Source organism: Nocardioides okcheonensis, assembly GCF_020991065.1.
Taxonomy (GTDB): Bacteria; Actinomycetota; Actinomycetes; order Propionibacteriales; family Nocardioidaceae; genus Nocardioides; species Nocardioides okcheonensis.
This window is the reverse complement of sequence record NZ_CP087710.1, coordinates 3,106,179-3,161,316: the sequence shown is the minus strand read 5'-3', so window position 1 is coordinate 3,161,316 and position 55,138 is coordinate 3,106,179. Positions and strand designations below refer to the sequence as shown.

At 74.5% G+C, this 55,138-nt stretch carries 59 protein-coding genes, 1 tRNA gene, 2 pseudogenes and 1 riboswitch (2 of these 63 only partly in view); of the genes and pseudogenes, 21 read left to right on the top strand and 41 right to left on the bottom strand.

From position 1 onward, the window contains the following. Both LN652_RS15445 and LN652_RS15440 read left to right on the top strand, forming a co-directional pair. On the top strand, positions 1–574 hold the end of the coding sequence (locus tag LN652_RS15445) for a phytoene desaturase family protein (RefSeq protein WP_230441498.1). 1,034 nt of this gene lie to the left of the window's left edge; 574 of the gene's 1,608 nt are visible here — the last part of the coding sequence; the start codon falls outside the window, past its left edge; it ends in the stop codon at positions 572–574. Then, positions 571–1,194 (top strand): methyltransferase domain-containing protein, encoded by a 624-nt coding sequence (locus tag LN652_RS15440; protein ID WP_230441497.1) that lies wholly within the window; start codon positions 571–573, stop codon positions 1,192–1,194. Before LN652_RS15445 ends, LN652_RS15440 begins: the two co-directional genes overlap by 4 nt. Here the strand turns inward: LN652_RS15440 and LN652_RS15435 are convergent. Continuing rightward, positions 1,169–1,363, bottom strand: a complete 195-nt coding sequence (locus LN652_RS15435) for a CDGSH iron-sulfur domain-containing protein (RefSeq protein ID WP_230441496.1) — start codon at positions 1,361–1,363, stop codon at positions 1,169–1,171. The genes LN652_RS15440 and LN652_RS15435 overlap by 26 nt on opposite strands. Continuing rightward, complete coding sequence (locus tag LN652_RS15430) at positions 1,360–2,313, bottom strand: iron-containing redox enzyme family protein (protein ID WP_230441495.1); 954 nt, start codon at positions 2,311–2,313, stop codon at positions 1,360–1,362. Before LN652_RS15430 ends, LN652_RS15435 begins: the two co-directional genes overlap by 4 nt. A 152-nt stretch (positions 2,314–2,465) precedes the next feature. Here LN652_RS15430 and LN652_RS15425 point away from each other — a divergent pair, with 152 nt between their 5' ends. After that, complete coding sequence (locus tag LN652_RS15425; protein ID WP_230441494.1) at positions 2,466–2,927, top strand: hypothetical protein; 462 nt, start codon at positions 2,466–2,468, stop codon at positions 2,925–2,927. A gap of 4 nt (positions 2,928–2,931) precedes the next feature. Here LN652_RS15425 and LN652_RS15420 read toward each other — a convergent pair whose 3' ends face one another. Together LN652_RS15420 and LN652_RS15415 are read right to left on the bottom strand one after the other, a co-directional pair. Continuing rightward, a complete protein-coding gene (locus LN652_RS15420; protein ID WP_230441493.1) occupies positions 2,932–3,747 on the bottom strand; it encodes a helix-turn-helix transcriptional regulator in 816 nt (271 codons plus the stop codon). A 103-nt stretch (positions 3,748–3,850) separates the two neighbouring features. Continuing rightward, positions 3,851–4,513 carry an ANTAR domain-containing protein gene (locus LN652_RS15415; RefSeq protein ID WP_230441492.1) on the bottom strand — a complete coding sequence of 221 codons (663 nt, stop codon included), beginning with the start codon at positions 4,511–4,513 and terminating at the stop codon, positions 3,851–3,853. A gap of 129 nt (positions 4,514–4,642) precedes the next feature. Here LN652_RS15415 and LN652_RS15410 point away from each other — a divergent pair, with 129 nt between their 5' ends. Beyond that, on the top strand, positions 4,643–5,341 hold the full coding sequence (locus tag LN652_RS15410) for an HAD family hydrolase (protein WP_230441491.1): 699 nt from the start codon (positions 4,643–4,645) through the stop codon (positions 5,339–5,341). 209 nt (positions 5,342–5,550) lie between these two features. After that, complete coding sequence (locus LN652_RS15405; protein WP_230441490.1) at positions 5,551–5,706, top strand: hypothetical protein; 156 nt, start codon at positions 5,551–5,553, stop codon at positions 5,704–5,706. A 19-nt stretch (positions 5,707–5,725) separates the two neighbouring features. Here LN652_RS15405 and LN652_RS15400 read toward each other — a convergent pair whose 3' ends face one another. The 3 genes from LN652_RS15400 to LN652_RS15390 all read right to left on the bottom strand — a co-directional run bounded on the left by LN652_RS15400 (position 5,726) and on the right by LN652_RS15390 (position 9,349). Continuing rightward, entirely contained in the window at positions 5,726–6,172 is a 447-nt protein-coding gene (locus tag LN652_RS15400; RefSeq protein ID WP_230441489.1) for a hypothetical protein, read from the bottom strand. A gap of 90 nt (positions 6,173–6,262) precedes the next feature. Continuing rightward, positions 6,263–7,240, bottom strand: a complete 978-nt coding sequence (locus LN652_RS15395; RefSeq protein ID WP_230441488.1) for a zinc-binding dehydrogenase — start codon at positions 7,238–7,240, stop codon at positions 6,263–6,265. A gap of 99 nt (positions 7,241–7,339) precedes the next feature. Beyond that, positions 7,340–9,349 (bottom strand): ATP-binding protein, encoded by a 2,010-nt coding sequence (locus LN652_RS15390; RefSeq protein ID WP_230441487.1) that lies wholly within the window; start codon positions 9,347–9,349, stop codon positions 7,340–7,342. 175 nt (positions 9,350–9,524) lie between these two features. Between LN652_RS15390 and LN652_RS15385 the strand changes: the two genes are divergently transcribed. Next, positions 9,525–9,911 carry a response regulator gene (locus tag LN652_RS15385; protein ID WP_230441486.1) on the top strand — a complete coding sequence of 129 codons (387 nt, stop codon included), beginning with the start codon at positions 9,525–9,527 and terminating at the stop codon, positions 9,909–9,911. Here LN652_RS15385 and LN652_RS15380 read toward each other — a convergent pair. From LN652_RS15380 to LN652_RS15365, 4 genes are all read right to left on the bottom strand, one after another. Then, positions 9,908–10,477 (bottom strand): rhomboid family intramembrane serine protease, encoded by a 570-nt coding sequence (locus LN652_RS15380; RefSeq protein WP_230441485.1) that lies wholly within the window; start codon positions 10,475–10,477, stop codon positions 9,908–9,910. The genes LN652_RS15385 and LN652_RS15380 overlap by 4 nt on opposite strands. Before the next feature lie 36 nt (positions 10,478–10,513). Further along, a complete protein-coding gene (locus tag LN652_RS15375) occupies positions 10,514–11,098 on the bottom strand; it encodes a hypothetical protein (RefSeq protein ID WP_230441484.1) in 585 nt (194 codons plus the stop codon). Positions 11,099–11,110: 12 nt separating this feature from the next. Beyond that, entirely contained in the window at positions 11,111–12,688 is a 1,578-nt protein-coding gene (locus LN652_RS15370) for a catalase (RefSeq protein ID WP_230441483.1), read from the bottom strand. 89 nt (positions 12,689–12,777) lie between these two features. Further along, the gene (locus tag LN652_RS15365) at positions 12,778–13,251 is read right to left on the bottom strand and encodes a PPOX class F420-dependent oxidoreductase (protein WP_230441482.1); all 474 of its coding nucleotides are present in this window, start codon (positions 13,249–13,251) and stop codon (positions 12,778–12,780) included. Between the two features lie 75 nt (positions 13,252–13,326). On the opposite strand from LN652_RS15365, the gene LN652_RS15360 reads away from it, so the two are divergent. The 3 genes from LN652_RS15360 to LN652_RS15350 are packed head-to-tail and all read left to right on the top strand — an operon-like array spanning position 13,327 to position 15,162. Beyond that, a complete protein-coding gene (locus tag LN652_RS15360) occupies positions 13,327–13,770 on the top strand; it encodes an SRPBCC family protein (RefSeq protein ID WP_230441481.1) in 444 nt (147 codons plus the stop codon). A 1-nt stretch (position 13,771) separates the two neighbouring features. After that, positions 13,772–14,596, top strand: coding sequence for a DUF1295 domain-containing protein (locus tag LN652_RS15355; RefSeq protein ID WP_230441480.1), 825 nt, complete (start codon positions 13,772–13,774; stop codon positions 14,594–14,596). 23 nt (positions 14,597–14,619) lie between these two features. Further along, positions 14,620–15,162, top strand: a complete 543-nt coding sequence (locus LN652_RS15350; RefSeq protein WP_230441479.1) for an NUDIX domain-containing protein — start codon at positions 14,620–14,622, stop codon at positions 15,160–15,162. Positions 15,163–15,177: 15 nt separating this feature from the next. On the opposite strand, the gene LN652_RS15345 is transcribed toward LN652_RS15350, so the two are convergent. The 3 genes from LN652_RS15345 to LN652_RS15335 all read right to left on the bottom strand — a co-directional run bounded on the left by LN652_RS15345 (position 15,178) and on the right by LN652_RS15335 (position 17,774). Then, on the bottom strand, positions 15,178–15,564 hold the full coding sequence (locus tag LN652_RS15345; protein WP_230441478.1) for a nuclear transport factor 2 family protein: 387 nt from the start codon (positions 15,562–15,564) through the stop codon (positions 15,178–15,180). A gap of 176 nt (positions 15,565–15,740) precedes the next feature. Then, positions 15,741–16,754, bottom strand: coding sequence for an App1 family protein (locus tag LN652_RS15340; RefSeq protein WP_230441477.1), 1,014 nt, complete (start codon positions 16,752–16,754; stop codon positions 15,741–15,743). Positions 16,755–16,781: 27 nt separating this feature from the next. Beyond that, the gene (locus LN652_RS15335; RefSeq protein ID WP_230441476.1) at positions 16,782–17,774 is read right to left on the bottom strand and encodes an aldo/keto reductase; all 993 of its coding nucleotides are present in this window, start codon (positions 17,772–17,774) and stop codon (positions 16,782–16,784) included. A 42-nt stretch (positions 17,775–17,816) separates the two neighbouring features. Next, positions 17,817–17,922: riboswitch (TPP riboswitch) on the top strand. A 57-nt stretch (positions 17,923–17,979) separates the two neighbouring features. Here LN652_RS15335 and LN652_RS15330 point away from each other — a divergent pair. The 4 genes from LN652_RS15330 to LN652_RS15315 are packed head-to-tail and all read left to right on the top strand — an operon-like array spanning position 17,980 to position 21,498. Beyond that, the gene (locus tag LN652_RS15330) at positions 17,980–18,624 is read left to right on the top strand and encodes a Ykof family thiamine-binding protein (protein ID WP_230441475.1); all 645 of its coding nucleotides are present in this window, start codon (positions 17,980–17,982) and stop codon (positions 18,622–18,624) included. Then, the gene (locus LN652_RS15325) at positions 18,621–19,223 is read left to right on the top strand and encodes an ECF transporter S component (RefSeq protein ID WP_230441474.1); all 603 of its coding nucleotides are present in this window, start codon (positions 18,621–18,623) and stop codon (positions 19,221–19,223) included. The genes LN652_RS15330 and LN652_RS15325 overlap by 4 nt, the downstream gene beginning before the upstream one ends. After that, complete coding sequence (locus tag LN652_RS15320) at positions 19,220–20,776, top strand: ABC transporter ATP-binding protein (RefSeq protein WP_230441473.1); 1,557 nt, start codon at positions 19,220–19,222, stop codon at positions 20,774–20,776. Before LN652_RS15325 ends, LN652_RS15320 begins: the two co-directional genes overlap by 4 nt. Continuing rightward, positions 20,773–21,498, top strand: coding sequence for an energy-coupling factor transporter transmembrane component T family protein (locus LN652_RS15315; RefSeq protein ID WP_230441472.1), 726 nt, complete (start codon positions 20,773–20,775; stop codon positions 21,496–21,498). The genes LN652_RS15320 and LN652_RS15315 overlap by 4 nt, the downstream gene beginning before the upstream one ends. Before the next feature lie 12 nt (positions 21,499–21,510). On the opposite strand, the gene LN652_RS15310 is transcribed toward LN652_RS15315, so the two are convergent. The 5 genes from LN652_RS15310 to LN652_RS15290 form a co-directional block, all read right to left on the bottom strand. Beyond that, positions 21,511–22,095, bottom strand: a complete 585-nt coding sequence (locus LN652_RS15310; protein WP_230441471.1) for a LutC/YkgG family protein — start codon at positions 22,093–22,095, stop codon at positions 21,511–21,513. Continuing rightward, a complete protein-coding gene (locus LN652_RS15305) occupies positions 22,092–23,567 on the bottom strand; it encodes a lactate utilization protein B (protein ID WP_230444756.1) in 1,476 nt (491 codons plus the stop codon). Before LN652_RS15305 ends, LN652_RS15310 begins: the two co-directional genes overlap by 4 nt. A gap of 17 nt (positions 23,568–23,584) precedes the next feature. Further along, positions 23,585–24,334: a (Fe-S)-binding protein gene (locus LN652_RS15300; RefSeq protein WP_407941502.1), complete on the bottom strand. Its 750-nt coding sequence runs from the start codon at positions 24,332–24,334 to the stop codon at positions 23,585–23,587. Positions 24,335–24,373: 39 nt separating this feature from the next. After that, positions 24,374–25,753: an L-serine ammonia-lyase gene (locus tag LN652_RS15295; protein WP_230441470.1), complete on the bottom strand. Its 1,380-nt coding sequence runs from the start codon at positions 25,751–25,753 to the stop codon at positions 24,374–24,376. Between the two features lie 77 nt (positions 25,754–25,830). Then, the gene (locus LN652_RS15290) at positions 25,831–26,466 is read right to left on the bottom strand and encodes an isochorismatase family protein (RefSeq protein WP_230441469.1); all 636 of its coding nucleotides are present in this window, start codon (positions 26,464–26,466) and stop codon (positions 25,831–25,833) included. A 100-nt stretch (positions 26,467–26,566) separates the two neighbouring features. Between LN652_RS15290 and LN652_RS15285 the strand changes: the two genes are divergently transcribed. Next, entirely contained in the window at positions 26,567–27,511 is a 945-nt protein-coding gene (locus LN652_RS15285; RefSeq protein WP_230441468.1) for a GlxA family transcriptional regulator, read from the top strand. A 49-nt stretch (positions 27,512–27,560) separates the two neighbouring features. On the opposite strand, the gene LN652_RS15280 is transcribed toward LN652_RS15285, so the two are convergent. Next, positions 27,561–27,633, bottom strand: a tRNA-Thr gene (locus tag LN652_RS15280). 161 nt (positions 27,634–27,794) lie between these two features. Between LN652_RS15280 and LN652_RS15275 the strand changes: the two genes are divergently transcribed. Beyond that, positions 27,795–28,238: an OsmC family peroxiredoxin gene (locus LN652_RS15275; protein WP_230441467.1), complete on the top strand. Its 444-nt coding sequence runs from the start codon at positions 27,795–27,797 to the stop codon at positions 28,236–28,238. Between the two features lie 30 nt (positions 28,239–28,268). Here LN652_RS15275 and LN652_RS15270 read toward each other — a convergent pair whose 3' ends face one another. The 10 genes from LN652_RS15270 to LN652_RS15225 form a co-directional block, all read right to left on the bottom strand. Next, a complete protein-coding gene (locus tag LN652_RS15270) occupies positions 28,269–29,834 on the bottom strand; it encodes an alpha/beta hydrolase (RefSeq protein ID WP_230441466.1) in 1,566 nt (521 codons plus the stop codon). Further along, positions 29,831–31,003 carry a DNA polymerase III subunit delta' gene (locus LN652_RS15265; RefSeq protein ID WP_230441465.1) on the bottom strand — a complete coding sequence of 391 codons (1,173 nt, stop codon included), beginning with the start codon at positions 31,001–31,003 and terminating at the stop codon, positions 29,831–29,833. Before LN652_RS15265 ends, LN652_RS15270 begins: the two co-directional genes overlap by 4 nt. Further along, positions 31,000–31,638 (bottom strand): dTMP kinase, encoded by a 639-nt coding sequence (gene tmk, locus LN652_RS15260; protein WP_230441464.1) that lies wholly within the window; start codon positions 31,636–31,638, stop codon positions 31,000–31,002. The genes LN652_RS15265 and tmk overlap by 4 nt, the downstream gene beginning before the upstream one ends. A 35-nt stretch (positions 31,639–31,673) precedes the next feature. Continuing rightward, positions 31,674–33,128: a Vgb family protein gene (locus tag LN652_RS15255; protein WP_230441463.1), complete on the bottom strand. Its 1,455-nt coding sequence runs from the start codon at positions 33,126–33,128 to the stop codon at positions 31,674–31,676. Between the two features lie 116 nt (positions 33,129–33,244). Beyond that, entirely contained in the window at positions 33,245–33,961 is a 717-nt protein-coding gene (locus tag LN652_RS15250) for a hypothetical protein (RefSeq protein WP_230441462.1), read from the bottom strand. Positions 33,962–34,043: 82 nt separating this feature from the next. Continuing rightward, positions 34,044–36,767, bottom strand: a complete 2,724-nt coding sequence (topA, locus tag LN652_RS15245) for a type I DNA topoisomerase (RefSeq protein ID WP_230441461.1) — start codon at positions 36,765–36,767, stop codon at positions 34,044–34,046. A 105-nt stretch (positions 36,768–36,872) separates the two neighbouring features. Further along, a complete protein-coding gene (locus LN652_RS15240) occupies positions 36,873–38,336 on the bottom strand; it encodes a DUF7059 domain-containing protein (protein ID WP_230441460.1) in 1,464 nt (487 codons plus the stop codon). Continuing rightward, positions 38,333–39,145, bottom strand: coding sequence for a metallophosphoesterase family protein (locus LN652_RS15235; protein WP_230441459.1), 813 nt, complete (start codon positions 39,143–39,145; stop codon positions 38,333–38,335). The genes LN652_RS15240 and LN652_RS15235 overlap by 4 nt, the downstream gene beginning before the upstream one ends. A 22-nt stretch (positions 39,146–39,167) precedes the next feature. Then, entirely contained in the window at positions 39,168–39,356 is a 189-nt protein-coding gene (locus LN652_RS15230) for a hypothetical protein (RefSeq protein WP_230441458.1), read from the bottom strand. 160 nt (positions 39,357–39,516) lie between these two features. Beyond that, a complete protein-coding gene (locus tag LN652_RS15225; protein WP_230441457.1) occupies positions 39,517–39,744 on the bottom strand; it encodes a hypothetical protein in 228 nt (75 codons plus the stop codon). 407 nt (positions 39,745–40,151) lie between these two features. Here LN652_RS15225 and LN652_RS15220 point away from each other — a divergent pair, with 407 nt between their 5' ends. From LN652_RS15220 to LN652_RS15210, 3 genes are read left to right on the top strand one after another with little or no spacing between them, the layout of a single operon-like run. Next, positions 40,152–40,835: a response regulator transcription factor gene (locus LN652_RS15220; protein WP_230441456.1), complete on the top strand. Its 684-nt coding sequence runs from the start codon at positions 40,152–40,154 to the stop codon at positions 40,833–40,835. Continuing rightward, the gene (locus LN652_RS15215; RefSeq protein WP_230441455.1) at positions 40,832–42,160 is read left to right on the top strand and encodes a sensor histidine kinase; all 1,329 of its coding nucleotides are present in this window, start codon (positions 40,832–40,834) and stop codon (positions 42,158–42,160) included. The genes LN652_RS15220 and LN652_RS15215 overlap by 4 nt, the downstream gene beginning before the upstream one ends. A 14-nt stretch (positions 42,161–42,174) precedes the next feature. Continuing rightward, positions 42,175–43,068 carry a hypothetical protein gene (locus LN652_RS15210; RefSeq protein WP_230441454.1) on the top strand — a complete coding sequence of 298 codons (894 nt, stop codon included), beginning with the start codon at positions 42,175–42,177 and terminating at the stop codon, positions 43,066–43,068. A 58-nt stretch (positions 43,069–43,126) separates the two neighbouring features. Here LN652_RS15210 and LN652_RS15205 read toward each other — a convergent pair whose 3' ends face one another. Further along, a complete protein-coding gene (locus LN652_RS15205; protein WP_230441453.1) occupies positions 43,127–45,454 on the bottom strand; it encodes a sodium-translocating pyrophosphatase in 2,328 nt (775 codons plus the stop codon). A 172-nt stretch (positions 45,455–45,626) separates the two neighbouring features. After that, positions 45,627–45,935, bottom strand: a complete 309-nt coding sequence (locus LN652_RS15200) for an STAS domain-containing protein (RefSeq protein ID WP_456238066.1) — start codon at positions 45,933–45,935, stop codon at positions 45,627–45,629. Between the two features lie 194 nt (positions 45,936–46,129). Here LN652_RS15200 and LN652_RS15195 point away from each other — a divergent pair, with 194 nt between their 5' ends. Then, entirely contained in the window at positions 46,130–48,478 is a 2,349-nt protein-coding gene (locus LN652_RS15195) for a DEAD/DEAH box helicase (protein WP_230441452.1), read from the top strand. Between the two features lie 9 nt (positions 48,479–48,487). Further along, a complete protein-coding gene (locus LN652_RS15190; RefSeq protein ID WP_230441451.1) occupies positions 48,488–48,793 on the top strand; it encodes a hypothetical protein in 306 nt (101 codons plus the stop codon). Between the two features lie 183 nt (positions 48,794–48,976). Here LN652_RS15190 and LN652_RS22175 read toward each other — a convergent pair. The 8 genes and pseudogenes from LN652_RS22175 to ssd form a co-directional block, all read right to left on the bottom strand. Further along, positions 48,977–49,192: pseudogene (locus LN652_RS22175) on the bottom strand (hypothetical protein); the annotation flags it as partial. A 62-nt stretch (positions 49,193–49,254) separates the two neighbouring features. After that, positions 49,255–49,623, bottom strand: coding sequence for a TadE/TadG family type IV pilus assembly protein (locus LN652_RS15185; RefSeq protein ID WP_230441450.1), 369 nt, complete (start codon positions 49,621–49,623; stop codon positions 49,255–49,257). Beyond that, positions 49,623–49,811: a DUF4244 domain-containing protein gene (locus LN652_RS15180; protein ID WP_230441449.1), complete on the bottom strand. Its 189-nt coding sequence runs from the start codon at positions 49,809–49,811 to the stop codon at positions 49,623–49,625. The genes LN652_RS15185 and LN652_RS15180 overlap by 1 nt, the downstream gene beginning before the upstream one ends. Positions 49,812–49,963: 152 nt before the next feature. Continuing rightward, complete coding sequence (locus LN652_RS15175) at positions 49,964–50,683, bottom strand: type II secretion system F family protein (RefSeq protein ID WP_230441448.1); 720 nt, start codon at positions 50,681–50,683, stop codon at positions 49,964–49,966. Then, positions 50,680–51,372 (bottom strand): type II secretion system F family protein, encoded by a 693-nt coding sequence (locus LN652_RS15170; RefSeq protein WP_230441447.1) that lies wholly within the window; start codon positions 51,370–51,372, stop codon positions 50,680–50,682. The genes LN652_RS15175 and LN652_RS15170 overlap by 4 nt, the downstream gene beginning before the upstream one ends. A 4-nt stretch (positions 51,373–51,376) precedes the next feature. Beyond that, positions 51,377–52,537 (bottom strand): TadA family conjugal transfer-associated ATPase, encoded by a 1,161-nt coding sequence (locus tag LN652_RS15165; RefSeq protein ID WP_230441446.1) that lies wholly within the window; start codon positions 52,535–52,537, stop codon positions 51,377–51,379. Then, the gene (locus tag LN652_RS15160) at positions 52,534–52,695 is read right to left on the bottom strand and encodes a hypothetical protein (protein ID WP_230441445.1); all 162 of its coding nucleotides are present in this window, start codon (positions 52,693–52,695) and stop codon (positions 52,534–52,536) included. Before LN652_RS15160 ends, LN652_RS15165 begins: the two co-directional genes overlap by 4 nt. A gap of 68 nt (positions 52,696–52,763) precedes the next feature. Further along, positions 52,764–53,543 (bottom strand): annotated as a pseudogene (gene ssd, locus LN652_RS22170) (septum site-determining protein Ssd); the annotation flags it as partial. Between the two features lie 134 nt (positions 53,544–53,677). Here ssd and LN652_RS15150 point away from each other — a divergent pair. Beyond that, on the top strand, positions 53,678–54,475 hold the full coding sequence (locus LN652_RS15150) for an HAD family hydrolase (RefSeq protein WP_230441443.1): 798 nt from the start codon (positions 53,678–53,680) through the stop codon (positions 54,473–54,475). Between the two features lie 258 nt (positions 54,476–54,733). Here the strand turns inward: LN652_RS15150 and LN652_RS15145 are convergent, their stop codons facing one another. Next, a protein-coding gene (locus tag LN652_RS15145) for a Fic family protein (RefSeq protein ID WP_230441442.1) crosses the window boundary here: on the bottom strand, positions 54,734–55,138 show its 3' portion. 315 nt of this gene lie beyond the right edge of the window; only the last 405 of its 720 coding nucleotides appear in the window; its start codon lies off the right edge, out of view; it ends in the stop codon at positions 54,734–54,736.

Below are 55,138 nucleotides of genomic sequence, written 5' to 3'. Positions count from 1 at the left end.
CTCCGTCGACGAGATGACGCAGACCCTGGCCCAGGTGTCGTCCGGCACGGTCCCCGACCGGCCGTTCCTGCTCACCGGCCAGATGACGACCAGCGACCCCAGCCGCTCGCCGGCCGGGACCGAGTCGTTCTGGGCCTACACCCACGTGCCGCAGCCCGGCGCCACCCGCGGCGACGCGGGCGGCGAGGTCAGCGGCGCGTGGGACCACGACGACTGCGAGCGGTTCGCGGACCGGGTGCAGGCCCGGCTCGAGGCGGTCGCGCCGGGGTTCGGCGACCGGGTGCTCGCGCGCCGCGTCCTCGGCCCCCACCAGCTCGAGGCGCGCAACGCCAACCTCGTCGGCGGTGCGGTCAACGGCGGGACGTCGCAGCTGCACCAGGAGCTGGTCTTCCGTCCGGTGCCGGCGATGCGCGGCCGCGCCGCGACCGGCGTGGCCGGGCTCTACCTCGCGTCGGCGTCCGCGCACCCCGGTGGCGGCGTGCACGGCGCCGCCGGTGCGAACGCGGCGCGGGCGGCCCTCTGGCACGACCGCCTCGGACGCGTCCGACCGTCCCCACGAGGACCACGCCCGTGACCGAGCACGTCGCCTTCGGGCCGTTGACCATCGCCTTCGACGAGCGGGTGCTGCGACCACGCGAGTGGACGGCGGCCCAGTCGGCCTGGGCCGCGGAGCTGCAGGCCGGTGCCCCGCCCGGCCCCGTCCTCGAGCTGTGCGCCGGCGCCGGTCACATCGGCCTGCTGGCCGTGCTGGACACCGGGCGCGAGCTGGTCTGCGTCGACGCGGACCCGGTGGCCTGCGACTTCGCGCGGGCCAACGCCGTCGCGGCGGGCGTCGCGCACCGGGTGGAGGTGCGCGAGGGCCGCCTCGAGCACGCCGTCGCCCCGCAGGAACGGTTCGCGGTGGTCGTGGCCGACCCGCCGTGGGTGCCGAGGGACGAGGTGGGGCGCTATCCCGAGGACCCGCTCGACGCCATCGACGGCGGCTCCGACGGGCTGGACGTGGCGCGCGCCTGCCTGGCGGTGATCGCCCGCCACCTCGCACCCGGCGGCTCGGCCGTGCTGCAGGTCGGCACCTGCACCCAGGCGGACGTGCTCCGGTCGGCCCTGTGCTGCAACGGCGACGGACTCGTGGTGACCGACCTGCGCCAGTTCCCGCGCGGCGTGCTGGTCAGGATCGACCGGGACGCGGGATGACCTTGTGGGTGCCGTCGCACCACGGGTGCCGGCTGGACTTCCCGCAGCGGCACACCGCCACGACCGGCCGCTCGACGGGGTGGACCGTCCCGTCCTCGGCGACCACCGTGCGCGCGCCGCGCAGCAGCATCGGACCGTGCGGGCACAGCTCGACGTCGGGGGCGCTCACCGCTCGCCCCACTCCCGCAGCAGCGCCGCGGCGAACCTGGCCTCGGTGTCCAGGCAGGTGAACGCCCCGAACAGGATGTCCGCCGCCTGGTCCGGCTCGTCCTCCGCGAGGGTCGCGCAGATCCTCCGGGCCGCGAGCTGCTCGTGGATCGCGTCGGCCTCGACGTGCTCGTCGTAGTAGGCCGACATCGGGCCGTCCAGGCCGAGCCGCTCCAGCCCCTGCACCAGCTTGCGCGACGGGAGCGAGCTGGTCATCTCGAACGCCGCCAGGTGACCCATCGCCGCGCCGCGCAGACGACGGTGCAGCCCGAGCAACGACGCGGCGTTGTTCATCTCGAGGGTCTCGGCGAGCGCGTCGTCGACGTACGCGCCCCGCTCGGGTCGCAGGCCGACCGCCTGCAGCCCGCGGGCGAAGAGGTGGGCGTGCAGCCGGTCGGGGTCGCCGTCGCCGTACTCGTCGAACAAGAGCTCCACGAGCGCCGCCTTCGCGCGGACCGGCAGCCGCGGCACCACCCAGGCCGAGGGGTCCGACTCCTTGAGGTGGTAGACCGAGCGCTGTCGCAGCAGCTCGAGGACCTGCTCGCGCGTGGCGTCGCGCCGCACCCGGTCGGCCAGCGACGGACCGTCGTCCGCGTCGACGATCCGCTCGAGCGCACCGGGGACGTCGGGGACGGGGTGTGCGGCGTGGGACGGCGCGGCCAGCCAGCGTGCACGCAGCCGCTGCTCCAGCGCGAGCTCGAGCCCGTGCCGGACGACGAGCAGCGACGGGTCCCACTCGGCGGCGTCGTCGGCGTCCTCGAACCCGCCGTAGGACAGCTCGTGGAGGGTCCACAGCGCGAGCGCCTCGTCGGCGTCGGACTCGGCGGCGCCGGGAGCGGTCGCCGTCCCCGCCCCTGCGAGGCGCGCGACGACCCACTCGCTCATGTCGCCGCGCGGCTTCGGCAGCCTCACGGCGTGACCACCGCCGTGACCGTCGCGTCCACCTCGTCGCACCGTTGCCCGATCGCCTCCATGCACCTCCAGTGCCCCGGCTCCGCGTCGACATGCGTCGTCCCGCCCCTGGGTGCGTGGTGGTCCTCCGTGGCCGGTGGCACCGTCGAACGATGAGCGACGACGCAGCCGGGCCTGACAGCGACCATCGACGCCCGGCGGGGGTCACCGACGCCACCGTCGAGGCGCTCGGCAAGCTGTCCGCGGCCCTCGACCACGTCGAGGACGCCCGCGGTCACCTCTACGCCTTCCACCGGCTGATGGGCAGCGCCGAGAGCACGCTGGAGGAGGCGACGGCGATGGTCCGCGAGGCCGGGCACACCGCCCTGGCCGACGCGCTCGACCGCGACGCCCTCGGCCAGAACCCGCTGCCCGGGATGTGGTCCTTCCAGATGGTCGAGGCCTTCGACGACGGGCTCTACGCACGCACCAAGGCCCTCCACCAGCGCGCTCTCGACGAGCTGGTGGAGGGCCGCCGCCACGTGTTCGAGGCGGAGATGAAGGAGCTGCGCCGCACGCACGGCCGGTCGGGTCACGAGCCCACGCCCGAGGCCGCCTACGACGACCCGCGCTGACCGGTCAGACGGCCGCGCGGTCCACCCGGGTGGTCGTGACCGGGCGCGCGACGGTGCCTCGGCGCAGGTTCGCGGCCTGGGCGGCTGCGATCGCCTCGGCCGAGACCGGGGGGCGCGGCTGACGCGTGGGCGGGCGGCCGACGACGGTCGTCGGAGCGGCCGCGACCGGGGCCGCAGCTGCGGCGCTGGCGGACTGGCCGGCGAGCAGCAGGCCGTGCTGGACGGCCCACAGGACGGCCTGCGACCGCGAGGTGACGCCGATCTTGGAGTAGGCGCCACGGATGTAGGACTTGACGGAGTTGATGCTGAGGCTGGTCGCCTCGACGATCTCCTGGTTCGAGCGCCCGGCCGCGATCATGCCGAGCACCTCGGTCTCGCGCGGGGTCAGCGGCCACTCGTCGGGGGTCCGACGGCCGGTGCGCGGCTGGGCGGCGCCGGTGTCGACGAGCACCCGTCCGTCGGAGATCTGCAGCAGGTCACGCACCAGGCGTCGCGCCGGGAGCGCCTTGCTGACGAAGCCGGCCGCGCCGCGGGCCATCTCGGTCGAGACCGACTCCGGGGAGCAGTCCCAGCCGAAGGCGACCATGCGGGCCGGGAAGCGCTGCGGGATGCCGCGACCGCCCGGCGTGGGCCGGTGGGCGGAGGGCTCGTAGAGGGTCAGGTCGCAGATGGGTGCGGGAGCGTCCATCCGGTGGGGCACCACCGTGATGACCGCGGAGTGCGGCTCGAGCATGGCGCGCATGCCGTTCACGACGAGCTCGCTCTCGTCGAGGATGGCCACCTTGATGTGGCGGATCGCGGTCGGGGTCTGTCGTTCCATGCCCCCCGGTACCCCGGAGGGTGGAACCACATGCGCGAAACCCGGGACAAACTTTGGACAAACCCCGGACAGAGTCCGGACGAGCGTGGCGACGTGGGCCAGGTCACCCCAGGAGGCAGCAGGCGACGCGGGCGGCCTGCACCTCGGTGACACCCGCCTCCTGCGCCGCACGCGACAGCGCCTCGCACGCCTCCGGGGTGGTGACGGCGGTGCGGGCGGCGAGCAGGCCGACCGCGACGTCGACCATGCGCTGCTCGCGCAGTCGCTCGGGCGCCTCCTCGGCGCGCCGCAGCGTGTCGAAGCCGAGGTCGGCGTTGGTGACCGCGCCCGCCTGCCACGCGCCCAGCGCGGACACCAGGCCGTCGATCCGGCCGGCGAAGGCGTGCGCCGTCGAGGCGTAGAGGTCGATCGTCAGCACCGCGCGGCCCTGCTCGACCACCGGGAGAGAGACGGTGCTGGCGATCCCCTCGAACGCGCGCTCGCGGGCCATCTCCGCCCACTCGCGCTCGTCGAGCGCGTAGGTCGTCTGCGGGGACTCGTCGGCGCGGTGGCGCGCTTCCCGCGAGGACCGGTTCACGCGTGAGTCGACGTCGTCGACGAGGGTGAAGGTCAGGTCCTCGTCGAGCAGCGTCACGCTGAGAGCCACGCACTCCGGGACCGTCCGCACGGCCCATCCCTCGATCACGCGGAGCAGGCCCTCGACGTCGTCGACCGACAACGTGACGTACTCGTCCAGCGCTTCCCTGCTCTGGGGCAGAAGCTCCATGACGGTCCTGACGTCGGCGGTGGATCCTCGAAGGATCGATCGTGCTCCGACGCCTGTCCGGACGCCACACCCGCCGGGGCGGTGGTCCCCCGGTGCATGCCCTCCAGGGGGTGGGGGTACGGCCTCGCCGTGACCGCTCCGACCGTCTCCCCCACCTCCCCGCGCGACCACGTGGCTCCCGTCGTGGTCCTCGACCTCGACGGCACCCTCGTCGACTCCGTCTACCACCACGTCGTGGCCTGGCAGGGCGCGTTCCGCGACGTCGGGCGGCCGGTCCCGGCGCTGAGGGTGCACGAGGCGATCGGCATGGGCGGCGACCGCCTGGTCGCGCACGTCGCGGGGGCGAGCGTGGAGGCGGCGGTCGGCGACGACGTGCGCGCCCTGCACGACCAGCACTTCCGCGCCACCCTGCGCAGCATCACCGCGCTCGACGGTGCGTCCGACCTCGTCGCCGGGCTGGCCGACCGCGGCCACCGGCTGGCCCTCGCCAGCTCGGCCGAGGCCGGGCTGGTCGACGAGCTGCTCGACCTCCTGGACGCCCGCTCCCGGATCGGGACCGTGGTCACGGCGTCGGACGGCGTGGCCAGCAAGCCCGGCCCGGAGATGGTGCAGGAGGCCGTCGCACGGGCCGGCGGGGGCGCCGCGGTCGTCGTCGGTGACGCCGTGTGGGACGCGCTGTCCGCGGAGGCGGCCGGCAGCCCCTGCATCGGCCTGCGCAGCGGCGGGGTCGGGGCCGAGCGGCTGCTCTCGGCGGGTGCGTCCTGGGTCTACGACGACCCGCGCGACCTGCTCGACCGCCTCGACCAGAGCCCGCTGCGCGCGCACTGAGCAGGCAGACGCCGGGGGCTTCCACGGCGTACGGGAAGACCCCGGCGGGCCTGGCCGTCGAGGTCGCGGCGGGCGACCTCGACGTGGGACCCCTGTTCCCCGCTCCGCCGCGGACATGCGCGCTCCGGGAAAACTCGTCACGCCGTCATCGACGGGGCCCGTCCGGGGTACGGAGCGGGCTCCGACCCGATCGAGCCCCAGGAGGGCGCATGACGACGAACGACCCGACCCCCGACCCGCAGCAGGACCCGCAGACCCACCCCGCCGAGGACCCGGCCGAGGACCCGGCGCACGACGTCGACGAGGACGAGGGCTGGACCTCGGAGGGCGGTGCCACCCCGTCGGGCCCGGCGACCGACACCTGAGCCGGCGCCCGGGTGCGGGTCAGCGGTTCGCGCAGACCAGGTCCGCCTGGAGCCGGTCCTCGGCCGAGAGCTCCACGCCGGGACCGCACACCAGGTCGAGCGGGTCGGCGGCGGACCGCACCCGCTCCCGCGCCTCGTCGAACGCGGTGACCACGTCGGCGCACGCGTGCTCGAGCCCGATCCGGGTCAGCGTGGACGTGGCGGTGTCCCCGCTGAGCGCGAGGTGCACCGTCCACGCGGCGGCGTCCGTGCGCTGGCAGTCGACGCCCGCCGCGGCCTGGAGCGACGCGAAGTCGTACGTGTCGGTGCCGAGCTCGTCCTCGACCGCGGCGCGCCAGTCGGCCGTGGCGGCGTCCTGCTGCGACGACACCTCCCGGGCGCGGTCCACCGGGTCGGCGGACCCGCCGCCGGAGCAGGCCGCGAGGGCGGGCAGGAGGAGCAGCGTCAGGAGGGCGGGAGCGCGCATGCCGGGAAGGCTAGGAGCGCGCGGACCCCGCCGTCCGCCGAACGTTACCGATCGGTACGTGACGCTCGACTCATCCGCCGGCGGGACCGCTCAGGGACGGAACATGATCTTGCCGGAGCGCCCCGCCGACTGCGACGCGACGACGGCGCCGGTCGGGTCGTCGAGGCCGAAGGTGCCGCCGGAGGTCAGCACCAGCGACCCGTCGAGCACCAGCGAGATCAGCTCGCCGAAGAGCCGCGCGCGGTCCTCGTCGGACATCCGGGCGCTCACCTTGGCGCCCCAGAAGCCCTTGACCGTGAGGTGCTTGAAGATGACCGGGCCGCTGCCGATGACGAGCGGCTGGTTGCTGGCGGCACCGAAGGTGACGAGCAGGCCGTCCTCGCCGAGCAGCTCGACGAGCGCGCCGCCGACCTCGCCGCCCACGGAGTCGATCGCCGCGCGCGCACCGGCCTCGCCGAGGATCGCGTGGGCCTGCTCGAGCCAGTCCGGGGAGTCGGTGGCGACCACGTCGTCGATCCCGAGCGCGGCGAGCTCGGCGACGGCCTCCGACCGGCGCACCAGGTTGAGCAGGTTGATCCCGCGCGCCTTCGCCAGCACCGCGACGACCTTGCCGACGGCTCCGTTGGCGGCGGTCTGGACGACCCAGTCGCCGGCCTCGACGTCGAGGAACTCCACCAAGCTGATCGCGCTGAACGGCATGGCGACCAGCTGGGCGGCGGCCTCGTCGGACATCGCGTCGGGGACGGGGATGACGCCGGCGGCCGGCGCGACGAACTGCTCGGCCCAGGTGCCGGGGGCACCGGCCACGGAGACGCGCCGGCCGACGAGCGCCTCGTCGACACCCTCGCCCACGGCCTCGACCACACCCACGGCCTCGGTGCCGCCGACGGCCGGGAGCTCGGGCCGCACGCCGTAGTTGCCGGTCACGGTGACCAGGTCGTGGTTGTGGATCGGCGCCAGGACCGTGCGCACCAGGACCTGTCCGGGACCGGCCTCGGGGGCGGGGACCTCACGGGTGGTGAGGACCTGCTCGGGGGCGCCGAAGGTGTCGTGGCCGATGCTGCGCATGGGTGTCTCCTGCTCTGTGGATCGGGGGTACGTGCTGCCCCCGGTCCAACCGGCGTGCGCGCGGTGCTGTTCCGGCGCACGGGGAGACGTTCGTCTCGCTCAGGACCCGGCCGCGGGCAGGTCGAACCGGAACACCGAGCCCGGCCCGTCCTCGACCGGGAGGCAGGCGATGGTGCCTCCGTGGCGCTCCACGATGGTGCGGCAGATCGACAGGCCGATGCCGCTGCCGCGGGAGGCGGACCGCGTCGCCCCGGCCCGCTGGAACCGGTCGAAGACCCGGTCACGGTCCTCGGCGGGGACGCCGATGCCGTTGTCGCGCACGGACACCACGACCCGGCCGCCCTCGCGCGTCGCGCTGACCTCGATCTCCGGCGGGACCTCCGGTCGGGCGTACTTGCGCGCGTTGTCGACGAGGTTCGCCAGCACCTGCCGCACCGCACCGCGGTCGGCGCGGACCGACGGGAGCGGTCCGACCACCCGCACCGTGCCCTCCGGCGCCGCGAGCAGCCCGACCACCTCGGCCACCACGCCGTCGCGACCGCCGAGCGCGACCACCTCGGGCGACAGCACGCCGCCCTCGGCGACCGCGTGGGCGAGCAGGTCGTCGATCAGCCGGCCCATCTGCACGGCGCCGCGGTTGATCCGCTCGACCGACGTCTGGAGGTGCTCGTCGGCCGCCACCGCCGGCGACTCGTCGAGCAGCGAGAGCCAGGTGTGCATCACCGTGAGCGGGCCTCGCAGGTCGTGCGCGACGGTCGAGGCGAAGTCGACGAGCGGCCGCAGCCCGGCCCGGTGCTCGGTGACCTCGCGCAGCACCAGCAGCCGGCCCGGCTCGTGCCCGTCCTCCGGAGCGCCGACCGGCGCCGAGGTGACGGCGAGGACGACCTCCTCACCACCGGGGAGGTCGACCAGGACGTCGCCCGGCCCGAGCTCGACCCGCCGGGCGCGCCCGGCGGCCTCCATCGGGTCGAGCGCGGCGACCAGGCTGGTCAGCGCCTCCTGGTCGTCGGCGCCCGGGGTGAACCGTCGCGCCAGCCGCCGGCTCGCCGCGTTGCTCAGCGCGACCCGTCCGTCGGGGTCGAGCACGACGAGGCCCTCGCCCATGCTCTCGGTGACGCCGCGCAGCAGGTCGCCGCGCGCGGCCGACTGGCGCAGCGACGTCTCGAGCTCCGCGACGAGGTCGTCGATCCGGTCGCTCAGGATGCCGACGCCGAGCGCGGTGAGGGCCATGACGAGGATGAAGACCTGGATGAGCAGGGCACCGGTCGGGGAGTCGCCGTGGCCGCCGTACGGCCCGTGGCCCCCGAGGGTGAGGACCACCGCCACGATGCCCACCCCGGCGACCTGGAGGCCGGCGAAGAACGTGGCGTAGCGCGCGGCGCACCACACGCTGAAGGGGAGCAGGAGGTAGGCGAGGGGCAGCGGCTGCAGGAAGACGGCGACCGCCGTCACACCGCTGCCCACGGCGAGGAGCGCCAGCTCGCGGGGTCCACCGCCGTACGCGCGGGGGCGCGGGCGCTCGGTGAACCACTCCCAGGCGAGGTGACCGACGCCGCCGACGATCACCACGGCGGCGTACTGGCGGGCCCACCAGGCGACGTAGGCCATCGCGTCGAACGCGGGCTCGCCCAGCCAGACGCCCGTGGCGCCGACCAGCGCGCCCAGCAGGCACGCGGCCGCCACGACCACCAGCACGCGGGAGATGGCTCGAGGGGTCCGCACGCCCTCGTGCCCGCCGGCGCCGAGCAGCCAGGGCGTCCAGCGCCTCAGTCCGGCCACGATCGCGACCGACTGCACCCACACCGACAGCACGGCCAGGACCACGAACGTGGCGTCGGCCCCGGTCAGGCCGAGGCCCAGGACCAGCTCGGCACCCACGAGCGCGAGGACGAGCGGCCACCGGCGGGGGGTCTCCGCCATCAGCCAGAGCACCACGACCCCGGCCGCGGGCCAGAAGAGGCTCGCCGAGGCGCCGTCGGGGACCGTGGCGCGCCCGAGGACCACCAGCAGCAGGTGCGCGGCGGCGAAGACGACGGTGCGCGACGCGGACAGCCCGCGGGGACGGCCGGTCCCACCGACCAGGTCACCCGCGGTCATCGTGGCGGCCACGCGACACCTCTCTTCCGTGACGTTGCTCCCCGTGCGGCGCGACGTCGTGGAGGTCACGCTAGGACTCCCAGCGTGACCCCGTCCCCGGAACGTGACCGAGGTCTTCATCACTTCTTGAGCAGACGCTGAAGCAGTTCGGGAGGTGTCCCACGGGTTCGGGGTCGATGATGGCGACATGACGCGCATCCTCGTCACCGACGACGACGACGACATCCGCGAGTTCGTGAGCTTCGTGCTGGCCCGGGCCGGTCACGACGTGAGCACGGCCCGCGACGGCGCCGAGGCGATCGCGTTCCTCACCGCCGAGCACTTCGACCTGCTCGTGGTCGACCAGCACATGCCGCACGCGACGGGCGCGGAGGTGCTGCTCGCGCTGCGCCAGCGCGACCCGCGGACCAAGGCGCTGCTGATGTCCGGCGACCACGACATGCAGAGCGACGCCGAGGTCGCCGAGGTCCAGCCGCACTTCCTGCGCAAGCCGTTCAACCTCACCAGCCTGATGGCCGCCGTCAACGCCCTGGTCGGCGACGACACCGTGCCGTCGTCGGTCGTCCCGGCCTAGGGGTCCGCCCGGCGCTGCAGCAGTCGCGCGGCGAGCGCCCCGCCGAGGGCCCCGAAGAGGTGGCCCTGCCAGGAGACCCCCGGCTGGCCCGGCAGGACGCCGAGGAGCGCGCCGCTGTAGAGCAGGAACACCGCGACCCCGATGAGGATCTCGGTGCTGCTGCGGTTGAGCAGGCCCCGCACCACCAGGTAGACGATCCAGCCGAAGACCAGGACCGACGCCCCCGCGTGGATGCTGCGGTCGCCGGCGAACAGCCACACCCCCGCGCCGCCGACGACCCAGATCACCGCGGTCGCGACCAGGCCGCGGGCGATCCCGGTCGCGAGGGTGAGGAACCCCAGGACCAGCACCGGCACCGTGTTGGCCACCAGGTGGTCGAAGCCGAAGTGCAGCACCGGTGCGGTCGCGATGCCGACCAGTCCGTCCTCCGTGCGGGGCGTGATGCCGTAGGAGTCGAGGCGATGGCCGGAGACCGCGTCGACGACCTCCAGCACCCACAGCAGGACCACGAACGCCCCGGTGAGCACGGCGGCCTGCTGCCAGGCGGGCCGGGTCGCTGTCTCCATGCGCTCCATCGTGACAGCGGGGGTGAAGCGCGCCGGTCAGCGCTGGTGGACGTCGACCCGCAGAGCCCGGCTGGCCAGGTCGACGCAGGGCCCGAGCGCGACGATCACCGCCAGGGTGCCGACACCCACGGTGGCGCCGAGCAGCCAGCCGACCAGGGCCCCGCCGCCCTGGACCGCGCTGTAGCTCCACCGGAACGGCAGCGGCGGGTCCCAGGCGAGGGCCGCCGCCTCCGCCGGGCCGGCACCGGTGTGGCTGCCGAGGTAGGACGCGATGCCCGCGGCCAGGACCGGGAACGCCGCCACGAGGAGCAGCACCCGCAGCGGCAGGCTCCCGGGCGGGTCGAACGCCCGCAGGAGCACGTCCACGGTGACGCCGACGACCACCACCTGCACGACCGTGCCGACGCCCGGGTAGACCTTGCGCGCGGCGGCGAGCGCGAGGAACGCCACGCTGACCAGCGTGTTGCACAGCAGGAAGCTGCTGCCGCTGGCCAGCGCGATGCCGTTCACCATCGTCGAGTAGCCGTCCGACCCGAGGTCGGCGGTGAGCAGCATCGACACCCCGATGCCCAGCACCACGCACCCCCCGACCAGCTGCACGAGCTGGCGGGGGGACGGCACCGGGCCAGCATGTCAGGTGCGGGCGTGGGTGTCCGACTCGGTGACCGGCTCCTCGACGTCCTGGGCGTCGTCGGCGTCGCCGCCGGGGTTCGCGCCGCCGTGGCCGGCCTGGACGGCCTCCTCGATCCGCTTGCCGGTGTCGGGGTCGACCGCCTTCCAGTAGTCGAAGGCCCGCTCGAGTACGGGCGAGCGCACGCCGCCGAGCAGGTGGCCGGCGACGGTCTCGACGAAGGTGTCGCGCTGCGCGTCGTCCCACACCTCGCGCACCAGCGCGCCAGCCTGGGAGAAGTCGTCGTCGTCCGCGCGCAGCGTGTAGGCCTGGCGCACCATCGGCCCGTCGCTCTCCCAGCTCTCCTCGGCCTCGCCGACCTCGTCGGCGTAGCCGCGGCCCTCGCTGTTGGGGGCGTAGACCGGGTCGTCGCCGCGGTGGTCGTAGGCCATCGGACCGTCCTGGGTGTAGGTGTTCACCTCCACGCGCGGGCGGTTGACCGGCAGCTGGAGGTAGTTGGGGCCGATCCGGTGCCGGTGCGTGTCGGCGTACGCGAAGGCGCGCCCGAGCAGCATCTTGTCGGGCGAGAACCCGATGCCGGGGACGAGCGCGCTCGGCTCGAACGCGGCCTGCTCGACCTGGGCGAAGAAGTTCTCCGGGTTCCGGTCGAGGGTCATGGTGCCGACCTCGACGAGGGGGTAGTCGGCGTGCGGCCAGACCTTGGTGAGGTCGAACGGGTTGATCCGGTAGTCGCGCGCGTCCTCGTAGGGCATCAGCTGCACCGAGAGCCGCCAGCTGGGGTGGTCGCCGCGCTCGATCGCCTCGTAGAGGTCGCGGCGGTGGAAGTCGGCGTCCTGGCCGGCGATCCGCTCCGCCTCCTCGCCGGTGAGCCCGACGACGCCCTGGTTGCTGTGGAAGTGGTACTTCACCCAGTGCTTCTCGCCGGCGGCGTTGATCCAGAGGTAGGTGTGGCTGCCGTAGCCGTTCATCGTGCGATAGCTGCGCGGGATGCCGCGGTCGCCCATCAGGTAGGTCACCTGGTGGGCCGACTCGGGGTTGAGGCTCCAGAAGTCCCACTGCATGTGGTTGTCGCGCAGGCCCGACCCGCCGCGGCGCTTCTGGCTGCGGATGAAGTGGGGGAACTTCATCGTGTCGCGGATGAAGAAGACCGGGGTGTTGTTGCCGACGAGGTCGTAGTTGCCCTCGTCGGTGTAGAACTTCAGCGCGAAGCCGCGCGGGTCGCGCCAGGTGTCGGGCGAGCCCTGCTCGCCTGCGACGGTGGAGAAGCGCGCGAGCATCTCGGTGCGCGTGCCCTGCTGGAACAGGCCGGCCTTCGTGTAGGCCGACACGTCCTCGGTCGCCTCGAAGACGCCGAACGCACCGGAGCCCTTGGCGTGCACGTTGCGCTCCGGCACGCGCTCGCGGTTGAAGTGGGCCATCTGGTTCAGCATGTGCACGTCGTGCAGGAGGATCGGCCCGTCGGGGCCGACCGTGAGGCTGTTGCGGTCGCTGGGCGCGGGGGCGCCGGTGTCGGTCGTCGACCCGAGCGCCGCCTCCTCGCTGGGGGCGGTCTCGACGGACGACTGGCGCTGGTCGGACATGGGGGGTCACCTCGAGGGGTTGCGGGACGGTCGGTCCCTCCACCCTCGCACCGCGTCCCGGCCGACCGACCGCCCGTGCGGGTGGGGGCCTACGACTCCAGCTCGGGCGGGAAGCCGCCGGTGGAGACGGTGCTCCAGCGCTTCGGGGTGATCCGCAGCAGCGACTTGCCCTGCGTCACCATCGCGGAGCGGTACTCCTCCCAGTCGGAGTGCTCGCCGGCGATGCTGCGGAAGTACTCCACGAAGGCGTCCAGCGCCTCCTCGCCGTCGACCGCGTCGAGCACCTCGCAGGTGCCGTCGACCTGCACCCAGGCGTCGTCCCAGTCCTCCGACAGGACCAGGACCGAGACCTCGGGGCGCCGGCGCGCGTTCTTCGTCTTCGCCCGCTGGGGGTAGGTCGCGACGACGATCCGGCCGCTGTCGTCGACGCCGCCGCTGACGGGCGAGGCCTGCGGCGTACCGTCCGCGCGACGCGTCATCAGCACCATGTGGTGGCGCGGGCGGACGAAGTCGAGCAGCTCGGCGAGGTCGACGTCGGTGTTGGTCGCGGTGCGGGGTGCCATGGAGCGAGGCTAGCGCCGGTGCGCGCACCCCTTCGGGCGGTCTGTGCCGCAACGGGCGTGCCTACCGTCGAACGCATGACCACCGTGAGCCGCACCTTCGACGTCCGCCCCGACCCCTCCGTCGTCATCGACTACCTCAAGGACTTCAGCAACGCCGAGGAGTGGGACCCCGGCACCGAGTCCTGCACCCGCAACGACTCCGGCCCCGTCGTCGTCGGGTCGACCTGGCACAACACGTCCAAGATCGCCGGCGTCAGCACCGAGCTGACCTACACCCTCGAGCAGCTGAGCGCCGAGCAGATCGTCCTGGTCGGTCGCAACGACACCGCGACCTCCACCGACACGATCACCGTCGTGCCGAACCCCGACGGCACCGGCAGCCGGGTGACCTACGAGGCGCACATCGAGATGAAGGGTGCCGCCAAGCTGGCCGACCCGATCATGAAGGTCGTCTTCGAGAAGATCGGCAACGACACCGAGGACGACATGACGACCGTCCTCAACCGCCTCGCCGGCTGACATGACCCTCGACCCCGCCAACCTGCGCCGCGTCGTCGGCGCGTCGGCCGCCCTCGTCGGCGCCGTCCAGGGCACCACCGCGGCGCTCGCCGTGCGCGACGGACGGCGCGACTACGCCGACGGCGTCTGGGGTCCCGGCCTGGCCGGGGTCGCGCTCGTCGGAGCCGCCCTCGGCAGCGGCGACCGCACCCGCCGGTGGGCGCTGGCCGTCGGCACGACGGCGTGGGCGGCCCGGCTGTCGACGGTGATGGTGCCGCGCCTGCGGGGCAGCGACGAGGAGGACGAACGCTACACCGAGTTCCTCGAGGGCGACTCGACCCCGGTCGCGCTCGCGAAGGTCTTCGGCACCCAGGCGCTGGCCCAGCTGCTGGTCTCGGCCCCGCTGCAGGTCGCGGCGGCGTCGTCCCTCGCGCGGGGTCCGCGCCGCTGGCTGCTGCCCGCCGGGCTGGCCGTGATGGCGGCGGGAGCGGTCACCGAGGCCCTCGCGGACCGCCAGAAGGCGGCGTTCATGGCCGCGAAGGCGGCCGCCCGTGAGGACGGGCCGGACGACGACGTGCCCGACGACCTCGAGGTCCTCGACTCCGGGCTGTGGGGCTGGTCGCGGCACCCCAACTACTTCGGCGACTCGCTCTTCTGGGACGGCGCGTGGCTCGCCTCCGCGGCCTCGGCCCCCGCCCTCCTGACGCTGCCAGCACCCGCCGCGATGACGTGGTTCCTCGTCCACGCCACCGGCGCGCGGCGCACGGAGGAGCGGATGCAGGAGCGGCCCGCCTACCGCGACTACCAGCAGCGGGTGTCGTTCTTCGTGCCTCGCCCTCCCGGCTGAGACCGGGCCGTAGGGTCGCTCCCATGCCGTGGCCCGTGGTGTCGACCGAGAAGGTGTACGAGAACCCGTGGATCTCGGTCCGCGAGGACGTGGTCCGGACGCCCGCCGGCGGCGAGGGCCTCTACGGCGTGGTCACCGTGCGCCACGACTCCGTCTTTGTGGTCGCCCTCACCGACGCGGACGAGGTCCTGCTCGTCGACGTCGACCGGCACACGGTGGGCCGCTCGCTCGAGGTCCCGGCGGGAGGCTCGGACGGGGAGGACCCGCTCGTGGCCGCGCGGCGCGAGCTGCTGGAGGAGACCGGCCACGAGGCCGGACGGTGGGTTGCGCTCGGCCGGCTCCAGGCGCTGAACGGCGTGTGCGAGGCACCCGAGCACTTCTTCCTCGCCCAGGACCTGACCCTCGTGAGCGACGACCGGGCCGCGCAGGCCGCGGAGGGCATCGGGGCGGTCCGCCGCGTCCCGATCCCCGAGGTGCTCGACCTCGTCGCGCGCGGCCGGATCAGCGACGGCGAGTCGGTCGCCGCGCTCATGCTCGCGCTGGTCCACCTCGGCCGGGTGCGCTGACGGGTTCGCCCCGCGTCACGGCGTACGCGGTCCCGCGTGGCCGGCGAGGCACCGCCACCCGCCGGGCGTCCGCACCCAGACCTGGGTCATCGGCATCCGGAACGTCTCGGGCTCGCCGTCGCCGGACAGCACCGTGTCGACCACGTCGGCCCGCAGGACGGCGGTGTCGCCGACGACCACCACGTGCGGGACCTCGAGGTCCTGCGACCGCCAGACCGTGCGGCCGCCGGTGTTGCGGTCGACGTACTCCGTGCGATCCAGCACCTCGCCGCGGTGCGTGGTCCACGTGAACCGCTCGTGCAGGAGGTCGCGGAGGGCGACGGCGTCGCCGCGGGCGAGGGCAGCCGCGCGCGCCTCGGCCGCACCCAGGACCTGCGCCTCGTCGCCTGACTGGTCGCCCACCCGGGTCAGCCTGTCACGCCTGAGGATTGCCGCCTCCTTCAGCGCACGTGCGGCGGACATGGCCCTGCATCGGCAACGTGGAGGACGAGAACCGCCGCACGTGCGGCGGCGTTGCGCCAGCGTCGTACGCATGTCCGAGATCGGGCCCTCGAACCGCGGCCCGCGGCCGCGGCGACTCAGAGCAGACCGATCGACCGCGCGTGCCGCCGCATCGCCTCGGAGTCGGCGGCCAGCACGAACGGCACCTCGTGGTCCCACGCGTCCGACACCTGCTCGACGCGTCCGTCGCCCGGGTCGAGCCGCACCTCGCGGATGTAGACGGCGAGGACGCGGCCCGGGTGCTCGCGGACGATGTCGGCGTAGACCTGCGGGTCCTTCTCCCCGGAGTCGCCGAGCAGCACGAACGACAGGTCCGGGTGCAGGTCGAGGACCTCACGGATCCGGTCGTGCTTCTGCTCGCGCCCGGCCCGCGTGCCGAGGAGGTCGCGCAGCAGCACCGGCCCGAGCGGGAGGCCGCGGTGCGTGAGGAACCCGACGAGGAACGAGTGGAGGTTCCACGGGCTCGAGGAGACGTAGAAGACGGGGTTCACGCCGGCGGCGAGGTCCTGGTAGAGCTCGACCACGCCGGGGAACGGCATCCGCGTCAGCGCCGAGCCGGTGAACGTCTGCACCAGCATCTGCCGCACCCGCTGCACGCCCGTGACCAGCACCGTGTCGTCGACGTCGGAGACCACCCCGAACCGCGCGGACGCGTCCGGCACCCGCACCTGGATCGTCGCAGTGCGCGGCGGGTCGACGCCGCGGTACGTCCCGGCCAGCTCGACCCGACCCTCCGTCCACGGGCTGGTGAGCGCCGCGCGGTCCGTCGGCACGCGGACGAGGAAGTAGCCCTCCCGGTCGGTCGACACCTCGACGCTGGTGCCGGCGACGGTGACCCGCAGCGGCACCCCCGGCAGCTCGTTGGTGAGGAAGTTGCCGAGCGTGCGCCGCGCTGCCGCCCGCGCGCCCTCGTCCTCCTCGACCTCGGACTCCAGCGGGTTGTCCAGCACCCGCCCGCGCACGACCGTGCCTTCCGGGCCGCCGTGCGCGAGGTAGGTCTCGATCCGGAAGTGCGCCGGCGTACGGCTCCGGCGTCCCGGCCTGCTCTCCCATGCCCGCTCTGCGGCGACGACGATGCGCTGGACGTCCACGGGGTCACCGTATGTGCTGGCGGGGACTCACCAGCGCCCGTGCACCTGCTCCCGGACCTGCCGGTCGTAGAGGTCGCGCACCCCGTCGACGAACGAGGCGGGCAGGTCGCCGACCAGCCCGGCGGCGGCGTTGGCGGTGGCCTGGTCGACGTTGCGCGCGCCGGGGATGACCGTCGAGACGCCCGGCTGCTGCCAGATCCAGGCGATCGCGGCCTGCGCCGGCGTGGCGTCGAGCCCGGAGTCGGCCACCAGCGCGGAGAACTCCTGCGCCGCCGCGACCCCGGTGGCGTAGTCGACACCGGAGAAGGTCTCGCCGACGTCGAAGGCGCTGCCGTCGCGGTTGTAGGTGCGGTGGTCGTCGGAGGCGAACGTCGTGTCGAGGTCGTACTTCCCCGACAGCAGGCCGGAGGCCAGCGGGACGCGGGCGATGATCCCGACGCCCGCGGCCGCCGCGGCCGGGAGCACCTCGTCGAGCGGCTTCATCCGGAAGGCGTTGAGGATGATCTGGACGCTGGCGAGGTGCGGGCGGGCGATCGCGCTCAGCGCCTGCTCGCAGGTCTCGACGCTGACGCCGTAGGCCGCGATCACGCCCTCGTCGACGAGGCGGTCCAGGACGTCGTAGGTGGCGTCGTCGTCGATGACCTCGCTCGGCGGGCAGTGCAGCTGGACCAGGTCGATGGTGTCGACGCCGAGGTTGCGGCGCGAGCGGTCGAGCCACTCCCGGAAGTGTGGCTCGACGTAGCTCGACGGCACCTGCTCGGCCCGGCGGCCCATCTTGGTGGCGACGGTGAACCCCGCGTCGGGGTGGTCGGCCAGGAAGCGGCCGACGACCTGCTCGCTGCGCCCGTCGCCGTAGACGTCGGCGGTGTCGTAGAACGTCACGCCGGCCTCGGCCGAGGCCTCGAGCACGGCGCGTGCGTCCGCCTCGCTGACCTCGCCCCAGTCGGCGCCCAGCTGCCAGGTGCCGAGTCCGACGACCGAGACCTCGCGGCCGGTCCTGCCCAGGGTGCGCTTCTCCATGGCGGCCAGTCTCACACCCGCACCCACACGTGCCCTAGGGTCGAGGTGCCCCCGGGGAGCGCAGCAGCGCTGAGAGTGCGGACAGTCCGCAGACCCGTGAACCTGATCCGGTTAGCACCGGCGTAGGAAGCAGGGAACGCGACCGACCCACCCCTGGGCCGGGCGTGGTCTAGGCCCGTGGGCGCGTGACCCCTGGAGGACCACCGTGACCACCAGCACGACCGCCCATCCCCGCACGCTCGGCGTCGGCGCCCGCCTGAGCGTCCACCCGCACTGCGACGACTTCGTCGAGGTGATCCTCGGCGCCCTCGCCGACGCCGAGGCCGCCGGGCTCGCCGACGGCCTCGTCCTCGAGACCGACGACGTCAGCACCTACGTCGGCTCCACCGACGACCTGGCCGAGCAGCGCATCGTCGGGTACGTCGCCCACGTCCTCGCCGCCGCCCACCGCCGCTCCGGCGGCGGCCACGTGGTCGCCCACGTCCTGCTCTCCCGCGGGTGCCCAGGCGAGGCGACCTGCGACCTCGGCGCCGTCACGCTGCCGCGCGTCGCGCCGGTGCGGCTCGAGCCCACCGGCGTGCAGGCGGTCGCCCAGTGGTCGCTCTACCCGCTGCTCGACGGCGGGTCCGGCGGCGGCGACCACATGGTGCCGATCGAGGCGGCGATCGAGGCAGCCCGGCGGCGGGGCACCGCGGTCGCGCCCGCCCACTACGCCACCCGCCTCGCCGGCGACGTCGCAGAGGTGCTCGCAACGGCGGCCGACGCGTGGGCCGGGGTCGGCGCCGAGGTCGCGCACGTGGTCACGCACCTCACGGTCTCGGTCGGCTCGCCCAGCACGGTGACGGCATGAGCACGGACCGACGTCCCGCGTGGGCGATGCGCGACCTGGTGCTGATGGTGGTCCTCGGCGTGGTGTTCGGCTTCCTCTACTGGGCGCTCGTCCAGGCGTGGACCGGCCTCGCGCTGCTGATGGGCCCCGCGGGCGACCTCGCCCAGCACGTCCTGCTGGGCGGCTGGCTCCTCGTCGCCCCGATCGTGCTCGCGATCGTGCGCCGGCCGTTCGCGGGCGTGCTGGCCGAGGTGCTCGCGTCCGTGGTCGAGGTGGTCTTCCTCGGCTCGCCCGTCGGGCCGATGCTGATCCTCGCCGCGGCGATCCAAGGCGCCGGGAGCGAGCTGCCGTTCGCGCTGCGTCGCTACCGCGCGCCCGGCTGGGCCACCTACGCGCTCTCCGGCCTGTGCGGCGCGGGTCTGGTCTTCGTGTTCTCCGCGGTGCGCTTCGACTGGTTCGGACAGGACCTCCTCGCCCTGCGCCTGGGGCTCCAGCTGGCGTCCGGCGTGGTGCTCGGCGGCCTGCTCGCGAAGGTCGTCGTCGACGCGCTGCTGCGCACCGGCGTGCTCGACAACCACGCGATCGCGCGCGACGAGCACCCGGTCCGGGCCACGCCGTGACGCTGGTCGAGGTCGACGGCCTGCGGGTGCGGTTCCCGCGACGGCCCGAGCCGGTGCTGGGTGTCGACGCGCTGCGCGTCGAGCGCGGGGGCGACGTCGTCGTCCTCGGGCCGACCGGGTCGGGCAAGACCACGCTGCTCCACGCCGTCGCGGGCCACGTGCCGCACTCGGTCCACGCGACCGTCGAGGGCCGGGTCGCCGTGTGCGGGCTCGACACCCGCGACCACTCCGTGGTGCAGCTGTCGCGCCACGTCGGGCTCGTGTCGCAGGACCCCGCCGCTGGCGTGACGATGCCGTCGGTCGACCGGGAGGTCGCCCTGCCCCTGGAGAACCGGGCCGTCGCGCCGGAGCGCATCGCCGGTCGCGTCGACGCCTCCCTCGAGGCGGTGGGCGCCCCGCACCTCGGGTCGCGGCGGCTCGAGACGCTCTCCGGCGGCGAGCTGCAGCGGGTGTCGGTCGCGGCGGCGCTCGTGGCGGAGCCGGAGGTGCTGCTGCTCGACGAGCCGACCTCGATGCTCGACGCCGAGGGGGTCGCGGCCGTACGACGGGTGCTGGCCGCCCGCGACCGGCCGACGGTCCTGCTGGTCGAGCACCGCCTCGACGAGCTCGGCGGGGCCGACGGCGCCGGGCTGCCGGGCCACGCCGTCGTCCTCGACCGCGCCGGCCGGCAGGTCGCCGCGGGCGCGACCGGCGACCTGCTGCTCTCCCACTCGCGGGCGCTCCACGCCGCCGGCTGCTGGCTGCCGCTCGACGCCGAGCTGCACGCGGTCACCGGCGCGGCCGGCGGGCTGGCCCACCCGGCCAACCGCGACCACCTCGCCCGCCAGCACCACGATGCCCGCCGAGGCGACGCCGGCGACCCGGGCGAGGTCGTGCTCGCCGCGCGGCGGCTCGCCGTGGGACGGGGCGCCGCGCCGGTGCTCGCCGACGTCGACCTCGACCTGCGCGCCGGCGAGGTCGTCGGCCTGCTCGGCGCCAACGGCGCCGGCAAGTCCACCCTGCTGCTCACCCTCGCCGGCCTGGTGCCCCCGGTGACCGGCACGGTGACCGGGCCGCGGGCGGGGCTGGTCTTCCAGAACCCGGAGCACCAGTTCTGCGCGGCCACGGTCGCCGACGACGTGGTGCACGGGGTGCGGTCCGACCGGGAGGCCACCCGGGCGCGACAGCTGGGACGCTTCGGGCTCGACGCTCTGGCGGCCCAGAGCCCGTACCGCCTCTCCGGCGGCGAGAAGCGCCGACTCAGCCTGGCCGGCATGCTCGCCCACGACCGTCCGGTCCTCCTGCTCGACGAGCCCACGCTCGGCCTCGACCGCGCCGACACGGTCGCGACCGCTCGGGCGCTCCGGCAGGAGGCCGACGAGGGACGGGCGGTGCTGCTCGCCAGCCACGACCTGCGCACCGTCGCCGCGGTGGCCGACCGGCTGGTCGTGCTCGCGGGCGGGCGGGTCGTCGCGTGCGGCCCGACGTGGGAGGTGCTGCGCGACGCGGCCGCGCTGTCCCACGCGCGGCTCGAGCTGCCTCCGCTGCTCCGCTGGCGGGCGGCGCAGCGGTGAGCGCGCTGCTCCCCCGGGTCACCGCGTCCGACTCGTGGCTCGGGCGCCGCAACCCGACCGTCAAGCTCGCCCTCGCGTTCGCCGTCTCGCTCGCGGTGACCTTCGTCCTCCGCCCCGCACCGCCGGTCACGCTCTACCTGCTCGCGCTGGTCGGCGTACGCCTCGGCACCCGCCTGCCCTGGCGCACGCTCGCGCTCGCCCACCTCCCCTTCGCGGCGTTCGCCTCCGGCGTCCTCCTCGTCAACGTGGTGAGCCGCCCGGACGACGGGCTGTCGGTGGGCGCGGCCCTGGCCGCCCGCACCCTGCTGGTCGGGGTGCTCGCCGTCGGCTTCATCACCTCGACCGACCCGGTCGACCTGATGACCAGCCTGCAGCAGCACGCCCGCGTCAGCCCGCGGGTCACCCACGCGCTGCTCGCCGGGCACCGCCTCCTGCACGACCTGCCGCGCGAGTGGCAGACGATCCGGATGGCCCACGCGGTGCGGGCGCCGACGCGCGCGGACGGTCGACCGCGCCCCGCCTGGCGCGGCTCCGTCCGGGCGTCGTTCGCGCTGCTCGTGGTGTGCGTACGCCGCGGGGAGCGCACCGCGCAGGCCCTCGAGTCGCGGGGGCTGGGTGTCGGCCCGCGGACGACCTGGCGTCCGGTCCGGCTCGACCGCACGGACGGCGCCCTGGCCGTGGCGGTGCTGGTCGTCGTGGTCGCGGTGCTCGTCGTGGCGTGAGCGGACCCGTCCTCAGCCCACCAGCACCACGTGCAGCGTCCGCGGCCCGTGGACGCCCTCGACCCGGTCGAGCTCGATGTCGCTGGTGGCCGAGGGCCCGCTGATCCAGGTCAGCGGTCGCGACGGGTCCAGGAGCGCGAGCGCGTCGGGGACGTCGGCGACCACCTGCGAGGCGTCGACGACGCACACGTGCAGGTCGGGCACCAGCGTGATCGCGCGCCGGCCCTGGTCGGGCCGGTGGTCGAGCACGATGGTGCCGGTCTCCGCGATCCCGACGGCGGCGCGGGTGACGACGGCGTCGAGGGCGTCGAGGTCGGCGGCGCTGAGGCCGTCGTCGACGACCGAGCCGGCGACGTCCAGCCCGAGGCCCGGCGGCACGACGGCGCGGGCCGTCCCGAGCGCCTCGGCCACGACGCCCGCCAGGTCGTCGGGCGCGCAGCGGGTGACGACGGCGCGGTAGTCCTCCACCCGCTCGGCGAACAGGGCGACCAGGTCGCCCCGGTCCGGCGCGCGGGGGGCCGGAGGGAGGTCGGTCACGGGCGACACGCCGTCGAGGGCGGAGCGGACCCGCCGCAGGATGTCGTCGCGGGCGCTCACTCCGGCCCCTCCCCCTCGTGACGGCCGCCGTCGGTGCGGTCCCACCACGCGCGGAACGACTCCTCCGGCGGCGCGGGCAGGTCGCGGGCGCCGGTCCACGCGGCCCCCGGCCCCGGCAGGCGCCCGGCGGCGGCGCGACCGCCGGGCAGGGACGTACGACCGAAGCGGCGCAGGACGCGACCGCCCAGGCCGGACGCCTTCTCGGCCCACGCCAGCCGGCGCGCGTCGGAGAACGCCCAGGCGGCGGCCCGCATGGCGACCGCCTCGGCCTTCGGCACCCGGTCGCCACGGTGGGAGTCCACCACCGCGGCGCGCTGGTCGACCAGCACCGACGGGATGTCGATCCGGACCGGGCAGACCTCGAAGCAGGCCCCGCACAGCGACGAGGCGTAGGGCAGCGAGGCGGTCTGCTCGTCGGAGACCCCGCGCAGCAGCGGGTTGAGGATCGCGCCGATCGGGCCGGGGTAGACCGAGCCGTAGGCGTGGCCGCCGACCCGCTCGTAGACCGGGCAGACGTTGAGGCACGCCGAGCAGCGGATGCACCGCAGCGCCTGCCGGCCGACGTCGTCGGCGAGCGCCCGGGTGCGGCCGTTGTCGAGCAGCACGACGTGGACCTCCTGCGGACCGTCGCCGGGCGTCACGCCCGACCACGTCGAGGTGTAGGGGTTCATCCGCTCGCCCGTCGACGAGCGCGGGAGCAGCCGCAGCATCGGGTCGAGGTCGGACCAGGTGGCGACGACCTTCTCGATGCCGACGACGCTGACCAGCACGTCGGGCAGGGTCAGGCACATCCGGCCGTTGCCCTCGGACTCGACGACGACGAGGGTGCCGGTGTCGGCGACCGCGAAGTTGGCGCCGCTCACGCCGACCTTCGCGCGGAGGAACTTCTCGCGCAGGTGCTCGCGCGCCGCGCCGGCGAGGACGGCGGGCTCGTCGGTGAGGTCGGCCGGGGCCGGGCGCCCGACGGCGGCCATCCGGCGCAGGAAGATCTCGCGCACCTCGGCACGGTTGCGGTGGATCGCCGGCACCAGGATGTGGGACGGCAGGTCCTCGCCGAGCTGGACGATGAGCTCGGCCAGGTCGGTCTCCCAGGCGGCGATGCCCTCGGCCTCGAGGGCCTCGTTGAGGCCGATCTCGGCGGTCGCCATCGACTTGACCTTGACCACCTCGTCCGCGCCGTGGTCGTGGGCCACCCGCGCCACGATCGCGCACGCCTCCTCGGCGTCGCGGGCCCAGTGGACGGTCGCGCCGGCGCGGACCAGCGAGGCCTCAAGGGTCTCGAGGTGGGTCGCGAGGTCGCGCAGCGCGGCCTCCTTGACCCCCGCCCCGGCGAGCCGCAGGTCCTCCCAGTCCTCGACCTCGGCGACGACCTTGGCGCGCTTGTCGCGGATGGTGTGCGTGGCGTGGGCGAGGTTGCGGCGCAGCTGGGTGTCGCCGAGCGCCGCGCGGGCGGCGGTCGGGAAGGCGGGCATGCCGACGAAGGTGCCGGTCACGCTGCACCGTCCTCGGTGCTGGCCAGGACCTCGGCGAGGTGCAGGACGCGTACGCCCGCGCGCTGGCGCGACAGCATCCCGCCGACGTGCATCAGGCACGAGTTGTCCCCCGCGACCAGCACCTCGGCCCCGGTGTCGCGGACGTGGCGTGCCTTGTCGGCACCCATCGCGACCGACGTGTCGGCGTTCTTGACCGCGAACGTGCCACCGAACCCGCAGCACTCCTCGGCCTGCGGCAGGTCGACCAGCTCGAGCCCGCGCACCGCCTCGAGCAGCCGCCGCGGCCGGTCGCCGACGCCGAGCATCCGCAGGCTGTGGCAGGTCGGGTGGTAGGTCACCCGGTGCGGGAAGTAGGCCCCGACGTCGGTCACGCCGAGCACGTCGACGAGGAACTCGGTGAGCTCGTGGGTCCGCGGCGCGGTCTTCGCGACCGCCGCCGCCAGGCCCGCGTCGCCCGAGCGCTCGGCGACGATCGCGTGCTGGTGGCGCGCCGAGCCCGCGCAGGAGCCCGACGGCGTCACGATCGCGTCGTAGCCGGCGAACGCGTCGACGAAGGTCCGCACGACCGGCACCGCCTCGTCGAGGTAGCCGGTGTTGACCATCGGCTGCGCGCAGCAGGTCTGCGCGGACGGGAAGTCGACGTCGACCCCGAGCCGGCGGAGCAGGCGCACGACGGCCTTCCCCGTGTCGGGGAACATCGCGTCGTTGACGCAGGTGACCTGCAGGGCGACCCTCACGACCCGCATCCTCGCACCTCGCGCCGCTCGGCTGGGGCTCCCCCGACCTCAGCACTCCACGACGTTGAGGGCCAGCCCTCCGCGCGCGGTCTCCTTGTACTTGTCCTTCATGTCGCGCCCCGTCTCGCGCATCGTCTTGATCGCCTTGTCGAGCGAGACGTGGTGGGATCCGTCGCCGCGCACGGCCATCCGGGCGGCGGTGATGGCCTTGACCGACGCGACGGCGTTGCGCTCGATGCAGGGGATCTGGACGAGCCCGCCGACGGGGTCACAGGTCAGCCCGAGGTTGTGCTCGATGCCGATCTCGGCGGCGTTCTCGACCTGCTCGGGGGTGCCGCCGAGCACCTCGGCCAGCCCGCCCGCGGCCATCGAGCAGGCCGACCCGACCTCGCCCTGGCAGCCGACCTCGGCGCCGGAGATCGAGGCGTTCTCCTTGAAGAGCTGGCCGATCGCGGCCGCGGCGAGCAGGAAGCGGACGACCCCGTCGTCGTCGGCGCCGGGGACGAACCGGCAGTAGTAGTGCAGGACGGCCGGCACGATCCCGGCGGCGCCGTTGGTGGGGGCGGTGACGACGCGGCCGCCCGCGGCGTTCTCCTCGTTGACCGCCAGCGCGTAGACCGTCACCCACTCCATCGCCTCGAGGGGGTCGGCGATCCCGACCGTCGCGTCGCTCTCGAGGCGGGCGCGCAGGTCGGCGGCCCGGCGGCGCACCTTGAGCCCGCCCGGCAGGACCCCCGTCGTCCGGGTGCCGCGCTCCACGCACTCCTGCATCACCCGCCAGATCGCCAGCAGCTCGCGGCGCACGTCGTCCTCCGAGCGGCGGACCAGCTCGTTGGCGAGCATCACGTCGCTGATCCGCAGGCCGGTGGAGCGGGTGATCGCGAGCAGCTCGTCGGCGGTGGTGAACGGGTGCGGGACCGGGGTGTCGTCCGGCACGACCACCGGGTTGCCGCACTCGTCCTCGTCGAGCACGAAGCCGCCGCCGACGGAGTAGTACTCGCGCCGGCGCAGCACCGCGTCGTCGGCGTCGCGGGCCTCGAAGACCATGCCGTTGGTGTGGAACTCCAGGCGCTTGCGCCGGTGCATCACGACGTCCTCGTCGGCGTCGAAGGCGATCGGGTGCTTGCCGCCCAGGTGCAGGACCCGCGTGCTGCGCACGTCCTGCACCAGCGGGTCGGCTGCCACCGGGTCCACGAGGTGCGGCTGCTCGCCGGCGAGTCCGAGCACGACCGCCTTGACGCTGCCGTGCCCGTGCCCGGTCGCGCCGAGCGAGCCGAACAGCTCGACGTGCACGCGCGCGACCCGGCCGAGCAGGTCGTCGGCCCGCAGCCCCTCGACGAAGAGGTACGCCGCCCGCATCGGTCCGACCGTGTGCGAGCTCGACGGGCCGATGCCGACCTTGAACAGGTCGAACGCGCTGATGCTCATCCTCGATGATGAGCCCGGGCGCCGACGAGCGCAAGCAGATCGTTGCGCTGGGCGCTCGACGGCGCGCAGGACGCAACTCAGCCTCCGAAGCGGGCCCGTCCCTGCGTGGCGGAGGTGCCGAGGTCGCTCTTCGGCAGCGCGGTGCCGGCGCGGGCCGCCTCGGCCCACGTGTCGGTGTCGGCCACCGCCGCGAAGTTCGACTGGAGCAGCACCATCAGCGTCGAGTGCAGCTGCTCGGCCGCGACGTCGCCCGCCTCGTTCGAGAGGTGGATCGCGCCGGACGCGTCGGAGAGCACCTCCGCGGCGATGCCCCGGGGCTCGGCGTCCGCCGCGGTCGCGATGTCGCAGTTGTTGGTCATGTAACCGACGATCGTGAGGGTGTCGACCTGCTTCGACGCCAGCCACTCGGCGACGCCGTCGCCGGTGAAGGCACTGCTCTCGCTCTTCGAGGCGACCTTGACGTCGGGCGTCACCCGACGCTCGACCTCGGGGTGGAGGGTCCAGCTCGGCGAGCCGACCGCGAAGACGGGGGCGCCCTCGGGCAGCTCGTGCCGCAGCACGAGGACGGGGATGTCGAGCTCGGCGGCGAGGTCCATCGCCCGGGTGATGTTGGCGAGCGTCTCGTCGCGGGGCGGGTACTGGACCTGGAGGATGCCGTCGAAGTACTCGTTCTGGACGTCGACGACGACGAGGGCGCGGCGGGTGCCGGTCATGGTGGGCTCCTTCGTGTGGGTACGCACCGAGTCTCCCGGCCTGCACGGCGCTATCGTGAGTGGCGCAGATGCCGCCCATCGATGGTTTCAGGACAAGCCCATGAAGATCGCGATCCACGCCTTCGAGGGGATCAGCATGTTCCACCTCGCCGTCCCCACCACTGTGTTCTCCGAGGTGGCCAGGCTCGGCCTCGGCGCCTCGTGGCAGGCGGTGGTGTGGAGCACCGAGGCCCGCGTGACGACGGCGGAGGGCCTCGCGGTGGGCGATCTCCGCGGTCCGGACGTCGCGGCGGAGGCCGACCTGCTCGTCTTCCCGTCGTGGCACGCCGACCTGCGCGGCCCCGACGCCGCCGTGTCGACCGCGATCAGCGACGCCGCAGGCCGCGGCGCGCGGCTGGCGGGGCTGTGCCTGGGCGCGTTCCCCCTGGTCGACTCCGGGCTGCTCGACGGGCGCTCCGTGGTCACCCACTGGAGCGCCGCCGACGAGCTCGCGGCCCGGCACCCTGCGGTGGCCGTCAACGCCGACGCGATCTACGTCGACCACGGCGACGTGCTCACCTCGGCCGGGACCGCCTCCTCCCTCGACGCGTGCCTGCACGTCGTCCGGCGCGAGCTCGGGTCCGACGCGGCCGCGACCCTGGCCCGCCACCTCGTCGTCGCCCCGCACCGCGAGGGCGGCCAGGCGCAGTACGTCGACCGACCGATGCCCGAGCCCGGCGGGGTCGGGCAGCTCGGGGACACGATGGAGTGGGCCCTGGCGCACCTCGACCGACCGATCGACGTCGCGACCATGGCGGCCCACGCCCGGATGAGCACCCGCAACTTCACCCGTCGTTTCGCCGAGGCGACCGGGTCGAGCCCCGCCCGGTGGTTGCTGAGCCGGCGCCTGGACGAGGCCCGTCGGCTGCTCGAGCGCACGACGCTGTCGGTCGAGGCGATCGCGCGACGCACGGGCTTCGGCAGCGTCGTGACGTTCCGGCAGCGGTTCGGCGCCGCCTACGGCACGACCCCCACGTCCTACCGCCGGCGCTTCACCGCCGCGTGAGCCCGGACATGAAGACTCCCCCGGGGTCTCGGGTCCCCGGGGGAGTCAGAGCCGCCTGTCGGAATCGAACCGACGACCTAGTCATTACGAGTGACTCGCTCTACCGACTGAGCTAAGGCGGCGTGGCTGCCGAGCGCTGCTCGACGGGCCGCGGGCGAGTATACGGAGCCGCCGCCCCGGGACCGAAATCACGCCCTCCTCACGACCGGCCGGCGCGCCCGTGGGGGTGTGGTGAGGCTGGCTAGGGTCGAGAGGACTGTCCAACGTTCAACGAGGAGGATCCATGCCCACACGCTCCGCTCGTACTGCCTGGAACGGCGGCCTGCAGGACGGCTCCGGCCAGGTCGAGCTCACCAGCTCGGGCGTCGGGACGTACGACGTCTCGTTCCCCAAGCGGGCCGCCGAGGACGCCGGCGGGACGACCAGCCCCGAGGAGCTGATCGCTGCGTCCCACTCCTCCTGCTACGCGATGCAGCTCTCCGCGCTCATCGCCGAGGCCGGCGGCACGCCGCAGGCGCTCGAGGTGACGGCCGACGTCTCACTGGGCGAGGACAAGGAGGCCGGCGGCTTCAAGCTCACCGGCATCACCCTCACCGTCCGCGGTGAGGTCGAGGGCCTCGACGAGGCCGGCTTCAAGGACGCCGCCGAGAAGGCCAAGGCCAGCTGCCCGATCAGCAAGGCGCTCACCGGCGTCGACATCACGCTCGACGCCGCGCTCGAGGGCTGAGCCCTCCCGCTCGCCGACGGCGCCCGCTGCTCAGCAGCGGGTGCCGTCGTCGGGGACCACCCCGTCGACGAGGTAGTCCTCGACCGTCGTGTCGATGCACGCGTTGCCGGAGTTGTAGGCCGTGTGGCCGTCGCCGTCGCGCTCGACGAGCACCCCGGAGTCGAGCTGGTCGGCCAGCGCGACCGCCCACTTCATCGGCGTCGCCGGGTCGCGGGTGGTGCCGAGCACCAGGATGGGTGCCGCGCCCTCGCCGCGGATGTCGAGCGGCTCTTCGCTCGAGCGCACCTGGCTGCCCCGGCAGCCGGTGAGGCCCCAGGCGAAGACGTCTCCGAAGGTCGGCGAGGCCTCCTCGAACTCCGCGATCTTCGACGGCACCCGGCCGAACGGGATCGAGGTCGGGTCGTCGAGGCAGTTGATCGCGTAGATCGCCTCCATGGAGTTGTTGTCGTAGCTGCCGTCGGCGCCGCGCGAGGCGTAGAGGTCGGAGAGGTCCATCAGCGCCGAGCCGTTGCCCTCCAGCGCGGAGGACAGCGCGGTGCTGAGCAGGAACCAGTAGTCGCGGTTGTAGAGCGGCGCCACGATCCCGTAGAACGCGTTGCCGATTGCGAGCTCGCGGTCGCCCGCGGGCAGCGGCTGCTCCTCGACGGAGGCGAGCAGGTCGGTGATCGTGGTGAGCCCCTCCTCGACCGTGTCGCCGAGGAAGCAGTTGTCGGTGGAGTCGAGGCAGTTCTGGACGTAGGCGCGCAGAGCCGTCTCGAACCCGGCCGCCTGGTCGAGCGACAGCGTCTCGGCGTCGAGGGAGACGTCGACGGCGCCGTCGAGGACGAAGCGCCCGACCCGCTCCGGGAACAGCTCGGCGTAGGTGGCGCCGAGCTTGGTGCCGTAGGAGGCGCCGAGGTAGGTCAGCCGCTCCTCGCCGAGCGCCGCGCGCAGCACGTCCATGTCGCGCGCCGCCTCGATCGTGGAGACGTGGGCGAGCAGCGGGCCGCTGTTGGCCCGGCAGGACGCCCCGAACCCCAGCACCGAGTCGCGGTAGTCGGCGACCTCGGCCGGGTCGTCCGGGGTGGGGTCGCCCGCGACGTAGGCGTCGAGCTCCTCGTCGCTGAGGCAGTCGACCGGCGCCGAGCGGCCGGTGCCGCGCGGGTCGAAGCCGACGACGTCGTAGGCCTCGAGCAGCGGCGCCCGGAAGACCATCCCGGCCGCGGCGGCGTAGGACGTCCCCGGCGCGCCGGGGCCGCCCGGGTTGACCACCATCGACCCGACGCGCTCGCCGCGCGCCGGCACGCGCAGCAGCGCGAGGTCGATGGTCTCGCCCTGCGGGTCGCGGTAGTCGACCGGCACGGTGAGGGTGCCGCAGTCCTGGTCGTCGTTGCTCTCGCAGGGCTGCCAGTCGATGCGCTGGGAGTAGACGTCGGCGAGGCCCTGCTCGGGCGGCTGCGTCACCGACGCCGGCGGCGGGGTCGTCGGCGACGGCGTGGGCCGGGCGCCGGACGGGTCCGACGGGTCGGACGACCCGCCCCCGAGCGACAGGCCGACGGCCAGGAACGCCGACAGGGCGAGGGCGAGCACCGCGACCAGCGCGAGGACCTTCTTCACGAGCGACCTCCGGGCAGCCGCAGCGCGGTCGCCATCGACTCCAGCGCCAGCTGCGGCGGGACGTTGAACTCCAGCATCTGCTCACGGGCGGTGAACACCGCGTCGATCATCCGCAGCAGCTCCTCCGCCGAGGCGGAGCGCGCGACGGCCTCGACGTCGCCGCGGATCTCCTCGTTGACCAGGTCACCGGGTGCTCCGACGCGCAGCGCGATCGCGTCGCGGTAGACCGAGACCAGGTCCATCAGCGCCCGGTCGATGACGTCGAGGACGCGGCGCCTGGCCTTCTGCTTCTGGAGCTTCTCCAGCGACGACAGCGCCGCTCTGTAGGCCCGGCTCGAGGTGTCCTTGCGCTCGCTGCCGAAGATCGACTGCAGGGACTCCAGCTCACGGCGCTCGGTCTGGTCGGTGATCGCCGCGGTCTCCTCCTTGGCGATCTCGGCGAGCGTGGTGGCCGCCGTCATCACGGCGCCGATCGAGGTCATCCGGGCCGGCAGCGAGACCACCTCGCGGCGCCGGCGCCGGGCGTCCTCGTCGGTGCAGAGGGCCCGGGCCCGGCCGATGTGGCCCTGGCTGGCGCGCGCGGCGAACGACGCCGTGACGGGCTCGATGCCCTGGCGGACCAGGAAGTCGGTGACCTCGGGGGTGGTGGGGGTGGCGAGGGTGACGTGCCGCGAGCGCGACGCGATGGTCGGCAGCACGTCGGCGCGGGTCGGGGCGCACAGCAGCCAGAGCGTGCGCGGGGTGGGCTCCTCGATCGCCTTGAGCAGCGCGTTGCCGGTGCGGGGGTTCTCCGGCGTGCCGAGCCGGTCGGCGTCTTCTACGAGGATGATCTGCCAGCGCCCGATCGAGGGGAACTTCGCCGACGCCTGCACCAGGGAGCGCATGTCGTCGACGTAGAGCACGGTGGTCTCCGACCGGACCAGCGTCACGTCGGGGTGCGAGCCGGCCGACACCAGCCGGCACGCCTCGCACGAGCCGCAGCCGGTGCCGGTCGCGCACTGCAGCGCCGCCGCGAAGGCGCGCGCCACGTTGGAGCGACCCGACCCGGGCGGACCGGTGAACAGCCAGGCGTGGGTCATGCCGTGGCCCGCGGCGGCCTGCTGGAGGACGTCGATGACCGGGCGCTGGCCGACCAGGTCCTCCCAGACGGTCCGCGTCGCGGTGCTCACGACTGCTCCAGGAGGAGCGTGACGCGCGCCCGGATCGCGTCAGCGATGGCGCCGACGGGCGCGCGGGCGTCGAGGACGAGGTAGTGGTCGGGGTCGGCCGCCGCGAGGTCGAGGAAGCCCTGCCGGACCCGCTGGTGGAACTCCATCGACTGCCCCTCGATCCGGTCGCGCTCCTCGAAGCGGCCCAGCCCGGTCTCGGGCTCGAGGTCGAGGACGACGGTCAGGTGGGGGCGCAGGTCGGCGGTGGCCCAGCGGGCGACCGCCTCGACCTCGGCGACGTCGAGGGTGCGGCCGGCACCCTGGTAGGCCAGGGTCGAGTCGACGTACCGGTCGGTGATCACCACCTCGCCGCGCGCCAGCGCCGGGAGCACGACGTGGTCGACGTGCTCGGCCTTGTCGGCGGCGTAGAGCAGGGCCTCGGTGCGGTCCGACAGCTCGCCCGTGGCCGGGTCGAGGACGATCCGGCGCAGCTCCTTGCCGACGGCGGTGTCGCCGGGCTCGAAGGTCAGCAGCACGGTCTCGCCCCGCTCGACCAGCCAGTCGCGCAGCAGGCGCGACTGGGTCGACTTGCCGGCCCCCTCGCCGCCCTCGAAGCAGACGAAGAGCCCGCGCTCGGAAAACACCGCTGGGTTCACGCGGACACCCTACGGGCGGGCGCCCACAGCGCCGGTCAGCCGGCTCGGCGGACCTTGATGGTCCGCTTGGCCAGCACCTTCGTCGAGCCCTTCGCGGTGAGCTCGACGCGGACCTTCACGACCTTGCCGGGGCGCAGCCGCTTCAGGCCCTTCTTCGAGAGCTTGACCGTGACCTTGGCCTTCCGGCCCGCCTTGACGGCGTACGCCTTGGCCTTCCCGAGGCTCTTGCCGCCCTTGGCCAGCTCGAGACCGACGCGTCCGCGGCAGCCTCCGGCGGTGCCCTTCGGGCACTTCACCGGCACGACGACCTTGCCGCGCCGGACCGGGGTGACGCCCTTGACCTTCGGGATCGTGCCGACCGACGCAGCGCCCGGCGAGGGCGGCTCGGTCGTGCCCGGGGCGATCATCGTGACCCCGTCGCCGAGGTCGATGTCGGTGGTCGCGAGCTGGTCGGTCGTGACCCGGACGATCGCGTTGTTCTTGGCGTCGGTGAACCAGACCGCACCGTCGGCGCCGAAGGTCAGCGAGGTCGGCTCGTAGTTGCCCACCGAGCTGATCGCGCCCACGCCGGTCGCCGAGATGTGCCCGATCCCGGGGGCGGCACCTCCGTTGGTGAACCACATCTGGCCGTCGGGCCCCTTCACCAGGTCCTGCGGCGCGGTGCGCGAGCCGGTCTTCCAGATCTGCGTCGCACCACTGGCGGCGTCGAGGTAGCCGACCGAGCCGTTGCTCGGGCTGGTGAACATCGTGCCGCTGCTGCTGCGGGTGAACCAGATCGAGCCGACCGGGCCGGCGGCCAGCGCGTTCGGGTACGTCGCGTCGCTGGGCAGCGGGTAGGTCGTGCCGCTGTTGGCGTCGGCGCCGACGCGGGTGATCGTGTCCTGCGCGGAGGCGCTGCCGTTCTGGCACCACATCGACCCGTCGGCCGCCTCGCCCAGGACGTCGTCGCACTCCGGCGAGTTCGTGAAGGCGATTGGCCGCGAGGTTGGGCTCGCCACAGCGATGAACGAGCTGCCGTAGTTCATCGTCACCCAAGCCGTGCCGGTCGGGTCGACGCGTACCTCACCGCCGTAGGGACACGAGTCGCCGACGCAGCCGTCGTAGTTGTCGAACGTCCAGTTGTTCAGCAGCGCGCCCGCGGCGGACAGGCGGGTCAGGTTCTCACCGTGCTCGGTGGTCACCCAGACCGAGCCGTCCGGTCCGACGTCCATGCCCTTGGCCGGTCCGTCCACCGTCGAGTCGGTCGGCGGCAGGGCGAATTCCTGGAGCTGGCCGGAGGTGGTGATCCGGCCGACCTTGTTGGCGTCCTCCTCCAGGAACCACATGCTGCCGTCCGGAGCGGTCGTGATGCGTCCGAGGCCCGCGCTGCTCGTCGGGACGGGGTAGACCGTGACCGCGGCCTCAGCGGGTGACGCGGTGGTGAGGGCCAGCAGCGGGCTCGCGAGGAGTGCCAGCGCGGCAGCACGGACGGTCAGGGCAGTGGCGGCCATCGGGACGTCGCTCTCTTCCGTGGCGGCGCGATCCCCCCATGGTCACGCGTCCCGCCGTGCTGTCCACCTAACCAACTCGAGCGCCCGCCAAACACCGACCGAGGGATGAATTGCGCCTACCACCCGGTGCTCCACGTCTGCGGGAGCAGCAACAGGCAGAGCAGGAACGCCCAGCCGCCGGTGACGCGTCGGTGCCCCTGCCCGGGTCGCAGCACGCCGAGCGGTCCGCCGAGCAGCAGGAAGGCGAGCGCCCCGAGGGGCCCGCCGAGCAGGACGGCCCAGGCCCACGCCCAGCGGGTCGCCCGCCACGGCGGCGGACCTCCCACGAGGAGCAGGAGCGTGCCGAGCCAGGTGCCCATGGCCAGCAGCGCCACCGCCCCGGGGACCTCCCACTCGGCAAAGAGGAAGGTCGGCCTCGGCTGCGGGCCGGACGTGATGGTCAGGCCGCGGTGGAGGGAGCGCAGGGTGTCGCGGGGGTCGCCCGAGCTCGTGTAGGTCTCCTCGCCCCACGCGTCGTAGGAGCGCGAGTCGCCGATCTCGACCTGGGCGTACTGGTCGAGCACACCGGCCCAGACGGTCCAGCGCACCTCCACGCGGTCGCCGGCCCGCGGGTCGTCGACCCCGATCACCGCGACCTCGTCGACCTTGCCGCTCGCGACGTCCGACAGCAGGTCGCCGTAGGTCGCCGGCCGGACGCCCGTCGTGACCATCAGCGCCGCGGTGAGCACCGCCAGCGAGCCGAGCAGCGCGCCGATGAGACGCCACCGTCGGTCGAGCCACTCGTCGTGCGGTGCGCGCACCGGCCCGGCCGCGAGCGTCGTCGTGTCCCCCATGGCGGGAGCGTAGCGGCGCGCTGTCGCCGGAGACAGTGGAGCGCGCGGCCCGTAGGTCGGGCCCTGCGCTCCACTGTCGGGGTCAGGACTTCTTGGCGGCCGTCTTCTTCGCCGTGGTCTTCTTCGCAGCCGTCTTCTTGGCAGCCGTCTTCTTCGCCGGGGTCTTCTTGGCGGCCGTCTTCTTGGCGGGTGCCTTCTTCGCGCCCTTCTTGGCCGCCTTCTTCGCCGGGCCGCGCTCGCGGCGCTCGGCGAGCAGCTCGGCGGCGCGCTCGAGGGTGATCGACTCGACGGTGTCGTCCTTGCGCAGGGTCGCGTTGTACTCGCCGTCGGTGACGTACTCGCCGAAGCGACCCGCCTTCACGATGACCGGCTGGCCCGAGACCGGGTCGTTGCCGAGCTCCTTGAGCGGCGGCGTGGCCGCGCCGCGCCCGCGCTGCTTGGGCTGGGCGTAGATCGCCTTCGCCTGGTCGAGGGTGATGTCGAAGATCTGGTCCTCCGACGTCAGGCTGCGCGAGTCGGTGCCCTTCTTCAGGTACGGCCCGTAGCGACCGTTCTGGGCGGTGATCTCGGTGCCGTCGTCGTCGGTGCCGACGATGCGCGGCAGGTCGAGCAGCTTGACCGCCTGCTCGAGGCTGACCGTGTCGAGCGTCATCGACTTGAAGAGCGAGCCGGTGCGGGGCTTGGCCGACTTGGGCGCGTCCTCGGGCAGCAGCTCGGTGACGTACGGGCCGAAGCGACCGTTCTTGGCCACGATCTGCAGGCCGGTGTCGGGGTGGTTGCCGATCACCTGCTCCTCGCCGGCGGGGTTGGCCAGCAGCTCCTTGGCCTTGGCCACGGTGAGCTCGTCGGGCGGCAGGTCGTCGGGGACGTTGGCGCGCACGGGTGCGGCGTCGCCGCCGTCGGGTCCGGGGCCCTCGACGTAGGGGCCGTAGCGGCCCACGCGCAGGTCGATGCCCTCACCGATCGGGAAGGTCGCCATCTCCTTGGCGTCGATGTCGCCGAGCTCGGTGACGAGGGTCTTGAGCCCGATCACGTCGCCGGCGCCGTAGTAGAACTCGCCGAGCTCGGTCACCCGGTCGCGGCGCCCGCCGGCGATGTCGTCGAGGACGTCCTCCATCGAGGCGGTGAACTCGTAGGACACCTGGCGCGGGAAGTGCTCCTCGAGCAGCCGGACCACCGAGAACGCCAGCCACGCCGGGACCAGCGCGGTGCCCTTCTTGTAGACGTAGCCGCGGTTGAGGATGGTGCCGATGATCGAGGCGTAGGTCGACGGGCGGCCGATCTCGCGGTCCTCGAGCTCCTTGATCAGCGTGGCCTCGGTGTAGCGGGCCGGCGGCTTGGTCTCGTGGCCCTCCGGCGACAGCGTGGCCACGGAGACCGCCGCACCCTCGGTGAGGTTGGGCAGCCGGGTCTCGGCGTCGTCGCGGCGCTTCGAGGCGTCGTCGATGTCCTCGACGTAGGCCTTGAGGAAGCCGTGGAAGGTGATCGTGCGGCCGCTGGCGCTGAACACGACGTCGCGGCCGTCGGCGGCCGCACCGCCGAGGCGGATGGTCACCGAGTTGCCGGTGGCGTCCTTCATCTGGGAGGCGACGGTGCGCATCCAGATCAGCTCGTAGAGGCGGAACTGCTCGCCCGACAGCCCGGTCTGGGCCGGCGTGCGGAAGGTGTCGCCGGCCGGGCGGATCGCCTCGTGCGCCTCCTGGGCGTTCTTGACCTTGGACGTGTAGGTGCGCGGCGAGTCGGGGAGGTACTCCGCGCCGTAGAGCTCGCGGACCTGGTCGCGCGCCGCGCCGACCGCCGCGCCCGACAGGGTCGTGGAGTCGGTACGCATGTAGGTGATGTAGCCGTTCTCGTAGAGGCGCTGGGCGACCGACATGGTCACGCTGGCGCTCATCCCGAGCTTGCGCGAGGCCTCCTGCTGGAGGGTCGTGGTGCGGAACGGCGGGTAGGGCGAGCGGCGGTAGGGCTTGGACTCGACCGAGCGGACGTCGTACGCCGTGTCGGAGAGGCCGGCGGCCAGCGCCTCGGCGTCGGCGCGGCTCAGGTGGGCGCGCTCCGCCCGGCCCTTGAGCTCGCCGGTGTTGTCGAAGTCGGCACCGCGGGCGACGCGGACGTCGTCGACGCTGTAGAGCTTGGCGGGGAACATCCGCGGGTCGTGGCCGGTGCCGGCGTCGAAGGTGGCGTCGAGGTCCCAGTAGGAGGCGACCTTGAACTTCATCCGCTCGCGCTCGCGGTCGACGACCAGGCGGGTCGCCACCGACTGCACGCGGCCGGCGGACAGGCCGGACATGACCTTCTTCCACAGCACCGGGGAGACCTCGTAGCCGTAGAGGCGGTCCAGGATGCGGCGCGCCTCCTGTGCCTCGACGAGGTCGTCGTTGATCTCGCGCGGGTTCTCGACCGCGGCGATGATCGCGGGCTTGGTGATCTCGTGGAAGACCATCCGGTGGACCGGGAGGCCCTTCGGCGGCTTGAGCTCGTCGAGCAGGTGCCAGGCGATGGCCTCCCCCTCGCGGTCCTCGTCGGTGGCGAGGTAGAGGGCGTCGGCCTCCTTGACCAGCTTCTTCAGCTTGGCGATGTGGCTCTTCTTGTCGCGGGGCACGACGTAGTAGGGCTCGAAGCCGTTGTCGACGTCGACCGCGAGGCGGCCCCACGGCTTGTCCTTGATCTTGGCCGGGGTGTCCGCCGCGTTGTTCGGAAGGTCACGGATGTGACCGATCGAGGACTCGACGACGTAGTCCTTGCCGAGGTAGCCGCCGATGGTGCGGGCCTTGGCAGGCGACTCGACGATGACGAGCTTTGCCACGTGTTTCACTGCTCCCTCTTGGTGCTGGCCGAGATGGGCTCGGCGCGGCAACGGTAGCGCCACATCGCCAGATGACCACCCCGGGCGGTCCACAGGGGTGGCCGGTCAGGCCTCCAGGAACCCCTCGGCGACCAGGTCCCGGACCACCGGGAGGTAGGTCGCCCGCAGGTCCGCCTCGTCGCGCTCCAGCAGCGCGCCGAGCGCTCCGAGCAGCTGGCCGACCGACAGGTCGCCGTCGCTGGCCCCGACGAACGCCGCCTCCACGGTGTCGGCGGTGCGGGCCCGGCGGAAGCCGCGCTGCTGGCGCAGCACGATGGCCTCCGGGTCCTCGGCGCCCGGGCGGCCGACGGTCTCCTGCTGGACGTCGTCGCGCGCCCGCAGGTGCCGGGCGAGCAGGTCGTCGTCGGTGAGGCCGGCCAGGTCGGCCGCAGCCGCGCCCCAGTCGTGGATCGCCGGCGCGATCGGCTGCTCGACGTCGTAGGGCCACTCCTGCAGGTCGTGGCGCCCGCTCCCCCCGAGCCGGACGTTGATCCAGCCGAAGCCGACGCCCTCGATCCCCACCTGCTCCAGCCACGACAGCCACGTGTCGTAGCGCTCGGCGTAGTCGCGGCCGCCGTGGTGGCCGGAGTCCTTGAGCCACAGCTCGACGTACGACGCGGGGTCGAGGGTCTCGCGCTGGACCACCAGGGCGTCGCAGTCGGGCCGCAGCCACGAGCCGATCCGCTCGTCCCACGGGGTGCCGTCGACGATCGCCCAGTTGGCCAGCACCTGCAGCCAGCCGCCGTCGGCGAGGTGGTCGGGGCCGGTCCGCACGATGTGCTCCACGACGCGGTCGCCGGGGAGGCCGGAGTCGCGGTAGACCAGGCGCTCGCCGGTCGCGGGCGAGATCACGAAGGGCGGGTTGGTGGCGATCAGGTCGAACCGCTCACCGGCCACGGGCTCGAAGAAGGAGCCGTCGCGGACGTCGACCTCGACCTCGTTGAGCGCCGCGTTGAGGCGCGTCATCCACAGCGCCCGGGCGTTGACGTCGGTGGCGACGACGCGTCCGGCGTGCCCGGCGAGGTGCAGCGCCTGCACGCCGCAGCCGGTGCCGAGGTCGAGCGCGCTGCCCACCGGCTCGCGCATCGTGAGCTGGGCCAGGCTGGTCGACGCGCTGGAGATGCCGAGGACGTGGTCGGGGCCGACCGCGACCGGCGCCCCGTCGAGGCCGGGCGTCAGGTCGGAGACGACCCACAGGTCGCGGTCGTCGGCGGCGTACGGGCGGCAGTCGGTGCGCGCGGCGACCTCGCTGACGCTCTGCTCCAGCAGGCCGACGGCGCAGAGCCGGTCGACGAGACCGGGCAGCGCCGCGTCGGCGGCGTCGCGGGTCACCGTGGTCTGCAGCAGGAAGAGCCGCACGAGCGTGTCGAGGGGCGAGCCCGCCGTCGTGCGCCGCAGCGCCGGGCGGGTCTCGTTGCGCCCCAGCGCTCGGTGCGCGTCCTCGCCGATCGCCTCGGCCACGCGGTCGTAGGTGAAGTCGGCCGCGAGCAGCGCGTCGCGCAGCGGGCCGGTGACGTCCAGGTCGCTCATCCGCGCACGCTCTCACGCTCGTGGTAGCCGGTGAGCACCTCCCCGGCGCGCCACTCCTCGAGCATCCCGCGGTAGAGGCCGTGCCGGAGCTCGAGCTCGTAGCCGTCGTAGTGCGGCACCCCGAGCCGTCGGGCGGCCTCGAGCTCGGCCTCGACGTCGTAGGGCACCCGCACGTAGCTGATCGCCCACGGCGCGGGGTCCGGGGAGTCCACGACGCCCTCGAGGATGCAGTAGAGCGGCGTCGCGTCGCCCATGCAGTTGCCCACCGAGCCGGTGTTGAAGGCGGTGCGGCCCTCGAGCTGGCACTCGTAGAACGGGTCGTGGGTGTCGCCGTAGCCGACCAGGTCGGGCTCAGGGTGGTCGAAGCCGGTGGCGGCGGTGTTGGTGAAGAGCGCCTCGTACTCCGCCTGCGAGCGGACGTAGCGCACCCGGCGGTGCACGGTCTCCTCGCTCGCGTGGAACAGCCGCACCCGCCGGCCCGAGAGCCAGAAGTCGTGGCAGAACGGCAGCGACCGGAGCCACTCCCCCTGCCCCGGCCCGAGCTCGTCGAGCCACCAGCGCATCGCGTCGTCGTCGAACGTGCGGTCCGGGTCGGGGAGGAAGTCGTCCCAGTTGCCGAGCAGGTTGACCTCGCACCGCTCCCGACACAGGTCGACCACCTCGCGGCCGCGGGGCCCCTTCCCGACGTAGTCGCCGAGGTTGAAGATCCGCGTGATGCCGCGAGCGTCGATGTCGGCCAGCACCGCCTCCAGCGCCGTCAGGTTGCCGTGGACGTCCGAGAGGAGCGCGATGCGGGTGGGTGCGGGCACCGCTCCAGCGTAGGCGAGGAGCTCAGGGGCAGAAGCCGTGAAGCACGCCGGGCTCGCCCTCCAGCCAGATGCCGAACCCGACCTTTGCCGCGACGAGCCGGGGCGACCCGCCGGGCCGGGTCACCACCGCGTGCCCGGGGGCGGGCGCACCGGCCGGCGCGCCGTCGGTCCAGCACCGGTGCTCGACCAGCAGGGCCGACACGCGGGCCACGCGCCGCTCGGCGCCGGTGGCGGGCGGGTGCGCCGGCGCGTCCCCGCCGGCGCCTGCACCACCGCGGGCGTGGCCGTCTGCGAGGCGACGAGCAGGACGCCCGCCCCGACCGCGCACCCGACGACGGCCGGCACCACGGCCGTGCGCGCGAGGGCCCGGATCACGACGCGCCGCACGCCTCGCGCCGCTCCTGCACGGCCGTCGCCACCTGCTGCACGCGCTCGCCGTACTCGCCGCCGAGGGCGTCGGCGCGGATCTCGTCGTACGCGTCGGCGCGGGCGTCCCCGTCGAGGCGCCGGGCCTCGCGCAGGTCCTGGCGCAGCTCGGCCGGCATCGCCCGACGGACCGCGCGCACCCGCTCGTCGCGCCGCTCGGCGAAGCGCTGCACCCGCGGCCCGTAGTCGCCGTCGAGGGCGTCGCGTCGGACCGCGCGCAGCGCCTCGCGCGCTCGCCGGCGGGCAGGTCCCGGACGGCGGTGAGGTCGTCGCGCAGGTCCTGCGGCAGCTGCGACCACACCGCGCCGCACGGGACGCGCGGGCCGTCGCCCGCGTCGTCACCGGCGCCCGGGGCGGCGCCCGCGAACAGCGAGGAGGTGGTGAGCAGGCCGGCCGCGAACAGTCCGGCGGTCTGGATGAGGGGCATCGCGTTCTCCTTCGTCGTCGGCCGGTCCGGTGCCGGCCACCGGGGTCGACACTGGTGGCCGTGGGTGGCGCCCACGTCAGCGTCGTGTTCGGGTCCGGTAAGGCCGGGGCGATCCGCCTGCCGACGCCGCCCGGGCGCACTAGCGTTCGTCGTGTGGACCACCCCCGCGGCCTGGTGCTCGTCGTCGAGGACGAGCCCGCGATCAGCGACCTGGTGCGGCGCTACCTGACCGCCGCCGGGTTCGGGGTGCACCTCGAGACGGGCGTGCACGGCGCGCTCGAGGCCGTGCGCCGGCTGCGGCCCGCCGCGGTCCTGCTCGACGTCGGGCTCCCCGACGGCGACGGCACCGACGTCTGCCGGGCGATGCGCGAGCGAGGCGACTGGACCCCGGTGCTGTTCGTGACCGCGCGGGACGAGGAGGTGGACCGGGTGCTCGGCCTGGAGCTGGGCGCCGACGACTACGTCACCAAGCCGTTCTCCCCGCGCGAGCTGGTGGCGCGGGTCCGGACCGTGGTGCGGCGCAGCACCGCTCCGGCCGGGCCGCGGGTGCTGCGCGACGGCGCGCTGGCGCTCGACCAGGGCGCCCGCTCGCTGAGCGTCGACGGCGAGGAGCGGCACCTGACGGCGACCGAGCTCAACCTGCTGGAGGTGCTGATGAGCGCCCCCGGGCGGGTGTTCGGCCGCGCCGAGCTGCTGTCGCGGGCGTGGGGCCAGGCCGACTACGGCAGCAGCCGGACCGTCGACGTCCACGTCGCCCAGCTGCGCGCCAAGCTCGGCGAGCACTGCCCCGTGGAGACGGTGCGCGGCGCCGGCTACCGCGCGCGGAGGCCGTCGTGACCCGACCGCTCGGGCTCGCCGCGCGCCTGGCCCTGGCCATGGCCGCGGTCGCGGCCGTGTCGGCGGTGCTGGCCGGGGTGCTGCTCGCGCCGCTGCTGTCCGGCGCCCGGGAGGACGCGGTGCGCGCACCGCTCGCCCGGCAGGTCGACCTGCTCGCCCGGGTCCCCCGCCTGGCCCTGTCCTCGCAGCGGCTCGACCGCGTCACCGACGTCTCGGGCCTGACCCTCGGCGTCGTCACCCCGTCGCGGGCCACGGGGGCCGCGAGCGTGCTGTCGGCGGACCAGCTCGCCACGCTCCGGTCCGGAGGCTCGGTGTCGGGCGAGGCCGAGCTCGACGGGGCGCCGGTGCTGGTCGAGGGGCGCCCCTCCCGCTCGGGCGGAGCGGTGGTGCTGGCCGCCGACCTGTCGACCGCCGACCCCGCCCTCGCCGCGGTCCGCCGACGGGTGGTCCTCGCGCTGGCCCTCGGCTCGCTCGTGGCGACCGGGCTCGCGGTCTGGCTCGCGCGACGGGTCGCCTGGCCGTTGACCACCGCCGCCGACGCCGCCCGCCGGCTCGCCGCGGGCGAGCGTGGCGTCGCGCTGGTCGCCACCGGGCCGCCGGAGGTCGACGACGTGGTCGCCGCGCTCGGCCAGCTCGACGAGGCGCTGCGCACCAGCGAGGCGCGGCAGCGCCGGTTCCTGCTGTCGGTCTCCCACGAGCTCCGCACCCCCCTCACCGCGGTGCGGGGGTGGGCCGAGGGCCTGGCCGACGGCACCGTCGCGCCGGAGGAGTCACGGGAGGCCGGACGCACCGTGCTGGCCGAGGCGCTGCGCCTCGAGGCGTACGTCGCCGACCTGCTCGCCCTCGCGCGCCTGGAGGCCGACGACTTCCGGGTCGACGTCACGACGGTCGACCTCGCCGCGCTGGTCGCGGAGACCGCCGACGCCTGGTCGACCCGCGCCCGGGCGGCCGACGTGACGGTCACGGCGACGTCGCAGCCGTGCACCGTGCGGGCCGACGCCGCCCGGCTGCGGCAGGTGCTCGACGCGCTGCTCGACAACGCCCTGCGGGTCACGCCGCCGGGCGGCTCGGTCGACCTGTCCTGCCGGGCGCCGGGCCGGCTCGAGGTCCGCGACAGCGGGCCCGGACTCGCACCGGACGACCTGGCGGTGGCCTTCGAGCCGGGCGTGCTGCACGAGCGCTACCGGGGTCGCCGCGCCACCGGCGGCCACGGCCTCGGCCTGGCGATCGTCGCCGGCCTGGTGCGGCGGATGGAGGGCGACGTGGTCGCCGACGTCGCCCCGGGCGGCGGCGCGCTGTTCCGGATCACGCTGCCGCCCGCCTGAGGCAGGATGGTGGCGTGCTGGAGCCGCCGACCGACGTGACCGACGCCGAGGTGCTCGAGGTCGTGCGCACCCTCTGGGAGCCGCGCGCCGATGCGGTCGAGCACCTGCCGGTCGGGTGGGGCGCCCACCACTGGCGCGTCGACGTCGCGGGCACGCCCACCCTCTTCGCGACCCTCGACCCGCCGCTGCCCCGGCACACGCGCGCGACCCTGGAGGGGGCGTACGCCGCGGCCGCCACGCTCGACCTCGACTTCGTGTGGCCGCCGCTGCCGCACGCCGACGGCGGGTTCACCGTGCCGTGCGGTCCCCGGACCGCGAGCGTCACGGGGTGGCTCGACGGCGCGCGACCCGAGGAGTCGGTGGCCGACCTGCCCGACCTGCTCGCCCGGCTGCACGCGGCCGCACCGCCTCCCTCGGCGCGCGCCTGGACCACCGAGCTCGACCCCGACCTGCCCGACCTCCTGCGCGAGCTGCTGCAGCAGCCCTGGGACGGCCCGCTCGGGCCGGCCGCGCGCGACCTGCTCGTCGGGCACCTGACGCAGGTCGGGGGCTGGGTCCGCGAGCACGCCCGGCTGCGCGACCTCGCCGACCCGGCGGCGTACGTCGTCACGCACGGCGAGCCGCACGTGCGCAACCAGTGGGTCGCGCGCGGGCGGACCTGGCTGATCGACTGGGAGTCGCTGCTGCTCGCGCCGCGCGAGCGCGACCTGGCCACGCTGGTCCACGAGGGACGCGACGTGCCGCACGACAAGGAGATGGTGCGGCTGTTCGACCTGGAGTGGCGGCTGTCGGAGATCTGGTCGTTCGCGCAGTGGCTCCAGGGCCCGCACGTCGGCGACACCGACGACCGCACCGCGCTCGGCGGTCTGACCTCCGAGCTCACCCGGCCCCACTTCGGCGAGGGCTGACGCACGGCGGCCCGCCGCTCCCGGAGGAGGGCGGGCCGCGTGCGTGCGGGGCCGGCGATCAGGCGGTGTGCGGGGCGAACGACGACGAGCCGGCGTTGTCGCCGTCGTCGGCGATCGCCACCTCGCGCCGCTTCGACACGACGACCGCTCCGACGATGATCGCGACCGCGACCAGCGCGATCACGATGCGCAGGGCGTCGTTCTGGTCCTCGCCCACGCTCATCGAGACCACGGCGCTCGCGATCAGCAGCGAGACGAGGTTCATCACCTTGATGAGCGGGTTGATGGCCGGGCCGGCGGTGTCCTTGAACGGGTCGCCGACCGTGTCGCCGATGACCGTGGCGGCGTGGGCCTCGGAGCCCTTGCCGCCGTGGTGGCCGTCCTCGACCAGCTTCTTGGCGTTGTCCCAGGCGCCGCCGGCGTTGGCGAGGAAGACCGCCATCAGCGTGCCGGTGCCGATCGCGCCGGCCAGGAAGCCCGCGAGGGCGGCCACGCCGAGGCCGAAGCCGACCGCGATCGGGGCCATCACCGCGAGGATGCCGGGCGTGATCAGCTCGCGCAGCGAGTCGCGGGTGACGATGTCGACGACCTTGCCGTACTCCGGACGGCCGGTGCCCTCCATGATCCCGGGGATCTCGCGGAACTGGCGGCGCACCTCCATCACGACCGCGCCGGCGGCGCGGGCGACGGCGTTGATCGCCAGGCCGGAGAAGAGGAAGACGACCGCGGCGCCGAGCAGCACGCCGACGAGCACGCCCGGGTTGTAGACGAGGAAGTTGAGCGCCGACACGTCGTCGTCGCTCAGCACGCCGGCGTCGGCGACCGCCTCGGCGACCGACGTCGAGTACGACCCGAACAGCGCGGTGGCCGCGAGGACCGCCGTCGCGATCGCGATGCCCTTGGTGATCGCCTTGGTGGTGTTGCCCACGGCGTCGAGCTCGGTGAGGATCTGCGCGCCCTGCTCGCTGACGTCGCCGGACATCTCCGCGATGCCCTGCGCGTTGTCGGAGACCGGCCCGAAGGTGTCCATCGCGACGATCACGCCGACGGTGGTGAGCAGGCCGCAGCCGGCGAGCGCCACCGCGAACAGCGAGACCGTGACGGTCGCGCCGCCGAGGAGGAACGCCCCGAAGACGGCCGCGCCGATGACCAGGGTGGTGTAGACCGCGGACTCGAAGCCGACGCTCAGGCCGGCCAGGATGACGGTCGCGGGGCCGGTGAGCGAGGTCTTGCCGACGTCCTTGACCGGGCGGTACTCGGTGCCGGTGTAGTAGCCGGTGAGGGCCAGGATCCCGGCCGCCATCACGATGCCGATGACGACGGCGAGGCTGGCGATCAGCCGCGGGTCGCCGGTGGCGCCGGCGATGTCGGTCCCGGTGGCGTTGGTGAACTCCGAGAACGAGCCCGGCAGGTAGGCGTAGGACAGGATCACGGACGCCACGGCGCCGACCGCGGCGGAGATGTAGAACGCGCGGTTGATGGTGGTGAGGCCGTTCTCGCCGGCCCGCGGCTTGGTGATGAACACGCCGAGCACCGCGGTGAGCGCGCCGATGGCGGGGATCAGCAGCGGGAAGACCAGGCCCTTGTCGCCGAACGCCGCGGCGCCGAGGATCAGCGCGGCGACCAGCGTCACCGCGTAGGACTCGAAGAGGTCGGCGGCCATGCCGGCGCAGTCGCCGACGTTGTCGCCCACGTTGTCGGCGATCGTCGCCGCGTTGCGCGGGTCGTCCTCGGGGATGCCCTGCTCGACCTTGCCGACCAGGTCGGCGCCGACGTCGGCGGCCTTGGTGAAGATGCCGCCGCCGACGCGCATGAACATGGCGAGCAGCGCGGCACCGAAGCCGAAGCCCTCGAGCACGTGGGGCGCCTCGTCCTTGAACAGCAGGACCACGACGCTGGCGCCGAGCAGGCCGAGCCCGACGGTCGCCATGCCGACGAACGCGCCGGTGCGGAAGCCGATGGTCATGGCCGGGTCGCGGCCCTCGGTCTCGGCCGCCGCGGCGACGCGCAGGTTGGCGCGGACCGCGAGGCTCATGCCGAGGTAGCCGATGGCGGCGGAGAAGCCGGCACCGACCAGGAAGAACACGGAGCGTCCGATCCGGACGGTCACGTCGTCGGCTGGCAGTGCGAACAGGACCACGAACGCCACCGCGGCGAAGATCCCGAGAGTGCGGAACTGGCGCTGCAGGTAGGCGTTGGCGCCCTCCTGCACCGCCTGGGCGATGGTCCTCATGTTGTCGGTGCCCTCGCCTGCGGCCATCACCTGCGACCGGAACATCGCCGCCATCCCGAGCGCGCCGAGCGCGATCAGGGCGACGATGACGACCAGGACGAGGTTGCCGCCTTCGAGGTCCGGCTTCACGACTGCGGGCAGCATCCCGGTCATATGCGCGTCCTCCTAGAAGTGGAACGTGAACGCGCCGGAGTCTACGCAGACGTGACCCAGATCACGGGGCAGGGTGATCCACGCCACACCGGGCGGTCTGGACCCGGACGCGAAAAACCCCTCCGGGCACGTCCGGAGGGGTGAGCGGGAGGGCCGTGCAGGGCCGGTGCGGTCAGGCGCCCGGCGCCAGGCCGACGGTGTCGTGGATGACGAAGACCTTGGCCAGCCCGGTGATCCGGAAGATCTTGAGCAGCCGCTCCTGGGTGCAGACCAGGTCGAGCGAGCCGTCGTGGGCGCGGACCTTCTTCAGGCCTCCGACCAGCACGCCGAGCCCGGTGGAGTCGAGGAACTCGACGGCCTCGAGGTCGATGACGATGTCGTAGGTGCCGGCGCCGACGAGCTCGGTGATGCAGTCGCGCAGCTTGGGCGCGGTGTAGACGTCGATCTCCCCGCCGACCGCCACGATGGCGCGACCATCCACCTCGCGAGTGGCAAGGGTGAGATCCACGACTGCTCCCCGGTCCCCGAATCTGTTCGGACAGTGCGTCATCGAGGCACACTGCGTGCCCCTGAGTTCTATCGGGTGGTATCAAACCACGAGTCCCACCCGTCGCGCAGGAGTCCCCAGGACTTCTCACCGGCGTCGCCGTCGGTGGTGTTTGCGAGACTTCCGCGGTGAGCACCGGCCGACCTGTCGCACCAGCCCGGGTCGACGACCTCGTGCGGCGGCTGACCGCGGTGCCCGGCCGCGAGGGACGGCTGCGCCACCTCGAGGTGCTGCCGGGCCGGGACGCGGTGCACGAGGAGTGGCCCGCGTGGGTGCCGGACGACGTGCGGTCGGCCTTCGTGTCGCGGGGCGTCGCGCGGCCGTGGCGCCACCAGGTGGTGGCCGCCGACGCCGCGCACGCGGGCGACCACGTGATCGTCGCGACCGGCACGGCCTCCGGGAAGTCGCTGGCCTACCAGCTCCCGGCGCTGTCGGCCGTCCGTGCCGCGCGGGGCTCGCGCGGCGAGCGGGGCGCGTCGGTCCTCTACCTCGCCCCCACCAAGGCGCTGGCCCACGACCAGCTCGCGACGCTGGCCTCGCTCGGCCTCGACGTCCGGCTCTCGGCCCACGACGGCGACAGCTCGCGCGAGGAGCGCGACTGGACCCGCGACTTCGGCGAGTACGTCCTCACCAACCCCGACATGCTGCACCGCTCGCTGCTGCCGACCCACCACCGCTGGTCGCGCTTCCTGAGGTCGCTGCGCTACGTGGTGGTCGACGAGTGCCACCACTACCGCGGCGTGTTCGGCGCCCACGTCGCCCACGTGCTGCGGCGGCTGCGCCGGGTGTGCGCGATGTACGGCGCGCACCCGACGTTCGTCCTCGCCTCCGCGACCGTCGCGCAGCCCGAGGTCACCGCGTCGCGGCTGACCGGCCTGGACGTCGTCGCGCTGACCCGTGACGACTCGCCGCGCGGCGACGTCTCGCTGGTGCTGTGGGAGCCGCCGCTGACCTCCCACGACGGGGAGAACGGTGCGCCGGTGCGCCGCGCGGCGTCGTCGGAGGTCGCCGACCTGCTCGCCGACCTGGTCGCCGAGGACGTCCGCACGCTGGCCTTCGTGCGCTCGCGGCGTGGTGTCGAGCAGATCGCGGCGACCGCGGCCGACCTGCTGGCCGAGGTCGACCCGTCCCTCCCGGGCCGGGTCGCGGCCTACCGCGGCGGCTACCTCCCGGAGGAGCGACGCGCGCTCGAGGCGGCACTGCGGCGCGGCGACCTGATGGGCCTGGCCGCCACCAACGCCCTCGAGCTGGGGATCGACGTCAGCGGCCTGGACGCGGTGCTGATCGCCGGCTTCCCCGGCACCCGGGCGGCGTTCTGGCAGCAGGTCGGACGGGCGGGCCGCGGCGCGCAGGACGCGCTCGGCGTGCTGGTCGCGAAGGACGACCCGCTGGACACCTACCTCGTCACCCACCCGGAGATGCTCATCGGCGCACCCGTCGAGGCCTCGGTCTTCGACCCCGACAACCCGCACGTCATGGGCCCGCACCTGTGCGCCGCCGCCCAGGAGCAGCCGCTGACGGAGGCCGACCTCCCGCTCTTCGGACCGACGGCCCGCGACGTCCTCGACCAGCTCACCGACCTCGGGCTGCTCCGGCGGCGGCCGCGCGGCTGGTTCTGGACCGACCGCGGCCGCGCCGCCGACCTGGCCGACATCCGGTCCGCGGGCGGCTCGGCGGTCCAGCTCGTCGAGTCCGGCACGGGCCGGGTCGTCGGCACGGTGGACGCGTCCGGGGCCCACAACCAGGCGCACCCCGGGGCGGTCTACGTCCACCAGGGCGAGACCTGGCTGGTCGAGTCGCTCGACCTCGACCACCACGTCGCGATGATGCACCGCGACGACCCGGCGTGGTCGACCACCGCCCGCGAGGTCACCGACATCAGCATCGTCTCCACGCGTGAGCGCCGCTCGTGGGCCGGCTGCGAGCTGGCGCTGGGCGAGGTCGACGTGTCCCACCAGGTGGTGTCGTTCCTGCGCCGTCGCCAGCCGGGCGGGGAGGTGCTGGGCGAGGAGCCGCTCGACCTGCCGGAGCGGACGCTGCGCACCACGGCGGTCTGGTGGACCGTGCCCGACGACGTCGTCGCCGAGGCCGGCCTGGCGGCCCTCGACGTGCCGGGCGCCGCCCACGCCGCCGAGCACTGCTCGATCGGCCTGCTGCCGCTCTTCGCGACCTGCGACCGGTGGGACATCGGCGGGGTCTCCACGGCGCGTCACCCCGACACCGGGCTGCTGACCGTCTTCGTCTACGACGGGCACCCCGGCGGCGCCGGGTTCGCGGAGCGCGGGTTCGCCACCGCGGTCGAGTGGCTGACCGCGACCCGGGAGGCGATCGCCGGGTGCGAGTGCGCCAGCGGCTGCCCGTCGTGCATCCAGTCGCCCAAGTGCGGCAACCAGAACAACCCGCTCGACAAGGACGGCGCCATCCGGCTCCTCGACGCCCTCCTCACGGGTGCGCCACGCGAGGTCGCGAAGCGCTAGATTCGGGCCATGGTGATCATCGGACTCGTCCTCATCGCACTCGGCGGGCTGGCCATCCTGTTCGCCTTCGCCTTCACCGACGCCGGGACCGGTGGCTCCTACCTCGGGGTCGAGGTCAACACGCTGTCCGCCTTCCTGATCGGGGTCGCCGCCGGTGCGGCGATCCTCTGGGGCCTCGCGATCCTCAAGTGGGGCACCAAGCGCACCCTCGCGCACCGCAGGGAGCGCAAGGAGCTCAGCGAGCTCAACGCCAAGCTCGAGCGGGTCGAGGCCGAGCGCCGCGCCGACGGCGAGGACCGGTCCCCGTCCGCGTGATCGTGGCGGGCCGCACCCACCGCTGAGCGGGAGGTCCGGTCCCCGACGGTGGAGCCACCGGCCGGATCTACCGGCCACCGGCTCCACCGTCGCGACGACGTGGCGCGACGGGCTGCTGCTCGCCGGTCCGGCGCGCGCCTCGGCCCGCACCCGGACCCGGCGCCACGGCACGGCCGGTCCGTCGACCGACACCGCCACCCGGACCTCTCGTCCGTGCACCGCGCACCCATCCAGCACGGCCGCGTTGGCGCTGGCCACGCGTGCCGCTGCCGCGCAGGCCGCACCCCCGGACGCCGCGGCCCCGGCAGCGCCGACCGCCGTGAGGTCGGCTGCCGCCTGCGCCCGACGCTGCGCGACGACCAGCCCGCCGACCCCGGCGAGACCGAGGGCCACGAACATCAGCATCGCGGCCACCGCCAGCACGAGGACCGTGGCGGCGCCCTCCTCCCCCCGGTCGCGGGTCACGGCCACGACTCCTCCACGAGCGCGACCGCCTCGTCGGAGACCGTGACGCCCGGCACCGACGCCAGCAGCCCACCGGGCGCGGCCACGCGGGCGCTGGTCACGACCACGACGCGGTCCTCCCCGACCTCGACCCGGACCGACGCGCCCTCCGGGGCGATCCGCAGGGCGACCGACCGGGCCGAGGCGACGTCGTCGCCGCGGGCGATCGCCCGGGCGGCCTCGCGGGACGCGTCGACGACGCGCACCTGGGCGGCGCCCACCGCCAGCATCCACACCAGGCCGACCGTCAGGGCGAGCAGCAGCGGGACGCCGAGCGCGAGCTCGGCGGTCGCGGCTCCCTCCTCACGCCGAGCCCGCGCCGCCATCAGCCGATCCCCAGCAGTCCCATGACGTGGTCGAACAGCCTGCCGAGCAGCTGGTCGCCGAAGCTGCCGGTGAGCAGCTTGTAGAGGAGGGCCGCGAACCCGGCCCCCGCTGCGGTCCCGACCGCGTACTCGGCGGTGGTGATGCCCCTCTCGTCGCGCTCGCGCGCTGCCTGCGAGGTCGTCGTCATCTCGTCTCCCGTCGTCGCGGGGCTCCCGCTGAGCACCGTCGTCACCCGAGGGTGCGTGCTCGCCGCGACGCGTGCAGCCGGAGCCGCCCGGCGCTGTGGACGACCGGTGCCGGAGCCGGCCTGTGCACGACCGGTGGCCGTCCGCGGGCCCGTCACGGGACCATCGAGGCGAAGAGCGAGGCGACCGTCGGCACGACGCCGAGCAGGAGGAAGGCGGGCAGCAGGCACACGCCGAGCGGCAGCGCGGCCGCGACGCCCACGCGACGGGCCGCGTCCTCGGCACGGGCCGCGGACTCCCGCTCGAGCTCGTCGGCGAGCCGCTCGACGGCCTGCACGACCGACGCGCCGGACGCCTGCGCACGCAGCATCGCCCGCCCGAGCGGCGCCAGCGCCTCGTCGTCGAGGACGGTCGCCCACGCCTCCGCGCCGGGTGCGCCCCACCGGGCGTGGTCGACCACGGGGGCGAGCCGGTCGGCCGCGGGTCCGGGCAGCGCCTCGCAGACCGTGGCGAGCCCCATCACCGGGTCGGCGCCCCCGCGCAGGGTCGCGGCGAACAGGTCGACGAGGTGCGGCAGCGTCCGTCGCACCTCCTCGCGCTCCCGGCGCACCGCCGCGGGTTCGGCGTGGGCCAGGACCCACCACGCGGCCGCCGCGGCGGCAGCCGCCATCGGGGCCGCGGCCGGGCCGCCGACGAACACCCAGGCGCAGGCCCCCGCACCGCTCGATGCGGCCAGCCTCGTCCACCGGCCGGGGCCCCGCGTCGTCGCGGGGCGGGAGGCGGCGGCGGTCTCGTCGCGCGGCCACGGCACGGGCGCCGGCGGGACCAGCAGCCAGACCGCGAGCAGCACGCAGGCCGCGCACAGCCAGGTCACGGCACGACGACCGCGTCGGCGAGCCGTTCGATCCACCACAGCCCCAGCGCGAGGAGCCCCAGGCCGACGACGAGGCACGCCCCTCCCGCGGCGCTTCCCAGCAGGAACGCCCACGGGTCGGAGCCCGCGCCGGAGCCCATCACCAGCACCGCGAGCGGCAGGCACGCCACCAGCCGGGCGGTCGCCCGCGCCGAGGCGAGCTCGGAGTCGACGAGGCGCCGGGTGCGGCGCCGCGCCCGCAGACCTGCCGCGGTCCGCTCGAGCGCGGCGGCCAGGCCGTGGCCGGTCCGGTGGGCGACCTGCCAGGCGCTCGCCACCCGCTGCAGGTCGTCCGCCCCCGGACGCTCCCGGGCCAGCCGCCGCAGCGCGTCGGGCACGTCGGCGCCCAGGCGGCTCGCCTCGACCACGCCGGCCAGGGGTGGCCACCTCTCCTGCGCCGCCGACAGCGCCGCGGTGGGCGGTCGGCCCGAGGCCAGCTCGGCGGCCAGCGCGTCACAGACCTCCAGCACCGCCGCACGGTCGCGGGCAGCCTGCCGGCGGCGCGCGCCCGGACGCAGCCCCGAGCGCAACCCCGCACCGGCCGGCGGCGGGCCGTCGGGGTCCGGGGCGGCCGCGCGGGTGGCGCCGCTGGCACCAGCAGGGCGGTCGCAGCCGCCAGCAGCAGCGCCGACACCCACGCAGACGCCCACGCCGTCACCACGACGAGCCGAGCCGTTCCGCGAGGACCGCCGCACCGGGGCCACGGACCAGGCGGTCGGGGTCGAACCGGACCGCCGGCACCAGCGAGACCAGGCCGTCGGGCGAGCGCTCGGGCACCGCGAGCTCGAGCACCCGCCGCCGGCCGTCGGGCCCGCGACCGAGGTGGACGACCACGTCGAGCGCCGCGGCGAGCTGGCTGTGCGCGGCGTCGCGCGGCAGCCCGGCCGCCAGCGCGAGCGCCTCGACGCGGGCGGGCACGTCGGAGGCGGAGTTGGCGTGGAGCGTGCCGCACCCGCCCGCGTGGCCGGTGTTGAGCGCGGCGAGCAGGTCGACGACCTCGGCCCCGCGCACCTCGCCGACGACCAGCCGGTCCGGGCGCATCCGCAGCGCCTGGCGCACCAGCGTCTGCAGCGACACGGCGCCGGCTCCCTCGATGTTGGCGGGCCGCCCCTCCAGCGCCACCACGTGCGGGTGGTCGGGTCGCAGCTCGCTGGCGTCCTCGACGAGGACGATCCGCTCGCCGTGGTCGACGAGCGAGAGCAGGGCTGACAGCACCGAGGTCTTGCCGGAGCCGGTGCCGCCGGTGACGAGGAACGCGCAGCGGGCGTCGACCACCTCCTCGAGCAGCACCGCTCCGTCGTCGGGCAGCGCGCCGGCCGCGACGAGCTCGGGCAGGGTCCAGACCCGGCCGCGGGGCACCCGCAGCGACAAGGCGGTGCCGGACCGCGCCACCGGCGCCAGGACGGCGTGGAAGCGGGTGCCGTCGGCGAGCCTGACGTCGGCGTGCGGGGTCGCGTCGTCCAGCCGCCGGCCGGCGGTCGCGGCGAGGCGCTGGGCCAGCCGCCGCACCGCGTCGTCGTCGGGGAACGACACCGCGGTGCGCTCCAGGCCACGGCCCCGGTCGATCCAGACCTCGCCGGGCCCGTTGACGAGCACGTCGGTGACCCCGGGCAGGCGCACCAGGTCCTCGAGCGGACCGGCACCCAGCACGTCGCGCCGCAGCAGGTCGTGGACCGCCAGCACCGTGGCGTCGCCGACGGGTGAGCCGCCGGCACGCAGCGCCTCCGCCACCCGGTGGGGGGTCAGCTCGCCCGCGGCGCCGGCCAGCCGGCGGCGTACGTCGTCGACGACCGCGGCGGGCACCTGCGCGCTCATGCGGCGCTCCCCAGCAGGTCGCGGGCGGCGCGGGCGAGCGGTCCCCGCCTGGCCAGCGGGCCCGCTCCCCGGTCGACCGCCTCGGCGAGGCCGCGCTGGTCGGCGAGCGCGGCGACGACCGGCAGCCCGGTGACCCGCTCGGCGGCCGCGTCGGACAACCCACCGGGCGCACGACGAGCCCGGCCCTGCCCTCGCGACCCAGGCCGGCGACGAGGCGTGCGGTGGCCGCCACCGCGGGCACGGTCGCCGGGGTGACGACGAGGAGCTCGTCGCACCGGTCCGCCAGCTCGCCCAGCGACGTCGACTGCCGGGCCAGGTCGAGCACGACGAGGTCGTGGCCGCGGGTGGCCGACGGCAGCACCCGTCGCACGGTGGGCACGTCGAGGTGGCGCCGGAGGCCGGACCAGGTCAGCACCCCGAGCCCGCGTCGTCGCGGCACGCCCTCGCGCAGCTCGCGCGCCCCGAGCCGGCCCGAGGTCTCGGCCAGTCCCTCCCAGCGCACGCCCGCCTCGTCCTCGATGCCGACCAGCCGGTCGAGGCCCGGCCCGAGCGGGTCCGTGTCGACCAGCAGGGTGGGCGCGCGGTCGGCCCACCACTGGGCGAGCGCGCAGGCCAGGGTGGTGCTGCCGCACCCGCCGACGCCGCCGACCACCCCGACGACCCGGCCCGGCGAGGCACGCTCGCCGACGTCGGCCACCAGGTCGGCGAGCCAGTGCTGCTCGCGCTCGAGGTCGACCACCGACGCGGCGCCCAGCCGGACGGCCGCGCGGAAGGCCGCGTCGCCCGGCGGGCTGCCGACGACGTGCACCCCCTCGCGACGCGCCGGCGCGAGCTCGGCCAGGTCGCCGGCCAGGTCGGCGCCGACGAGCACCAGCGCGGCGTCCGACCAGGACGTGAGGGCCAGCACCGGGTCGTGGCAGGACCGGGCGGCGACGCCGGCGGCGGCGCAGAGCGGGACGACGGTGTCGTGGACGGCGGTGGAGGAGGTGATCACGAGGACGGACATGACGACGAGGGTCGACCGGTCCACCGACGGCCGGCAGCGGCCAGGCCCGCGGGCTGTGGACGACGCCTCCGGGGCGGCACCTGTGGATGCCTGATGGCCGGATTCCCGCACGGCAGGCCCCCTACGATGGCCGTATGACCCGCCCCACCGCGGCCTTCTTCGACCTCGACAAGACGATCATCGCCAAGTCGAGCACGCTGGCCTTCAGCCGCGAGTTCCAGGCGGGCGGGCTGATCTCACGGCGCGCGATGCTGCGCTCGGCGTACGCCCAGCTCGTCTTCTTCACCGGCGGCGCCGACCACGACCAGATGGACAAGATGCGCGAGTTCATGTCGCAGCTGTGCGCCGGCTGGGACGTCGCCACCGTCCGCGACATCGTGCACGAGACCCTGAGCACGATCGTCGAGCCGCTGGTCTACGACGAGGCCGTCACCCTCTTCGAGGAGCACCGCGCGGCCGGGCGCGACATCGTCATCGTGTCCGCGAGCGGGTCCGAGGTCGTCGAGCCGATCGGCGAGCTGCTCGGCGCCGACCGGGTGGTGGCGACCCGGATGGAGATCGCCGACGGCCGCTACACCGGCAACATCGACTACTACGCCTACGCCGAGGAGAAGGCGCGGGCGATCGAGCAGCTCGCGGCGAGCGTCGGCTACGACCTCTCCGCGTGCTACGCCTACAGCGACTCCATCACCGACGTGCACATGCTGGAGGTCGTCGGGCACCCGTTCGCGGTCAACCCCGACAAGGAGCTGCGCAAGGTGGCCGCCACCAAGGGCTGGCCGGTGCTGAGCTTCGTCCGGCCGGTCGCGCTGCGCCGCCGGATCCCGGTGCCGCCGGCGCGCCCGACGCTGGCCGCGCTCGCCGTCGGCGGGGCCGTCGCGGCCGGCGGCGTGGCCTGGGCGAACCGCCGCAAGCGGTCGCACGACGCCTGAGCGGCACCCACCGGCGCCGGCCAAAGTCAACCCTTGAAGGTGCCCGGGCGCCGGACTACAAAGGAAGCACGAACTCCACAGAGCAGCACGTGTACCGGGTACCCACGCGGCGATCCACCCATCCGATGGGGTGCTGGCCATTCGGGAACTGCCCGAGGCAGCGATTGAGAAGAGCACGCTTGGTAGCCACGGCGTCACGTGTCAGCGGCGGCACCCGGTCCACGTGAACGGGTGCCGCTCGCATGCCCGGACCCCGGATCAGCCCGTCCGCAGCGGTGAGGCCTCGGCGCCCGCGGCGAACGCCTCGGCTCCGTAGAGGGCCCAGGCGTGGACGCCCGACGGGCCGCCGTCGCGGTAGGCCCGCAGGTTCGACTCGTACGCCGCCCGGTGCGCCAGGTGCCCGGCCTCCGGCACCACCAGCGACTTCGGGTCGACGCCGCGCGACACCAGCACCAGCCGCTCCAGCGCGCGGGCCACGATGCCGTTGTGGGACGCGAACGGCGCGGCGGTCGCGACGTCGGCGTGCGCGACCGCGGCGACGAGGAGCGCGGGCGCGGACGTCCCCGACAGCAACAGCTCCGCGACGCCCCGGAGCCGGTCGGCCGACGCCGCGTCACGCGGACGGCCGAGCTCGTCCGGGGGGAGCGAGGCTCCCCCCGCGAC

Bases quoted from the DNA above. Each gene is read 5' to 3' on its own strand.
- LN652_RS15285 (WP_230441468.1), top strand. From the start codon at position 26,567: ATGAAGATCGCGATCCACGCCTTCGAGGGGATCAGCATGTTCCACCTC.
- LN652_RS15150 (WP_230441443.1), top strand. From the start codon at position 53,678: ATGACCCGCCCCACCGCGGCCTTCTTCGACCTCGACAAGACGATCATC.
- LN652_RS15305 (WP_230444756.1), bottom strand. From the start codon at position 23,567: ATGCCCGCCTTCCCGACCGCCGCCCGCGCGGCGCTCGGCGACACCCAG.
- LN652_RS15355 (WP_230441480.1), top strand. From the start codon at position 13,772: ATGACCCTCGACCCCGCCAACCTGCGCCGCGTCGTCGGCGCGTCGGCC.
- LN652_RS15415 (WP_230441492.1), bottom strand. From the start codon at position 4,513: ATGGAGCTTCTGCCCCAGAGCAGGGAAGCGCTGGACGAGTACGTCACG.
- LN652_RS15350 (WP_230441479.1), top strand. From the start codon at position 14,620: ATGCCGTGGCCCGTGGTGTCGACCGAGAAGGTGTACGAGAACCCGTGG.
- LN652_RS15380 (WP_230441485.1), bottom strand. From the start codon at position 10,477: ATGGAGACAGCGACCCGGCCCGCCTGGCAGCAGGCCGCCGTGCTCACC.
- LN652_RS15290 (WP_230441469.1), bottom strand. From the start codon at position 26,466: ATGACCGGCACCCGCCGCGCCCTCGTCGTCGTCGACGTCCAGAACGAG.
- LN652_RS15400 (WP_230441489.1), bottom strand. From the start codon at position 6,172: ATGCGCGCTCCCGCCCTCCTGACGCTGCTCCTCCTGCCCGCCCTCGCG.
- LN652_RS15250 (WP_230441462.1), bottom strand. From the start codon at position 33,961: ATGGGGGACACGACGACGCTCGCGGCCGGGCCGGTGCGCGCACCGCAC.
- LN652_RS15180 (WP_230441449.1), bottom strand. From the start codon at position 49,811: ATGACGACGACCTCGCAGGCAGCGCGCGAGCGCGACGAGAGGGGCATC.
- LN652_RS15370 (WP_230441483.1), bottom strand. From the start codon at position 12,688: ATGTCCGACCAGCGCCAGTCGTCCGTCGAGACCGCCCCCAGCGAGGAG.
- LN652_RS15395 (WP_230441488.1), bottom strand. From the start codon at position 7,240: ATGCGCAGCATCGGCCACGACACCTTCGGCGCCCCCGAGCAGGTCCTC.
- LN652_RS15365 (WP_230441482.1), bottom strand. From the start codon at position 13,251: ATGGCACCCCGCACCGCGACCAACACCGACGTCGACCTCGCCGAGCTG.
- LN652_RS15165 (WP_230441446.1), bottom strand. From the start codon at position 52,537: ATGAGCGCGCAGGTGCCCGCCGCGGTCGTCGACGACGTACGCCGCCGG.
- LN652_RS15325 (WP_230441474.1), top strand. From the start codon at position 18,621: ATGAGCACGGACCGACGTCCCGCGTGGGCGATGCGCGACCTGGTGCTG.
- LN652_RS15185 (WP_230441450.1), bottom strand. From the start codon at position 49,623: ATGGCGGCGCGGGCTCGGCGTGAGGAGGGAGCCGCGACCGCCGAGCTC.
- LN652_RS15360 (WP_230441481.1), top strand. From the start codon at position 13,327: ATGACCACCGTGAGCCGCACCTTCGACGTCCGCCCCGACCCCTCCGTC.
- LN652_RS15240 (WP_230441460.1), bottom strand. From the start codon at position 38,336: ATGAGCGACCTGGACGTCACCGGCCCGCTGCGCGACGCGCTGCTCGCG.
- LN652_RS15405 (WP_230441490.1), top strand. From the start codon at position 5,551: ATGACGACGAACGACCCGACCCCCGACCCGCAGCAGGACCCGCAGACC.
- LN652_RS15335 (WP_230441476.1), bottom strand. From the start codon at position 17,774: ATGGAGAAGCGCACCCTGGGCAGGACCGGCCGCGAGGTCTCGGTCGTC.
- LN652_RS15205 (WP_230441453.1), bottom strand. From the start codon at position 45,454: ATGACCGGGATGCTGCCCGCAGTCGTGAAGCCGGACCTCGAAGGCGGC.
- LN652_RS15425 (WP_230441494.1), top strand. From the start codon at position 2,466: ATGAGCGACGACGCAGCCGGGCCTGACAGCGACCATCGACGCCCGGCG.
- LN652_RS15420 (WP_230441493.1), bottom strand. From the start codon at position 3,747: ATGGAACGACAGACCCCGACCGCGATCCGCCACATCAAGGTGGCCATC.
- LN652_RS15385 (WP_230441486.1), top strand. From the start codon at position 9,525: ATGACGCGCATCCTCGTCACCGACGACGACGACGACATCCGCGAGTTC.
- LN652_RS15190 (WP_230441451.1), top strand. From the start codon at position 48,488: ATGGTGATCATCGGACTCGTCCTCATCGCACTCGGCGGGCTGGCCATC.
- LN652_RS15300 (WP_407941502.1), bottom strand. From the start codon at position 24,334: ATGCGGGTCGTGAGGGTCGCCCTGCAGGTCACCTGCGTCAACGACGCG.
- LN652_RS15295 (WP_230441470.1), bottom strand. From the start codon at position 25,753: ATGAGCATCAGCGCGTTCGACCTGTTCAAGGTCGGCATCGGCCCGTCG.
- LN652_RS15255 (WP_230441463.1), bottom strand. From the start codon at position 33,128: ATGGCCGCCACTGCCCTGACCGTCCGTGCTGCCGCGCTGGCACTCCTC.
- LN652_RS15275 (WP_230441467.1), top strand. From the start codon at position 27,795: ATGCCCACACGCTCCGCTCGTACTGCCTGGAACGGCGGCCTGCAGGAC.